This window comes from Streptomyces chryseus, assembly GCF_014650755.1.
Lineage (GTDB): Bacteria > Actinomycetota > Actinomycetes > Streptomycetales > Streptomycetaceae > Streptomyces > Streptomyces chryseus.
Window position 1 is genome coordinate 228,525 of sequence record NZ_BMVO01000002.1, and the last position, 55,162, is coordinate 283,686.

Consider the following 55,162-nt stretch of genomic DNA (forward strand, 5'->3'; position numbering starts at 1 on the left):
ACCAAGAAGGGTCATGTCGTCAGGTTCCTCAAGCAGGGCGACAAGGTCAAGATCACGATCATGTTCCGTGGTCGTGAGCAGTCCCGCCCCGAGCTCGGCTTCCGACTGCTTCAGCGTCTGGCTTCGGACGTCGAGGACCTTGGCTTCATCGAGTCGAATCCCAAGCAGGACGGCCGGAACATGATCATGGTTCTCGGCCCGCACAAGAAGAAGACCGAGGCCATGGCCGAGGCGCGCGAGGCCCAGGCGGCCCGCAAGGCCGAACGCCAGGGCAACGCCCCCGACGACGCCGAGCAGGCCGAGTCGACGGACGAGGTCACCGAGGCTCCGGCCGAGGCGCAGACCGAGACCCCTTCCGAAGCGTGATCCGCGGGGCTGCCATCCAGGCGGCCCCGGGTTCGGCCAGGAAGCCCCAGCCCCCATATCACTGACTGACGCTCCCGCTCTCCGGTACACGTACCGGGGGAGCGCCACTGACGAGGAGAGAACGGCGCTATGCCGAAGAACAAGACGCACAGCGGTGCCAGCAAGCGCTTCAAGATCACCGGCTCCGGCAAGGTCATGCGCGAGAAGGCCGGCAAGCGCCACCTCCTGGAGCACAAGTCCTCCAAGAAGACCCGCTCGCTGACCGGCGCTGTCGTGGTGTCCCCGGCGGACGCCCCGAAGATCAAGAAGCTTCTCGGCAAGTGACGTCGAGGCTCCGGGCGACCGGAGCCCCTCGTCGGACCGACCGAGACCAATACGTTTCCGGGCCGTGTGAGTTCACCCGCGGCCCCGCTACAAGGAGTTAACAAGTGGCACGCGTCAAGCGGGCAGTCAACGCCCACAAGAAGCGCCGGGCAATCCTCGAGGCGGCCAAGGGCTACCGCGGTCAGCGTTCGCGCCTGTACCGCAAGGCCAAGGAGCAGGTCACCCACTCCCTGGTCTACAACTACAACGACCGCAAGAAGCGCAAGGGCGACTTCCGTCGGCTGTGGATCCAGCGCATCAACGCCGCTGCCCGCGAGAACGGCATGACGTACAACCGCCTCATCCAGGGTCTGAACGCCGCCAACATCGAGGTGGACCGCAAGATCCTGGCCGAGCTCGCGGTCAACGACCCGAACGCGTTCGCCTCCCTCGTCGAGGTCGCCCAGAAGGCGCTCCCGAGCGACGTCAACGCCCCGAAGACCGCCGCCTGATCTCAGGCAGCAGCTCTTCGTCCACCGGACCCGCAGGCGTGCGCCGCCTGCGGGTCCGGTGCGTCGTACCGGACGTGCACGACCCCTTTCGTACGCAGAGATACGCAGAGAAGTGAGCCGCCGACCATGGGCACCCCCGAGCTGATCTCCCCGCGATCCCCGCGCGTCACCGCCGCCAAGCGGCTGGCCAAGCGGAGCTTCCGCGGCAAGGAGCGCCGGTTCATCGCCGAGGGGCCGCAGGCCGTGCGCGAGGCGGTCGAGCACCGCAGCGACGGCGAGCCGACGCTGATCGAGCTCTTCGCCACCGCCGAGGCCGCCGAGCGGTACGACGACATCGTCTCCGCCGCCCGCGCCGCCGGGGCCCGGGTGCACCCGGCTCCCGACGAGGTGCTCGCCGAGGTCTCGCAGACGGTCACCCCGCAGGGCATCGTCGGCGTCTGCCGCTTCCTGGACTCGCCCTTCGAGGACATCCTCGCGGCGAAGCCCCGGCTCGTCGCCGTCCTGGCGCACGTCCGGGACCCCGGGAACGCCGGTACGGTGCTGCGCTGCGCGGACGCCGCCGGAGCCGACGCAGTGGTCCTCACCGACGCCTCCGTCGACCTCTACAACCCCAAATCGGTCCGCGCCTCGGTCGGTTCGCTCTTCCACCTGCCGGTCGCCGTCGGCGTCCCCGTCGAGCAGGCCGTCAGCGGGCTGAAGGGCGCGGGTGTGCGCATCCTCGCGGCCGACGGCGCGGGCGACGACGACCTCGACGACGAACTCGACGCGGGCACCATGGGCGGGCCCTCCGCCTGGGTCTTCGGCAACGAGGCCTGGGGCCTGCCGGAAGAGACCCGGGCGCTCGCCGACGCCGTGGTGCGCGTCCCGATCCACGGAAAGGCCGAGAGCCTCAACCTCGCCACGGCCGCCGCCGTGTGCCTGTACGCCTCCGCGCGTGCGCAGCGCGCTTCCGGAGGGTGCCGCAGCGTCACCTCCAGCTAGTAGGGTGGCGGGCTCGGGGGCGGGCTCTCGGCTTCTCCCCCCGCGCTCTCGGCTTCGCTCGCGCGGGGAGGGACCCCCTTGAGCGGGGAGGGACCCCCTCCGCCATTCGGAAGAGGTGGGATACGGGGATGGCTGTCGGCACGAGCGGTCCGTCCGGGGCGAGCGAGGCTTTACCGCGTCCGCACGCGGAGCTTCCGTACGCCGAGCGGCCGTACGCGGAGGACGGACACGGGATCGACCCCGACGACCTCCCCGACGGCCTCGTCGTCGCGGACGAGAGCGGCCGCGTCGTCTGCTTCAACGCCGCCGCCGCGCGGATCACCGCCACCCCCAGGGAAGCCGCCCTCGGCCGGCCCCTGGAGGCCGCGCTGCCCCTGGAGGACCTGGAGGGCCGGCGCTGGTGGAGCCTGACCGACCCGTACGGCGGACTCGCCATCCGCGCCGGGCAGCCCGAGCGCAACCTGCTGCTGCCCGGCGGCCGCGAGGTGCTGGTCTCCGCGCGGTACGTGCGGCGTGAGCCGACGGGACCCGTGCGGCGGGTCGTCGTCTCGCTGCGCGGCACCGAGGCCCGGCGCCGCACCGAGCGCAGCCACGCGGAACTCATAGCCACCGTCGCGCACGAGCTGCGGTCCCCGCTGACCTCGGTCAAGGGGTTCACGGCGACGCTCCTCGCCAAGTGGGAGCGCTTCACCGACGACCAGAAGAAGCTGATGCTGGAGACCGTCGACGCGGACGCCGGCCGGATCACCCGGCTGATCGCCGAGCTGCTCGACATCTCGCGCATCGACTCCGGGCGTCTGGAGGTGCGCCGGCAGCCCGTGGACCTGCCCGCGGCCGTCGGCAGGCACGTCCAGGCGCACCTCTCCAACGGCCAGCCCCCGGAGCGCTTCCTGGTCCGGGTCCACCAGCCGCTGCCCGATTGCTGGGCAGACCCGGACAAGATCGACCAGGTGCTCGGCAACCTGCTGGAAAATGCGGTGCGGCACGGCGAGGGAACGGTCACCATCGAGGTGGGCGCAGCCCCGCTCAAGACCGCCGACCACGCAGCGAAGGGAACAGCCGTGACCGTGAGTGACGAAGGCGCCGGCATTCCCGAGGAGTCGATGGGGCGCGTCTTCACCCGGTTCTGGCGGGGCAGCAAGCGCGGCGGCACCGGCCTGGGGCTGTACATCGTCAAGGGCATCGTCGAGGCGCACGGCGGCTCGATCACCGTCGGCCGCGGGCCCGGCGGCGGCGCCGAGTTCCGATTTATCCTGCCCGTCGGCGCTCCGGCCTATCTCGCCTGAGCGGCCCACGGGCTTCTTCACCCCTCGCGGCCTTTAGACTCGACCTTTGGCACCTTTGCGTCCTCAGTCGTCGAGCGGGGGCCACGCCACCAGCCAATCGGAAGTACGGGAAGAGATGTCCGCACCCAATAAGTCGTACGACCCTGTTGAGGTCGAGGCGCTGAAACCGGAAGAGATCGAGCGCATGCGGGACGAGGCGCTCGCCGCCTTCGACGCCGCGGCGGATCTCGACGCGCTCACCCACGCGAAGACCGCGCACACCGGCCCCACCTCGCCGCTCTCGCTCGCCAACCGTGAGATCGGCGCCCTGCCGCCGGCCGCCAAGGCCGAGGCGGGCAAACGCGTGGGCATGGCCCGCGGCGCCGTGAACAAGGCCCTCGCCGCCCGCCTCGCCGTTCTGGAGGCGGAGCGGGACGAGCGCGTGCTGGTCGAGGAGGCGGTGGACGTCACGCTGCCGTACGACCGTGTCCCTGCCGGCGCACGGCACCCGCTGACCACGCTGATGGAGCGCGTCGCCGACGTCTTCGTCGCCATGGGCTACGAGGTCGCCGAGGGCCCCGAGGTCGAGGCGGAGTGGTTCAACTTCGACGCCCTCAACTTCGTCCCGGACCACCCGGCGCGCCAGATGCAGGACACCTTCTTCGTCCAGGCTGCATCCGACAGCGGCTCCGCCGCGGGGTCCGGGCCGAAGTCCGACGAGTCCGGTGTCGTCCTGCGCACGCACACCTCTCCCGTCCAGGCCCGCGCGCTGCTCGACCGTGAGCCGCCCGTGTACGTCGTGTGCCCCGGCCGCGTCTACCGCACGGACGAGCTCGACGCCACGCACACCCCGGTCTTCCACCAGATCGAGCTGCTCGCCGTCGACGAGGGCCTCACCATGGCCGACCTCAAGGGCACCCTCGACCACATGGTCCAGGCGCTCTTCGGCGAGGGCATGAAGACCCGGCTCCGCCCGAACTACTTCCCGTTCACCGAGCCGTCCGCCGAGATGGACATGGTCTGCTACGTCTGCCGCGGCGAGTCCGTCGGCGACCCGGACCGTCCCTGCCGCACCTGCGGCAGCGAGGGCTGGATCGAGCTGGGCGGCTGCGGCATGGTCAACCCGAAGGTGCTCACCGCCTGCGGCGTCGACCCCGCGAAGTACAGCGGATTCGCCTTCGGGTTCGGCATCGAGCGGATGCTCATGTTCCGCCACAACGTAGAAGACATGCGAGACATGGTCGAGGGTGACGTCCGGTTCACTCGGCCCTTCGGGATGGAGATCTGATGCGGGTCCCGCTTTCCTGGCTGCGGGAGTACGTCGATCTCCCCGCCACCGAGACCGGCCGTGACGTGCAGGCCAAGCTCGTGTCCGCGGGCCTGGAGGTCGAGACGGTCGAGCAGCTCGGCGCCGGCCTCAAGGGCCCCCTGGTCGTCGGCAAGGTCCTCACCATCGAGGAACTGACCGAGTTCAAGAAGCCGATCCGCTTCTGCACCGTCGACGTCGGCACGGCCAACGGCACCGGCGAGCCGCAGGAGATCGTCTGCGGCGCCCGCAACTTCGCCGTCGGCGACAAGGTCGTCGTGGTCCTGCCCGGCGCGGTCCTGCCCGGCGACTTCGCGATCGCCGCGCGCAAGACGTACGGCAAGACCTCGCACGGCATGATCTGCTCCGGCGACGAGCTGGGCATGGGCGACGACGGCAGCGACGGCATCATCGTGCTGCCGCCCGAGTACGAGGTCGGCACTGACGCCATCGAGCTGCTCGAACTCGTCGACGAGGTGCTCGACATCGCCGTCACGCCCGACCGCGGCTACTGCCTGTCGATGCGGGGCGTCGCCCGTGAGGTCGCCACCGCGTACGGACTGCCGCTGCGGGACCCGGCGCTGCTCGACGTGCCCGCGCCCAACTCGTACGGCTACCTCGTGAAGATCGCCGACCCGCGGGGCTGCGACCGCTTCACCGCGCGGACGGTCGTCGGCCTCGACCCCGAGGCCCGCTCGCCGATCTGGCTGCGCCGCCGGCTGCAGAAGGCCGGGATGCGTCCGATCTCGCTCGCGGTCGACGTCACCAACTACGTGATGCTGGAGCTCGGCCAGCCGCTGCACGCGTACGACCGGTCCCGCATCGACGGACCGATCGGTGTGCGCCGCGCCGAGCAGGGCGAGAAGTTCACGACGCTCGACGGCACCAAGCGCGTCCTCGACGCCGAGGACCTGGTGATCACCGACAACCGCGGCCCGATCGGGCTCGCGGGCGTCATGGGCGGCGCCAACACCGAGATCGCGGACTCCGTGCCCGACCCGGAGACGGGCACGGTCAGGGGCACCACCGAGGTCGTCATCGAGGCGGCGCACTTCGAGGCGCTCTCCGTCGCCCGTACCGCGCGCCGGCACAAGCTCGCGTCCGAGGCGTCCAAGCGTTTCGAACGCGGCACCGACCCGCAGGCCGCCTCCGCGGCGGCCCAGCGGACCGTCGACCTGCTGGTGCTGCTCGCGGGCGGCACCGCCGAGGCGGGTGTCACGGAGGTCATCGCGCCCTCCGCGCCCCGCACGATCTCCATGCCGGCCGACCACCCCGACCGGGTGGCCGGTGTCGACTACGGCCGGGAGACCGTCGTACGCCGCCTCCAGGAGGTCGGCTGCGACGTGTACGGGCAGGACGAGCTGGTCGTGACCGTGCCGTCCTGGCGCCCCGACCTGTCCTTCCCCAACGACCTGGCCGAAGAGGTCATCCGGCTGGAGGGGTACGAGAACCTCCCGTCGACCCTCCCGACGCCGCCCTCGGGCCGCGGGCTCACCGAACGGCAGCGGCTGCACCGCCGCGTCGGGCGCGCCCTGGCCGGGGCGGGCTACGTCGAGGCGCTGAACTACCCGTTCATCGGCGACGCCGTCCTCGACCAGCTGGGCCTGGACGCCGACGACGCCCGCCGCCGTACGGTCAAGCTGGTCAACCCGCTCTCCGACGAGGAGCCGGCGCTGCGCACCACGCTGCTGCCCGGCCTCCTCGGCGCGCTGCGCCGCAACGACGGCCGCGGCTCGCACGACCTGGCGCTCTTCGAGACCGGCCTGGTCTTCCGGCCGACCGGCGACGAGCACAAGGCCGTGCGGCTGCCCGTCGACCGGCGCCCGACCGACGAGGAGATCGCCGGTCTCGACGCCACGCTGCCGCGCCAGCCGCACCGCGCCGCCGTCGTCCTCGCGGGCGCCCGCGAGCAGACCGGCTGGTGGGGCAAGGGCCGCCCGGGCACCTGGGCGGACGCCGTCGAGGCCGCTCGCGTCCTCGCCCGCGAGGCCGGGGCCGAGCTCGTCGTCCGGGGCGACCGGCACGCGCCGTGGCACCCCGGCCGCTGCGCGGCGCTGTACGTCACGGTGAACGGCGAGGAGACCCTCGCCGGGCACGCCGGTGAGCTGCACCCGCGCGTCATCAAGGCGCTCCACCTGCCCGAGCGCACCTGCGCCATGGAGATCGAGATCGACGTACTGGAGCAGGCGGGCACCGGCGTCCTGCGGGCCCCGCGGATCTCCGCCTTCCCGGTGGCGACCCAGGACGTCGCGCTCGTCGTCTCCACCGACGTCGCCGCGGCGGACGTCGAGGCGGCGCTGCGCGAGGGCGCCGGTGAACTCCTCGAATCGCTGCGGCTGTTCGACGTGTTCACGGGTGAGCAGCTCGGCGGGGGCAAGAAGTCGCTCGCCTACGCGCTGCGCTTCCGCGCCGCCGACCGCACGCTGACGGTCGACGAGGCCACGGCCGCGCGTGACGCCGCCGTCGCGCTCGCCGGCGAGCGCACGGGCGCGGTGCTGCGCGGGGCGTAACACCCGGTGCCGCGGTAGTACGGAGGGGCGTGTCCGGAGTCACGGGCACGCCCCTCACTCATTCGGGTGAGAAGTGGGGGCGAGGTACGCAAACAGGTACGGACGGTCGACACAATCATTCCGGCCGACGAGGGCCAGCGTCGTACAGGCAGCGTGGTACAGGGCCAGGGCCTAGGGGGCCGTCGGGATGATCCGTACAACAACCTGGCGGGGCGTGCGGCGCGCGTGCGCTCCGCACGTGCGGCGAGCCCTGGTCTTCGGGCTCCCCGCCGTCTGGCTCGTCGCCGCGACCGTCTGGGAGCTGACCTGCCCGTTCCACTCGCACGACGGGATGGCCCCGCGCTTCGTGACCTGCGCGGCCTTCCTGGCGCTGGTCGCCTACCTGCTGACGAGCGTACGGCTCGGCCCCGTCCGGGAGTTGCGCCGGACCCGCGAGATCGCGCGCGCCGCCCAGCAGGTGCTGCTGCGGCCGCTGCCGCCCCGGCTGGACGGACTCGCGCTCGCCGCCGGGCAGCTGTCCGCCAGCCGTGGCGCGACCGTCGGCGGCGATCTGTACGAGGCGGTGGCCACCGTGCAGGGGGTGCGCGTGGTCATCGGCGACGTACGGGGCCACGGGATCGCCGCGATCGGGGCGGTGGCCGCGCTGCTCGGCAGCTTCCGGGAGGCGGCGCACGACGAGGCGGACCTCGCGGGCGTCATGCGGAAGCTGGAGCGGGCGCTGCGACGGCACCTGCGCGAGAGGGCGCGCTCCGAGCACCCGTCGGTGAGCGGCACCGATCCGGACAACCCGCTGGCCGAGGAGTTCGTCACCGTACTCCTGCTGGAGATCCACGAGGACGGCGAGGTACTGGCGCTCAACTGCGGCCACCCGTGGCCCTACCGGCTGCGCCGGACCGCCGAGCCGATCGCGGGCGGGGACGTGCTGCCGCCGCTCGGCCTGTTCCCGCTGCCCGACGGCCTGGCCGCCCGCCGGTGCACGCGCCTGCTGTCCGGCGAGGCGCTCGTCCTGCACACCGACGGGGCGGAGGACGCGAGGAACGCCGCCGGGGAGTTCTTCAGCCTGCGGCGCGCCCTCACCCAGGCCGCGGCGCTGGGCTCGCCGGTCTCACCGGCCGTGGTGGTGCAGCGCGTGCACACGGCGCTGCTGCGGCACACCGGCGGGCGGCTCGCCGACGACGTCGCGCTGCTCGTGCTGCGCAACGACCGCAGCCGCGTGCCGGCGCAGCCCGGGGATCAGGGGCTGCGCCGCTGGCGCGCGGAATCCTCCCATCGGTGACCGGCCGTCGCTCCGGACCCATTGGTACGGCTCCGTCCGCCCTGCCGCGGAGTGTCGGGCAGACCGGCAGGGCGGACGGAACGGGATCGGGCCGCCGCACTGTACGAGGGGGAGCCGGCGGCCCGGCCGCCTCCAGGGAGGCAAACCGAAGTCAATCGGACACGGGCGCACGGCGGGAGAGCACGCGGGGCCCGACCGCGGGCACTTGGTTCACACCCCGTGTGAACGAGGCTCCATTACGCTGACTCCACCGAGCCACCGGAGAGGCCCATGCAGCCGAATACCCTGCTCGACGCCCTGCTCGACGAAGCGGGCATCTCCAATGCCGGCCTCGCCGCCCACGTGAACCAGGCGGGCAGTGCGCGAGGTCTGGCGCTGAGATACGAACACACCGCCGTGGCCCGCTGGTTGAAGGGCCAGCGCCCGCGTGGCCAGGTGCCCGACCTGATCTGCGAGGTCCTCGCGGCCCGGCTGCACCGGCCGATAACGCTGGACGACATCGGGTTCGGCATGCCCGGCGAGGCGGCGATGCCGCACGGCTCCCCGCTGACCGGCTTCGTGGAGCGGGCGACCGCGCTGTGGCGCTCGGACGAGCAGCAGCGGCCGCACATCCTCGGCGCCCCGGCGGTGACCGGGACGCCCGCGGTGATGCCCGTGTGGGAGTGGGAGAACCCTCCCGAGGACGCCGACGTCTCGCGCAAGGGGCAGACGCGCGTCAGCGTCGCGGACATACAGATGCTGCGCGCCGCGCGAGCGCACTACGAGCTGATGTACCGCAAGGCCGGGGGCGTGGCCACCCGGGCGCGCGTCGTGGGCTTCCTCAACGCCGAGACCGCCCCGCTGCTGCGCGGAAGTTACTCCAACGCCATGGGCCGCCACCTGCACCGCGCGACGGGCGGCCTGGTGGCGGTGGCGGGGATCTGCGCGTACGACTCGGACGCCCAGGGGCTCGCCCAGCGGTACTTCCACCAGGCCCTGCGGCTCGCGAAGGCCAGCGGGGACCGGGGGCTGGGGGCGTACATCATCGCGCTGCTCGTCAACCAGTCGCTGTTCATGGCCGAGTACCGGCAGGCCGTGGCCTTCGCGGAGGCGGCCCTGCGCACGGCGGGCAGCCAGATCACCCCGGCGCTCGCCGCCGACCTGCACGCGATGCAGGCCAAGGCGTACGCGCACCTCGGCGACAGCAAGAACGCCCTGTGCTGCATCCGGCGTGCGGAGTCCGAGGCGGAGTCCATCAGACCGGGCAGCGAACCGGACGAGACGGGCTACGTCCAGCCGGGTCTGGTCAACGTGCAGGTGGCCGAGGCGCTGCTCAGCCTGGGAGATCTTCCGGCGGCCCGCGAGCACGCGGACGCGGCGGTCGGCACTCCCGCGCACGACCGGGGCCGCGTGCACCGGCTCGCCATGCTCACCCACATCGAGCTGCGGCAGGGCAAGGCCGACCGGGCGGTGGAGATCGCCACGGAGATGGCGCAGCGCGCCCAGGGGATGGAGTCGCAGCGGTTGCGCGACCGGTTGCGGGCGGTGCGCGAGCATCTGGTGGGGAGCGGGTGCTCCGGTGCGGACGAGGCGGCCGAACTGATCGACGGGGCGCTGCGCGTTCCCCTCTGACCGTCCTCCTGCTGCGATGTTGCCATCTACTTGTCGGAAGGTGGCAAAACAGTGCAGTGGACGAACCTAAGCGAACAGACTGTGTACAAGAACCGATGGTTCCGGATCAACCTCGCGGACGTCGAACTCCCCGACGGCCGACACCTCGACCACTTCGTCATACGGCTGCGCCCGGTGGCCGTGGCCACGGTCGTCAACGAGGCCAACGAGGTGCTGATGCTCTGGAGGCACCGGTTCATCACCGACAGCTGGGGCTGGGAGCTGGCCGCGGGAGTCGTCGAGGACGGCGAGGACATCGAAACCGCGGCGGCCCGCGAGATGGAGGAGGAGACCGGCTGGCGGCCCGGGCCGCTGCGCCATCTCCTCACCGTCGAGCCGTCCAACGGCCTCACCGACGCCCGGCACCACCTCTACTGGGCGGACGAGGCGACGTACACCGGGCATCCCGAGGACGACTTCGAGTCCTCACGACGCGAGTGGGTTCCGCTGAAACTGGTCCCCGACATGGTGGCCCGGGGCGAGGTCCCGGCCGCCAACATGGCGGCCGGGCTGCTGATGCTGCATCACATGCGCCTCGGCTAGAGGCCGGCCGGCCCCCGCTCCCCCTAGCGGCCGACGGCCTGCCAGACGGTCACCGCCAGCGCTCCGGCGGCGGTGAGCGCCGAAACGGTGGGCAGCGGCCAGCGGTTGTGCTCCAGGGCCGTCACCCGCGCGGCCAGGCCGTCCAGATCGCCGTCGGCCTGGTCGTCCCGGTGGGCCAGCAGTGCCAGCTGCCCGTCGATCCTGGTGAGCCCCACGTCGAGGCAGCGACGTAACTCGGCGTACTCCTCGACGACCACGGTCTGATCGGTGTCGATACTCACGGTCCGCTCCTTCTCTCGACAGGGCCGTCCGGCGGCCCTGTGCAGGTGCCACAGAGCCAACTCGCCCTGTGGCCACGGCGGGAGCGTGTGTGCGGGGCATATGCGGGTACGCCCCGCACACTCCGTGCGAATCGCGGCTCGGAACGGCTCAGGAGTACGGGTAGAAACCGGAACCCGTCTTGCGTCCCAGCCGGCCCGCGTCCACCATCCGCTGGAGCAGCGGGGGAGCGGCGTACAGCGGCTCCTTGTACTCGTCATACATCGAGTCGGCGACCGAGGCCACCGTGTCCAGGCCGATCAGGTCCGCGAGCTTGAGCGGGCCCATCGGGTGGGCGCAGCCCATCTCCATGCCGTTGTCGATGTCCTCGCGGCTCGCGATGCCGGACTCGAACATCCGGATCGCCGAGAGGAGGTACGGGATGAGGAGCGCGTTGACCACGAAGCCCGAGCGGTCCTGGGCGCGGATCGCGTGCTTGCCGAGCACGTTCTGCACCACGGCCTCGGCGCGCTTGATGGTCTCCTCGGAGGTGGTCAGCGCCGGGATCAGCTCGACGAGCTTCTGCACCGGGGCCGGGTTGAAGAAGTGGATGCCGATGACCTGGTCCGGGCGGGAGGTCGCGACGGCCAGCTTCACCAGCGGGATCGAGGAGGTGTTGGAGGCGAGGATCGCGTCCGGGCGGGTCACCACCTGGTCGAGGACCTGGAAGATCTCCGTCTTGATCGACTCGTTCTCGACGACGGCCTCGATGACGAGGTCGCGGTCGGCGAACTCGCCGAGGTCGGTCGTGAAGCTGAGGCGGGCGAGCGTCTCGTCGCGCTCCTCAGCGGTGATCTTGCCGCGCTCGGCGGCCTTCGAGAGGGAGTTGTAGAGCCGGGTGCGGCCGATCTCCAGGGCCTCGCCCGTGGTCTCGGCGACCTTCACCTCGAGGCCGCTGCGGGCACACACCTCGGCGATGCCCGCGCCCATCTGGCCGCAGCCCACCACTCCGACGCGCTGCACATCCGCCATGGAGTCCGTCACATCGTGCCTTTCGCTGATCAACAGTTCGGCAGGCATCCGGCCGTACCGGTGCCCGCCTCGGCCCCCGACGTTACTCCGGACCTACGTGTGCGTGAGGGGCCGGGGCGGGCATGCTCTGCGGATACGGCGGGACGTATGCACCTAGTAAGGGGCGACATATGGTTCAGATCCGGCGAAGAGGGTTGTTGGCGGCGGTCGGAGCGCTGTCCGTGCTGGCGGTCAGCGGGGACGCGGCGACGGCCTCGCCCGTGCGGCGCGGGAAGCCGAAGCGCGAGCTGCGCGGGATGTGGCTGGCGAGCGTCGCCAACCGCGACTGGCCCTCCAGGGCCGGCCTGACCGCCAACGAGCAGAAGGCCGAGCTGCTGGCCCACCTGGACACGGCGGTACGGCGCAGGCTGAACACGGTGGTCTTCCAGGTGCGGCCGACCGCCGACGCGCTGTGGCCCTCGCCGTACGAACCCTGGTCGCAGTACCTCACCGGCGTACAGGGCAGGGACCCGGGCTGGGACCCGCTGGGGACGGCGGTGGAGGAGGCGCACAAGCGGGACCTGGAGCTGCACGCCTGGTTCAACCCGTACCGCGTGGCCAATCACACGGACCCCTCGCGGCTCGTGGAGTCGCATCCGGCGCGCGTCCATCCGGACTGGGTGCTGCCGTACGGCGGGAAGCTCTACTACAACCCGGGGCTGCCGGAGGTCAGGAGCTTCGTCCAGGACGCCATGCTCGACGCCGTGGAGCGCTACGCCGTCGACGCCGTGCACTGGGACGACTACTTCTACCCGTACCCGGTGGCCGGGCAGGTCTTCGACGACGACGAGGCGTACGCGCGCCACGGCGGCGGGTTCCCGGACAGGGCCGCGTGGCGGCGCGACAACACGGACCGGCTGGTCAGCGAGACGGCGGAGCGGATCAAGGCGGTCAGGAAGAAGGGCAGGAAGGTCCGCTTCGGGATCAGTCCCTTCGGAGTGTGGCGCAACGCCGCGACCGACCCGCTCGGCTCACCGACCCGGGCGGGCGTGCAGACGTACGACGACCTGTACGCCGACACCCGCAAGTGGGTGCGGGAGGGCTGGATCGACTACATCGTGCCGCAGCTGTACTGGAACATCGGCTTCGAGCCCGCGGACTACGCGAAGCTGGTGCCGTGGTGGGCGCGGACCGTGCGCGGCACCGGCGTCGACCTGTACGCCGGCGAGGCGCTCTACAAGGCCGGCGACCCCGCCCAGCCCGCCGCCTGGCAGGACCCCGCCGAACTGTCGCGCCATCTGACCTTCGCCGAGGACTTCCCGGAGGTGCGGGGGCATGTCTTCTTCTCGGCCAAGGAGGTCGCGGCCGACCGCATCGGGGCGATGGCCCGGGTGGTGGCGGACCACTACCCGGGCCGGGTACGGCCGCCCGCCTGACGGCCGCGGCTACTGCGCCGTACCGCCGTGCGCGGTGTGCCGTACGACGGAGTCGGGACCCGGCGAGACCAACGCCTCGTGCCCGTCGTCGAAGCGGACGCGGTACGGCGGGTTGCCCTCGGACCCCAGCACCTCGACGATCTTCGCGACCTTGTCCTCGTGACCCACGGTCCTGCCGTGCACCAGCAGCTGGTCGCCCTCGCTCGCATGCATCGGGATGCCCTTCTCGAGGCGGACTCTAGGAGTGCTTCAGGTAGTGCCAGTCTATGACCGGCGGCGCGAGTTGGCGCTGCGCCGTGCGGCCGTTCAGGTCCGGGCGCGCTGGGTGACCGCGATGGACACGAGTACGCCGACGGCCGCGAGCGGGGCCGCCGGGGACAGGTGCTCGCCGAGCAGGGAGACCGACCACACCAGGGTCAGCAGCGGCTGCGCCAGCTGGATCTGGCTGGCCTTGGAGACCCCGATCTCGGCCATGCCCCGGTACCAGACCACGAGCCCCAGGAACTGCGAGCCGATCGCGACCCACAGGAGGCCGGCGACGCTGTGCGCCGTGAAGCGCACCGGCTCGAAGCTGAGCGCCAGGGCCGCCACCGGGACGGCGAGCGGCAGGCACAGCACGAGCGCCCACCCGATGACCTGCCAGCCGGGCATCTCGCGCGCCAGCCTGCCGCCCTCGGTGTAACCGGCCGCGCAGACCAGCAGGGCGCCGAAGAGGAAGAGGTCGCCGGTGGACAGCGCGCCGCCGCTCTGCTGCACGGTGAAGGCGATCACCACGGCGGCGCCGGCCAGCGCCGCCGCCCAGAACGCCCGCGACGGCCGGGCCCCGGTGCGCAGCGCCGAGAGCGCGGCGGTGGTCAGCGGCAGCAGGCCGACCACCACGGCGGCGTGCGAGGTGGTGGAGGTCCGCAGGGCGAGCGTGGTCAGCATCGGGAAGCCGAGGACCACACCCCCGCCGACCACGGCGAGCCCGGCCCAGTGGCGGCGGGCGGGGACCGGTATCCGCAGGACGAGCAGGGCCGCGCCCGCGACGAGTGCGGCGAGCACGCTGCGTACGGCCACGAGCGACCAGGGGCCGAAGCCTTCGAGGCCCCAGGCGGTGGCCGGGAAGGTCAGCGAGAAGGCGGTGACGCCCAGGGCGGCGAGGAGGGTCCCGCCGCGGGCCGGGCCGGTCCGGGCCGTTGTCGTGGAGCCGGTGCCGCCGTCGCTGACCGCTACTGTCGTCGCGTGAGTAGCGCTATTCTGTGCTGTCATGCACGAGCGTAGCAGCGTTGCCGACCTGGCCGAAGCGATAAAGCGGGAGCTCGACCGCTACTCACCGGGTGGAAAGCTCCCGTCGAGCCGGGCCCTGGTCGAGCGGTACCGGGTGAGCCCCGTGACGGTCACGCGCGCCCTCGCCCAGCTCGCCGCCGAGGGACTCGTCGTCACCCGGCCCGGCGCCGGCGCCTTCCGGGCGCGGCCCCGTACGGACGTCGAGGCACCCGGCGACACCTCCTGGCAGGAGGTCGCGCTGAGCGCCGACGGCGCCACCGAGCTCGTGCCGCGCTCGGTCGACGCGTCGGGGGTCCTGGTCACGCTGGCCGCCCCGCCGCCCGGGGTCATCGAGTTCAACAGCGGCTACCTGCACGCCGCCCTCCAGCCCGAGCGGGCCATGGCCGCCGCCCTCGCCCGGGCCGGCCGCCGCCCCGGCGCCTGGGGCCGGCCGCCCACCGACGGCGTCCCGGAACTGCGCGAGTGGTTCGCCCGGGGCATCGGCGGTGCCATCACGGCCGCCGAGGTGCTCATCGCCGCCGGCGGCCAGAGCGCCCTGACCACCGCCCTGCGCGCACTGGCGCCGCCCGGCGCACCCGTGCTGGTCGAGTCGCCGACGTACCCCGGCATGCTGGCCATCGCCCGCGCGGCGGGACTGCGCCCGGTGCCGGTGCCGGTGGACTCCGACGGCGTACGCCCCGAACTGCTCGCCGCCGCCTTCGAGGCGACCGGGGCGCGGGTCTTCGTCTGCCAGCCGCTGTTCCAGAACCCGACCGGCGCGGTGCTCTGTGCCGAGCGCCGCCCCGAAGTGCTCCGCATCGCCCGCGCGGCCGGGGCCTTCGTCGTCGAGGACGACTTCGTACGGCGCCTGGTCCACGACGACGCGGGGCCGCTGCCCCGGCCGCTCGCCACGGACGACCGCGACGGCGTCGTCGTGCACGTCTGCTCCCTCACCAAGGCGACCTCGCCCAGCTTCCGGGTGTGCGCCCTCGCGGCGCGCGGACCGGTGCTGGAGCGGCTGCGGGCCATCCAGGTGGTCGAGAGCTTCTTCGTTCCCCGGCCGCTCCAGGAGGCCGCCGTGGAACTGGTCGGCTCCCCGGCGTGGCCGCGCCATCTGCGGACCGTCTCGGGGGAGTTGCGGTCCCGCCGGGACACCATGGCCGCAGCCCTGCGCCTCGGCCTGCCCGAGCTGGCCCTGCCGCACATCCCGGCGGGCGGCTACCACCTGTGGCTGCGGCTGCCCGACGGGGCGGACGAGAACGCGGTGGTCTCGGCGGCGCTGCGGGCGGGCGTCGCGATCGCGCCCGGCCGCCCGTACTTCAGCGCGGAACCGACCGCCGGACACGTCCGGCTGAGCTTCGCCGGGGTGGCCGGGCCGGCGGAGATCACCGAGGGAGTACGCCGGCTGCGCGGGGCGTGCTCGGGGCTGCTGGGAGGCGGCGCCCAGGCCCCGCGGGGCGCCTAGGCACAACGCCCGCGGTCAGCGCTTCACCGCGCGCAGCACCACGAACTTCGGGTCGCTCGCGACCAGTTCGCTGTTGCCGAAGATCCGGCGCAGCAGCACGTGGTAGCCGAGATGCCGGTTGCCGACCACCCACAGCTCGCCGCCCTCCCGCAACGCGTCCCGCGCCCCGGCGAACATGCGCCGCGCCGTCGCGTCCGTGGTCGCCTGGTGGCTGTGGAACGGCGGATTGTTCAGCACGAGATCCACCGTCCCCTCCGGTACGCCCGACAGGCCGTCGCCCACCAGGAACTCCGCCTTCCGGTCCGCCCCGGCGTTCGCCCGGAACGTGGCCCGCGCGGACGCGACCGCCTGGAACGACTCGTCGGTGAACAGGACCTCCGCCTCGGGGTTGGCCAGCGCCGCCGCCGTGCCGACCACGCCGTTGCCGCAGCCCAGGTCCACGACCCGCTCGGGGCCCCGGCGCCGCGGCAGGTGCCCCAGGAAGAACCGGGTGCCGATGTCCAGGCGCTCGGCGCAGAAGACGCCCGCGTGGTTGGTGACGGTGAGGCCGGACGCCGTACCGACGTCCGGGGGCAGGTCGTAGGTGTACGGCCACGGGTCGCCGCCCCGGGGGAGCGCCGGGTCCGGCGTACAGAAGATCAGCCGCGCCTTGCGGACCGCGAGCGATGTCCGGGTCGGGCCGAGGATCCGTTCGAACAGCCGGAGCGTCGAGGTGTGGATCTCCTTGACCATCCCGGTGCCGACGACGACGGTGCCCGCGTGGACGTGCGGAGCGAGCCGGTGCAGCTGGTCCTCCAGCAGCGCGAGGCTCTTGGGGACGCGGACCAGCAGGACGTCGATCCGCTCCGGCGGGGGCTCCTGGGTGGAGAGCAGCCGTACCGAGGACACGTCGTCGACCCCGTTGCGCTCCAGGTTCAGCCGGGTCGCCCGCTGGGTGAGGAACGAGTCGCTGATCTGCGTCGGGCGGCAGCCGGCGAGGGCGGTGGCCAGGGCGCCCCAGCGGTCGCCGACCACGACGACGGTCCCGGACAGGTCCACGGGGGGAGCGTCGGCCGTTCCCTCGAGGTGCCGCAGCAGGTACGCGTCGGCCGCGTCCCAGGCGCGGAGCCTGTCGCGGGGGTCCTCGGGGAAGCGAACGAGGTCGTATTCGCCCTGTGACGTCGTCAAATGGTTCATTGTGCCCTCAGGCTAACCGAGGGCCCGCCCCGCTCACTCCGCCTGGGCGGGGGGCCTGGCGATCACACTGAACGCGGTGCCGAAGGGATCGGTGATCTCCGCGTAGCGGCCGTACGGGGAGTCCGTGGGCGCGGCGGCGGCGCCGCCGGCCGCGACGGCGCGCTCCACCGACGCGTCGGTGTCCGCGACCTCGAAGGTGGTCTGCCACGCGGAGACGGGGGCGCCGGGATCCCCGAAGACGCCGCCGATCTCGTGGCCGTCGGGGCGGCGCAGGAAGGTGAAGTCGAAGCCGGGCAGGTCCTCGTTGCCGTCGAGGGTGAAGCCGAAGAGCGCGGTGTAGAAGTCCCGCGCCGGGCCGGGCCGGGGCGTGGTCAGGTCGTTGCGTACGAGCGAACCCGGCTCGTTCACGGTCCGGCAGCCCGGGTGCGCACGGCCCTCCCAGAGGCCGAACCGGGCGCCGACGGAGTCGGTGGCGAGGGCCAGGCGCCCCCGGTCGCCGAGGTCCACCGGGCCGTGCGTCAGGCTGCCGCCCGCGTCCACGACGCGCCGGGCGGTGGAGTCGCAGTCCCGCGTCGCGAAGTACACGCGCCACAGGCCCGGGGCCGGGTCCGGCGCGGGGGCCGGCCGGAAACCGGCCACGGCCCTGCCCCGCAGCAGGCAGGTGGTGTGGCCGGCGGCGGCCCCGGTTCCGGTCTCGAAGGTCCAGCCGAACAGCGCGCCGTAGAAGTCCCGCGCGCGACCGGGGTCGGGTACGTCGAGGTCGATCCAGGTCGGGGTGGACTCGGGCTGGTCGCTGTCGACGTGACTCATCCGCTGCTCCTGTCTCCGGGGCCGGTACGCCGAGACTAGGCCCGGAGTAGGACGGATCCCGTCCTATGCGCCGCCCGTCAGCGTCCGCAGCGCCCGTTCGAGCCGGGCCTGCCTGGTCTCCGGGGTGAGGGCCTGGAGCAGCGGGAGGATCACCAGGTAGCGCCCGGTCCGGTCCAGCGCCTCGAACGCCTCGCGGGCCACGGGGTCCGCGTCGAGCGCCGCCGCGAGGTCGGGCGGCACGGCCGCCGTCCGCTGGGACGCGTACGCGGCCACCCACCGCCCGTCCTCCTGCGCCCTGCGCACCTCGGCCAGCCCGGGCTCCCGCATCCGGCCCGCAGCCATCAGCGTCGCGACCTTGTCCACGTTCACCCGGGACCACAGGCTCCGGGCGCGGCGGGGGACGTACTTCTGGAGGTAGTACTGGGCGTCGAGCGACCGCCGTTGGCCGGAGATCCAGCCGTAGCACAGCCCGATGTCGACCAACTCGTCGTCGGTGACCGTCGCGATGCCGGACTTCTTCCTGGCCACCTTGACCCACACGCCCTCGTGGCGGGTGTGGTGCCCGGCGAGCCAGCTCTCGAACGCCGCGGCGTCCGGGAAGGCGATGATCTCCACTCCGTCGAGCACGTGCTCATCCATGAGGCCGAGGCTATCGCCCGCCCGTACGCCGCTCCCGTGCTCGCGAGGGTCCCGGCCTCAACGATTCGTTGCATAAAACTGCGGAACTGCGTATAGTCATGCCTTCGACGAGGAGGATTCGATGGCGGTACGTGCAGCAGTGGCAGGAGCGAGCGGATACGCGGGCGGGGAACTGCTCCGTCTCCTGCTCGCCCACCCCGGCGTGGAGATCGGCGCCCTGACCGGCCATTCCAACGCGGGCCAGCGGCTGGGCTCCCTCCAGCCGCATCTGCCGCCGCTGGCCGGGCGGGTGCTGGAGCCGACCACCCCCGAGGTGCTCGCCGGGCACGACGTGGTGTTCCTCGCGCTGCCGCACGGCCAGTCGGCCGCCGTCGCGGAGCAGCTCGGCGACGACGTGCTGGTCGTCGACATGGGCGCCGACTTCCGGCTGCGCGACGCCGGCGACTGGGAGAAGTTCTACGGTTCGCCGCACGCCGGCACCTGGCCGTACGGGCTGCCCGAACTGCCCGGCGCCCGCGCCGCGCTCGCGGGCACCAAGCGGGTCGCCGTCCCCGGCTGCTACCCGACGGCCGTCTCGCTCGCGCTGTTCCCGGCGTACGCCGCGCGGCTCGCGCGGCCCGACGCGGTGATCGTCGCCGCGACCGGCACCTCCGGCGCGGGCAAGGCGCTCAAGCCGCATCTGCTCGGCAGCGAGGTGATGGGCTCCATGTCGCCGTACGGCGTCGGAGGCGGCCACCGCCACACCCCCGAGATGATCCAGAACCTCAGCGCCGCAGCGGGCGAGCCGGTCACCGTCTCGTTCACGCCGACGCTGGCCCCGATGTCCCGCGGCATCCTCGCCACGTGCAGCGCCAAGGCGCGGCCGGGCGTGACGGCGGCGGGCGTACGGGAGGCGTACGAGAAGGCGTACGCCGACGAGCCCTTCGTGCACCTCCTGCCGCAGGGCCAGTGGCCCGCGACCGCCTCCGTGTACGGCTCCAACGCCGTCCAGATCCAGGTCGCCCACGACGAGGCGGCGGGCCGCGTCATCGCGATCAGCGCCATCGACAACCTCGCCAAGGGCACGGCCGGCGGCGCGGTGCAGAGCATGAACATCGCTCTCGGACTTCCCGAGGACACCGGACTCGCGGCCACGGGAGTCGCCCCGTGAGCGACGTACGCGCGGCCACCGGGCCGCGGGCCACGACGAAAGCCGCGCCGACGGGCCGCGCGGACGACAGTGACAGCAGCCGCCACAGCGGCGGGGCGAACGAGGAGATGCAGTGAGCGTCACGGCAGCGAAAGGATTCACCGCGGCGGGCATCGCCGCGGGGATCAAGGACAGCGGCAACCCCGACCTGGCCCTCGTGGTCAACAACGGGCCCCGACTGGCCGCCGCGGGCGTCTTCACCTCCAACCGCGTGAAGGCCGCCCCGGTCCTGTGGTCCGAGCAGGTCGTCAAGGGCGGCCGGATCTCCGCCGTCGTCCTCAACTCCGGCGGAGCCAACGCCTGTACGGGCCCGAAGGGCTTCCAGGACACCCACGCCACCGCCGAGAAGGCCGCGGAGGTGCTGAACAAGGGGGGCCTGACCGGCCACAGCGCCGGTGAGATCGCCGTCGCCTCCACCGGGCTCATCGGCATCAACCTCCCCATGGACAAGCTCCTGCCGGGCATCGAGAAGGCCGCCGGGGAACTCTCCGCGCACGGCGGTGAGAAGGCCGCCATCGCCATCAAGACCACCGACACCGTGCACAAGACGGCCGTCGCGGGCGGCGACGGCTGGACCGTCGGCGGCATGGCCAAGGGCGCGGGCATGCTCGCACCGGGCCTCGCCACCATGCTCGTCGTGCTCACCACCGACGCCGACGTCGAAGCGGACGTACTCGACAGGGCGCTGCGCGACGCCACCCGCCAGACCTTCGACCGCGTCGACTCCGACGGCTGCATGTCGACGAACGACACCGTGCTGCTGCTGGCCTCCGGAGCGTCCGGAGCGACCCCCGGTCACGACGACTTCGCCGCCGCCGTGCGCGCCGTCTGCGACGACCTGGCGCGCCAGCTCATCGGTGACGCCGAGGGCGCCAGCAAGGACATCCGCATCGAGGTGATCAACGCCGCGACCGAGGACGACGCCGTCGAGGTGGGGCGCTCGATCGCCCGTAACAACCTCCTCAAGTGCGCCATCCACGGCGAGGACCCCAACTGGGGCCGGGTCCTGTCGGGGATCGGCACCACGAAGGCCGCGTTCGACCCCGACCGGCTGAACGTCGCCATCAACGACGTCTGGGTCTGCAGGAACGGCAGCGTCGGCGACGACCGCGACCTGGTCGACATGCGCTACCGGGAGGTCAGGATCACGGCGGACCTGGCCGAGGGCGAGGCGTCGGCCGTCATCTGGGCCAACGACCTCACCGCCGACTACGTCCACGAGAACAGCGCGTACAGCTCATGAGCACACGCAAGCACACCGCACTGCCCAAGGCGCAGATCCTCGTCGAGGCGCTGCCCTGGCTCACCCGCCACCACGGCCGGACCGTCGTCATCAAGTTCGGCGGCAACGCCATGATCGACGAGGACCTCAAGGCCGCCTTCGCCCAGGACGTCGTCTTCCTGCGGCACGCCGGTCTCAAGCCGGTCGTCGTGCACGGCGGCGGCCCGCAGATCAGCGCGCAGCTCGACCGGCACGGCCTGGTCAGCGAGTTCAAGGCCGGCCTGCGGGTCACCACGCCCGAGGCGATGGACGTCGTCCGCATGGTCCTGGCCGGCCAGGTGCAGCGCGAGCTGGTCGGGTTGCTCAACCAGCACGGGCCGCTCGCCGTCGGCATGACCGGCGAGGACGCGCACACCATCACCGCCACCCAGCACTACCCGAAGATCGACGGCGAGTCCGTCGACATCGGGCGGGTCGGCGAGATCACCGCGATCGACACCGGCGCCATCCAGGCCCTGCTCGACGACGGCCGGATCCCGGTCGTCTCGTCGATCGCCCGCAGCGCGGACGACCACCACGTGTTCAACGTGAACGCGGACACCGCCGCCGCCGCGCTCGCCGCCGCGCTCGGCGCCGAGACGTTGATGGTCCTCACCGACGTCGAAGGTCTCTACGAGGACTGGCCGAACAGCGACGAGGTGATCAGCCGGCTCACCGCCAGGGAGCTGGAGAAGCTGCTGCCCGAGCTCTCCAGCGGCATGGTCCCCAAGATGGAGGGCTGCCTGCACGCCGTACGCAACGGGGTGAACACCGCCCGCGTGATCGACGGCCGCGTACAGCACTCGATCCTGCTGGAGATCTTCACCGACGAGGGCATCGGCACGATGGTCGTGCCCGACGAGCACGAGGGGGGAACGCGGTGACATCGCGTCACGGGACCGGGAACCAGGAGCTGTCCCAGCGCTGGAAGACGGTCATGACGGACAACTACGGCACGCCCCAGCTGTCCCTCGTACGCGGCAGCGGCGCGAAGGTGTGGGACGCCGACGGCAAGGAATACGCCGATTTCGTCGGCGGCATCGCGGTGAACGCCCTCGGCCACGCCCACCCCGCGATCGTCGAGGCCGTCTCCGGGCAGATCGCCTCGCTCGGTCACGTCTCGAACCTGTTCATCGCCGAGCCGCCCGTGGCACTCGCGGAGCGGCTGATCCAGATCTCCGGCCGCCCCGGCCGGGTCTTCTTCTCCAACTCGGGCGCCGAGGCCAACGAAGCGGCCTTCAAGATCGGGCGCCTCACGGGCCGTACGCACATGGTCGCCACCCAGGGCGGCTTCCACGGCCGGACGATGGGCGCGCTCGCCCTCACCGGCCAGGAGGGCAAGCGGACCCCCTTCCTGCCGCTGCCCGGGGACGTCACGCACGTGCCGTTCGGAAACGCCGACGCCCTGCGCGCCGCCGTCACCACCGACACCGCGCTGGTGATCATCGAGCCGATCCAGGGCGAGCTCGGCGTCGTCGTCCCGCCCGAGGACTACCTGCGGGCCGCCCGCGAGATCACCCGCGCCACCGGCACGCTGCTCGTCCTCGACGAGGTGCAGACCGGCGTCGGACGTACGGGCCGCTGGTTCGAGTACCAGGGGCACGAGGCCGTCGAGCCGGACGTCGTCACGCTCGCCAAGGGCCTCGGTGGCGGTCTGCCCCTCGGCGCGACGCTCGCCTTCGGCCCCGCCGCGGACCTCCTCAAGCCCGGCCAGCACGGCACGACCTTCGGCGGGAACCCCGTCGCGTGCGCCGCCGGACTCGCCGTACTGGACACCATCGCGGCCGACGGACTCCTCGACCACGTCAAGCGGATCGGGGAGAAGCTGCGCGACGGAATCGAGTCACTCGGGCACCCACTGGTCTCCCACGTCCGTGGCGCGGGTCTGCTCCTGGGTATCGTGCTCACCGAGTCCCTTGCTCCCCAGGTGCAGCAGGCGGCTCAGGACGCCGGACTCCTGGTGAACGCGCCCGCCCCCGATGTCGTACGGCTCATGCCGCCGTTCGTCCTCGCAGACGCGGAGGTGGACACGTTCCTGCGGGCACTGCCCGGCGTTCTCGACACCGCACACGGGGACCGACGATCCGGAGAATGACACCGATGACCGAGGCGCAGGCGCAGGACAACGAGCACGGCGGCCCTGCCGTACCGCAGACCCGCACCGCCAGGCACCGCCGGATCGTGGACATCCTGAACCGGGCCCCGGTGCGCTCGCAGAGCCAGCTCGCGAAGCTCCTCGCCGACGACGGGCTGAGCGTCACCCAGGCGACGCTCTCCCGCGACCTCGACGAGCTGGGGGCGGTGAAGATCCGCAACACGGGCGGGGAGCTGATCTACGCCGTGCCCAGCGAGGGCGGCTTCCGCACCCCGCACGCGCCGCTCGGCGAATCCGCCAAGGAGGAGCGGATGCGCCGCCTCTCCGGCGAACTGCTGATCTCCGCCGAGGCCTCGGCCAACCTCGTCGTCCTGCGCACGCCCCCGGGGGCCGCCCAGTTCCTGGCCTCGGCGATCGACCAGGCCGAGCTGAACGCCATCCTCGGCACCATCGCGGGTGACGACACGCTGCTCCTGATCAGCCGCGACCCGGCGGGCGGCCAGGCGCTGGCCGACCACCTCCTGCGCCTGGCCCAGAACGACCGCTAGCCCACCCGGTCCGCCCGCGCCGGCAACGGCAGCGGCAGCGCGGGCAGACCGTCCAGGCTCACGCCGACGTGGTCTTTCTTCTCGCAGTACGCCGCGAACTCCTCGTCCGTCTTGCGGCCGAAGTACTCGGCGTGCTGCGTGCGTTCCTCCCGGTACTCCATGAACGGCACGGCGAACCCGCAGCTGTCACTGACGCGCCGGGCGCGCACCACGACGACGGCACGCGCGGCGGCCCCGTCGGCCCCCTCGAACCGCGTGATCAGCTCGGCCCACCGCGGATCGTCACGGAAGACGGCCTCGCCGTCCCCGTGCACCCGCAGGACCTTGGGCGGCCCCGTGAAGGCGCACCACATCAGGGTGACCCGCCCGTTCTCCCGTATGTGCGCCACGGTTTCGGCGGTGCTGCCACCGAAGTCCAGGTACGCCAGGGTCATGTCGTCCAGCACGACGAGCGTCCCGGCCCGCCCCTTGGGCGACAGGTTCACATGCCCGTCGGCGGCCAACGGCGCGGTGGCGGTGAAGAAGACGGGCTGGTCCTCGATGAAGGCGCGGATCCTGCCGTCGATACGTTCATAAAGTTTTCCCATGCCACGGATTATCCGCGCCGATTCCCGCGCCCCCGCCGCCCGTTCGGCGACCGGACCGTCGCGTCGTCCCGGCGGTGGTCAGGCCCTGGCCGCCAGGGGCCGGCTGTGCTCCCGGACCTGTTCCGGAGTCAGGTAGGAGGTGGCGCTCTCGAAGTCCTGCAGGGTGCCGGGTCTGCGGGACTGGAAGTCCGTGCGGACGAAGTCGTCGCCCGCCAGGGCGTTGAGCGTCCAGTTCGTCACGACGCGGGTCCTGGCGGTCAGCGTCGGGAGCGCCAGCAGGTGGTAGCCGCGCGCGACCGCCTGGGCGGGCAGGCCGTGCGGTTCGAGGCCGAGCGGCTTGGAGACCGCGTCGATGCCGCCGAGGTCGACGACCAGGCCGAGGTCCTTGTGGACGTACGGCTTCAGCGGGGCGCCGCGCAGGCGGGCCAGGATGTTCTCCGCGAGGGCCTTGCCCTGGCGCTGGGCGTGCTGCGCGGTCGGCGGGCACACGGCGTCGCCGCCCTTGGCCAGGTCGGGTACGGCGGCCGCGTCGCCCGCCGCGAACAGGCCGTCGAAGCCGGGGACGGTCAGCTGGGGGGTGGCCGCGAGGCGGCCGCGTACCGTCTCCGCTCCCAGCGTCGCCACCAGCGGGCTCGCGGAGACGCCGGCGGTCCGGATCAGCGTGTGCGAGGGCAGCGTGCGGCCGTCCGTGAGCTTCACCGTCGTCGCGTCGACCGAGGTGCCCAGCGAGAACTCGATGCCCCGGTAGCGCAGGGTGGCCATCGCCTTCTCGCCCAGCTTCTCGCCCAGTTCGGGCAGCAGGCGCGGCGCCACGTCGACCAGGTGCCACCTGATCTGCGCGCGGTCCAGCCGCGGGTAGCGGCCGACGGCGGCTGAGGTGAGGCGCTGCAGGTAGGCGGCGGTCTCCGTACCTGCGTACGTACGGCTCCGCCACCACCTCGCCGGTGACCTTCCGGACCACGCACACCTTGGCCTCGGGGTCGGCCGCCCGTCGGCGCGGTGCATTCGGGCGGCTTTCGCGTCGTCCCGCGACCGCGTTGACGAAACATACGGTGGAGTGCATACTTATACCCATCACCGCATGCATCGTAAGGAGAAACCCGTGACCGAGCGCGTCGTACTCGCCTACTCGGGCGGCCTGGACACCTCCGTCGCCATCGGCTGGATCGCCGAGGAGACGGGCGCCGAGGTCATCGCCGTTGCCGTGGACGTCGGCCAGGGCGGCGAGGACCTGGACGTCATCCGCAAGCGCGCGCTCGCCTGCGGTGCCGTCGAAGCCGAGGTCGCGGACGCCAAGGACGAGTTCGCCGAGGAGTACTGCCTCCCCGCGATCAAGGCCAACGCCCTCTACATGGACCGCTACCCGCTGGTCTCGGCCCTCTCGCGGCCGACCATCGTCAAGCACCTCGTCGCCGCCGCCAACAAGCACGGCGCCTCGATCGTGGCCCACGGCTGCACCGGCAAGGGCAACGACCAGGTCCGCTTCGAAGCCGGCATCTCCGCGCTCGGTCCCGACCTGAAGTGCATCGCCCCGGTCCGCGACTACGCGATGACCCGGGACAAGGCGATCGCCTTCTGCGAGGAGAAGAACCTCCCGATCGCGACCACCAAGAAGTCCCCGTACTCCATCGACCAGAACGTCTTCGGGCGCGCCGTCGAGACGGGCTTCCTGGAGGACATCTGGAACGCCCCGATCGAGGACATCTACGAGTACACCTCGAACCCGGCGCTCCCCCGCGAGGCCGACGAGGTCGTCATCTCCTTCAAGGAGGGCGTCCCGGTCGCCGTCGACGGCAAGCCCGTCACCGTCCTCCAGGCCATCCAGCAGCTCAACGAGCGCGCCGGAGCCCAGGGCATCGGCCGGATCGACATGGTCGAGGACCGGCTGGTCGGCATCAAGTCCCGTGAGGTGTACGAGGCACCGGGCGCGATCGCGCTGATCACCGCCCACCAGGAGCTGGAGAACGTCACCGTCGAGCGCGAGCTGGCCCGCTACAAGCGGCAGGTCGAGCAGCGCTGGGGCGAGATGGTCTACGACGGCCTGTGGTTCTCCCCGCTCAAGCGCGCGCTCGACGGCTTCATCAACGAGGCCAACCAGCACGTCACCGGCGACATCCGGATGACCCTGCACGGCGGCCGCGCCGTCGTCACCGGCCGGAAGTCCGACGAGTCGCTGTACGACTTCAACCTGGCGACGTACGACTCGGGCGACACGTTCGACCAGTCCAAGGCGCAGGGCTTCATCGAGATCTTCGGCCTGTCGTCGAAGATCGCCGCCAAGCGTGACCTGGCGTAAGCACCACTCGTTCGACAGCCCGCCTCCCGACCCTCCAGGGGTGGGGAGGCGGTCGCACATCCCCACCCCTTGAGGAGCAGTAGCTGTGAGCAGCAACAACGGTGACGTCCGGCTCTGGGGCGGCCGTTTCGCCGACGGTCCGGCCGAGGCCCTGGCCAAGCTGTCCGCGTCCGTCCACTTCGACTGGCGGCTCGCGCCGTACGACATCGCCGGCTCCCGCGCCCACGCGCGCGTGCTGCACCAGGCGGGGCTGCTCACCACGGACGAGCTGGAGCGCATGCAGGCGGGGCTCGACCGGCTGGCGGCCGACGTCGCGGACGGTTCGTTCGTCGGCACGATCGCCGACGAGGACGTCCACACCGCCCTGGAGCGCGGCCTCCTGGAGCGCCTCGGCGCCGACCTCGGAGGCAAGCTGCGCGCCGGCCGCTCCCGCAACGACCAGGTCGCCACCCTCTTCCGGATGTACCTGCGGGACCACGCCCGGATCATCGGCGGCCTCCTCGCCGAGCTCCAGGACGCGCTCGTCGGTCTCGCCGAGGCGCACCCGGACGTCGCCATGCCGGGCCGTACGCACCTCCAGCACGCGCAGCCGGTCCTCTTCGCCCACCATGTGCTGGCCCACGTCCAGTCGCTGTCCCGGGACTCCGAGCGGCTGCGGCAGTGGGACGAGCGGACTGCCGTCTCGCCGTACGGCTCGGGGGCGCTGGCGGGCTCGTCGCTGGGCCTGGACCCGGAGGCGGTCGCCGCCGACCTCGGCTTCGAGCACGGCTCCTCGGGCAACTCCATCGACGGGACGGCCTCGCGCGACTTCGTCGCGGAGTTCGCCTTCATCACCGCGATGATCGGCGTCAACCTCTCCCGGATCGCGGAAGAGATCATCATCTGGAACACGAAGGAGTTCTCCTTCGTCACCCTCCACGACGCCTTCTCCACCGGCTCCTCGATCATGCCGCAGAAGAAGAACCCGGACATCGCGGAGCTCGCGCGCGGCAAGTCCGGCCGCCTCATCGGCAACCTGACCGGCCTGATGGCCACGCTGAAGGCGCTCCCGCTCGCGTACAACCGCGACCTCCAGGAGGACAAGGAGCCGGTCTTCGACTCCTGCGACACGCTCGAAGTCCTGCTGCCCGCCTTCACCGGCATGATGGCCACGCTCACCGTCAACCGCGAGCGCATGGAGGAACTGGCGCCGGCCGGCTTCTCGCTCGCCACCGACATCGCGGAGTGGCTGGTCAAGCAGGGCGTGCCGTTCCGGGTCGCGCACGAGGTCGCCGGCGAGTGCGTCAAGGAGTGCGAGCAGCACGGCATCGAGCTCGACCAGCTCACCGACGAGCAGTTCGCCAAGATCTCCGAGCACCTGACCCCCGAGGTGCGTACGGTCCTGAACGTCGCCGGGGCCCTCGCCTCGCGCGACGGTCGCGGCGGCACCGCGCCCTCGGCGGTCGCGGTCCAGCTGGCCGAGGTGAAGGCCGATCTGGCGAACCAGCACGCCTGGGCGACCGCCAAGCACTGAACAGCGCGGTCCGGTTGAGTACGGTAGTGAGGGACCGTACTCGACCGTACTCGCGGGGAGGCCCACGATGCCCTTTGCCCGGCTGTCGGCGGCGACCACTGCCACCGCCCACTTCGGACTCGGCCTCGCGGCCGTCGGCCGTCCGGCGTACATCACGCCCGGCCGGGACCGTGACCTGCCCGACGGCCGCAGCCCCGACGCCCTGCGCGAGCGCGCCCACGAGCTGCTGGACGCCGCCTACGCGCAGGGCGTCCGCTATTTCGACGTGGCCCGCTCCTACGGCCGCGCGGAGGAGTTCCTCGCCGAGTGGCTGGGTGCCAGGCCCGACGTCCGGGACGTGGTGATCGGCAGCAAGTGGGGCTACACGTACACCGGTGACTGGCGCACCGACGCGGAAGTCCACGAGGTCAAGGACCACAGCGCCGAGGCCTTCGAGCGCCAGCGCGCGGAGACCGGCGCCCTGCTGGGCGAGCGCCTCGACCTGTACCAGATCCACTCCGTGACGCCCGACAGCCCGGCGCTCACCGACCCCGCCCTCCACGCCCTGCTGGCGGAGTTCGCGGCCGGCGGGGTGACGGTCGGCATCTCCACGAGCGGACCCGGCCAGGCGGACGCGGTGCGGGCGGCGCTCGCCGTGACGGTGGACGGCGAGCCGTTGTTCCGCACGGTCCAGGCGACGTACAACCTGCTGGAGCCCTCGGCCGCGAGCGCGCTGGCCGAGGCCCACGACGCGGGCCTCACCGTGATCGTCAAGGAATCCCTGGCCAACGGCAGGCTGGCCGGCCCCGCCGCCCCGCCCGCTCTGCGCGCGGTGGCCGAGGAGACCGGCGCGAGTTGCGACGCCGTCGCCCTGGCGGCGATCCTGCGGCTGCCCTGGGCCGGCGTGGTCCTGTCCGGCGCGGCGACCGCCGTCCAGCTGTCGGCGAACCTGCACGCGGCGGTGGTGGACCTCGACGAGGGGCAGCTGGCCCGTCTGGCGGAGTTGCCGGAGGAGCCGGCGGCGTACTGGAAGCACCGCTCGGAACTGCCCTGGAGCTGAGGCGTTCCGGCGGGGGAGCCACCCGGTCGGCGAGACATCGTTGTCTCATTCGGGTTATCGTTGTCTCATGACTGTCGATTGCGAGCAGGTGCTCCGCACCGCGGCCGCCCTCCTCTCCCGCAAGGCGACCGCGACCATGGACGAGGTCGCCAAGTCGGCCGGCATCGGCCGGGCGACCCTGCACCGCCACTTCGCCGGGCGCGACGCCCTGGTCAAGGCGCTCGAAGAGCTCGGCATCCGCGAGTTCGAGGCGGCGCTCGACGCCGCCCGGCTCGACGAGGGCTCCGCCGAGGACGGGCTGCGCCGCCTGGTCGCGCGGATCGAGCCCGCCGCCGGCCTGCTCGCCTTCCTCGTCACCGAGAACCAGCTCTTCGAGGGTGCCCACGTCAACGAGGGATGGGGCCGTCTGGACGCGCGCGTCTCCGCGCATTTCCGGCGTGGACAGCAGCAGGGCGAGTTCAGGATCGACCTCACCCCGGCCTGGCTGACCGAGGCGCTGTACGGGCTCATCGGCACCTGCGCGTGGGCCGTCCAGGACGGCCGGGTCGCGGCCAAGGACTTCCAGTACATGATCGTCGAGTTGCTGCTCGGCGGAGCTCGTCGGAACGTGGAGCAATGACGAGCAGCGGCCGGCACCAGGTGGCGCGCAGCGCCGTCCACCACCCCGGCCGCTGGCTTGCCCTGGGCGTCCTGGTGCTGGCCGTGCTGCTGGTCGCCGTCGACGCGACCGTACTCGGCCTGGCGACACCCTTCCTGAGCGAGGACCTCCAGCCCTCCGGCACCCAGCTGCTGTGGATCGGCGACGTCTACTCGTTCGTCATCGCCGGTCTGCTCGTCTCGATGGGCAGCCTCGGCGACCGGATCGGCCGCAAGAAGCTGCTGCTCACCGGCGCGGTCGCGTTCGGCGCGGTCTCCGTGCTGAACGCGTACGCCTCCAGCCCCGAGATGATGATCCTCGCCCGCGCCCTGCTCGGCGTGGCCGGTGCGACGCTGATGCCGTCCACCCTCGCGCTCATCCGCAACATCTTCCACGACGCCGAGGAACGCAGCTTCGCCATCGGCATCTGGGGCGCCGCCGCCTCGGCCGGCGCGGCCGTGGGGCCGGTGGTGGGCGGCTTCCTGCTGGAGAACTTCTGGTGGGGCTCGGTCTTCCTCATCAACGTGCCGGTGATGCTGGTCCTGGTCCTCGTCGGCATCAAGCTGCTGCCCGAATCGAAGGACCCGTCGCCGGGCCCGTGGGACCTGCTCAGCGTCGTGCTCTCGCTCGTCGGCATCATCTGTTTCGTGTACGCCGTCAAAGAGGCGGCCGCGCACGGCCTCGCCTGGGGGACCGGGCTCACGGGGCTGGCCGGCCTGGCGGCGCTCTTCTGGTTCGTACGGCGCCAGCTCACGCTTCCCTCGCCGCTGCTGGACATGCGGCTCTTTCACCACCGGGGGTTCTCCGGCGCGGTCCTCGCCGACCTGCTGACCATCCTCGGCCTGTCCGGCCTGGTGTTCTTCCTCTCGCAGTTCCTACAGCTCGTCCAGGGGCGCACCCCGCTGGAATCGGGCCTCATCGAACTGCCCGCGGCGGCCGGCGCGGTGGTCGCCGGACTGTCCGCCGGTTACGTGGCGCGCAGGCTGTCGGTCCGCATCGCGGTCTCCGGCGGACTGGTGGCGCTCGGTCTCGGCCTGCTGACCTGCACCGTCGTCACGGCCGACACCGGCGTGCCGATGCTTGTCGCCGCCATGATCGTCGGCGGTATCGGGGCGGGCCTGGCCTTCACCGTGACGGCCGACGTCATTCTCTCCAGCGTCCCCAAGGAACAGGCGGGAGCCGCGTCGGCCGTCTCCGAGACGGCGTACGAACTGGGCGCGGCGCTCGGCATCGCGGTGCTCGGCTCGATCGTGACGGGCATCTACCGCAGCTTCAGGGTGCCCCCGGGCACCCCCGCCGACGTGGCGGACGCCGCGCACGACTCCCTCGGCGGAGCCGTCGAGGCGGCGGAGTCCCTCCCGGCCGACCAGGCCGCCGCGCTCGTCGCGGCGGCGCAGGACGCGTTCACGGACGGCTTCCAGGCGGGCGCGTGGGTGGGGTCGGTCGTGCTGTTCGTGACAGCGGTCGCCGCGTCGTTCATGCTGCGGGGCCAGAAGCTGGCGAAGGGCATCGTCGACGACATCCCTTGACGCGCGGCAGGCGTACGCAAAGGGCCGGGGCACCTTGTCGGTGCCCCGGCCCTTTGCGCCGTACGGTGAGCCCCCGTCAGGCGGCCTTCGCCTTGGTCGCGTACATGTCGACGTACTCCTGGCCGGACAGTCGCATGACCTCGGCCATCACCGAGTCCGTCACCGCGCGCAGCACGTACCGGTCGCGGTCCATGCCCTCGTAGCGCGAGAACTCCATGGGCTCGCCGAAGCGCACGGTCACCTTGCCGGGGCGCGGCAGGCCGGCGCCGCCCGGCTGGAGCTTGTCCGTACCGATCATCGCGAACGGCACCACCGGCGCGCCGGTCATCAGAGTCAGGCGGGCGATGCCCGTGCGGCCCCGGTAGAGACGGCCGTCGGGGGAGCGGGTGCCCTCCGGGTAGATCGAGAAGATCTTGCCCTCCTCCAGCACCCGGCGGCCGGTCATCAGCGCCGCGACACCGCCGCGGCCGCCGTCCCGGTCCACCGGGATCATGCCGCAGCTGGTGAAGAACCAGGCCATCAGACGGCCCTTGAGCCCCTTGCCCGTGACGTACTCGTCCTTGCCGATGTAGTACACCTGCCGGTCGCAGCAGATCGGCATGATCATCGAGTCGATGAACGTCAGATGGTTGCCCGCCAGGATGACCGGACCGGTCCCGGGAATGTTCTGGGCGCCCTCCACCTGTGGGCGGAACATCAGGCGCAGGATCGGTCCGAGCACTGCCTTGATGAGCGCGATCGGGACAACGGTTCCTCCGGTGTCGTGGCCGGGTGGGGCTCGGCGGCCTGTTCTGTATGAAGTCTGTGCAGGTGAGGACGATACTCGCGGGCTCCCTTCCCGCGCACATCGGGTTCATCACTTCGATACGCGGTGTTGACGTGTGTTTCCACTGCGTTCCGTCCAGAGCCTCGTCCACGTAAGACGTAGGCGCCTACGATCGGGCCCTTACTTCTTGACAGGTGCGGGACATTCTCAGAGGAGCGTTCATGACACAGGGCGGACAGACGAACCCCGGGCGGCGCACGGTTCTCGGCGCGGCCGTGCTCGGGGCGGGCGGCGTCACCCTCGGGGTGCCGGGTCCGGCGAGCGCCGCTTCCTCCAAGGACGGCGGTTCGTACCGCGATCTTCCCGTACCGACCGTCGTGGCGCACCGAGGAGCCAGCGGCTACCGCCCGGAACACACCCTCGGCTCGTACCAGCTCGCGCTCGACATGGGCGCGCACGTCATCGAGCAGGACCTCGTCCCGACCAAGGACGGCCACCTCGTGTGCCGCCACGAGAACGACATCACCGGCACCACGGACGTCGCGGAGCACCCCGAGTTCGCCTCCCGCAGGACGACCAAGTCCGTCGACGGCGTGTCGCTGACCGGCTGGTTCACCGAGGACTTCACCCTCGCCGAGCTCAAGACGCTGCGCGCCAAGGAGCGCATCCCCGGCACCCGGCAGGAGAACACCCTGTACGACGGCCGCTGGACGATTCCCTCCTTCGAGGAGGTGCTGCGCTGGGCCGAGCGGGAGGGCCGCGCCCGGGGCCGGCGGATCTGGCTCCACATCGAGACGAAGCACCCCACGTACTTCCGGGACCTCGGCCTCGGCCTCGAAGAGCCCCTGGCCCGGCTGCTGCGCACCTACGGCCGCCACAGGAAGAACTCGCCGAACTTCCTCCAGTCCTTCGAGCCCAGCAGCATGCGGCGCATGGCCGAGCTGGTCGCGGCGCCGCGCGTCGTGCTCCTGTCCGGCGCCGCCACCCGGCCGTGGGACTTCCAGGTGGCCGGCGACCCGCGCACCGTCGCCGACCTGGTGAAGCCCGAGGGCCTGAAGTGGATCGCCGGCTTCGCCCAGGGCCTCGGCCCCACCCTCGACCTCATCATCCCGAAGGACGCCACGGGCAAGCTGGGGACGCCGACGACGCTGGTACGGGACGCGCACGCGCGGGGCCTGGTCCTGCACCCGTACACGATGCGCAACGAGAACAGCTTCCTGCCGGCCGACTTCCGGCGCGGCACCGACCCGACGGCGTACGGAGACGCCTTCGGGGCCCTCAAGGTCTACTTCGAACAGGGCATCGACGGGATCTTCTCCGACAACCCGGACACGGCGCTGCTCGCGGCGGCGGACTTCACGCGCCGCCGCTGACGGGCGGGGAACCGGGGTGCCGGCCGGCCCGGGCTTCACGGACGGGTGACTGTCGCGCCGCGCGGCAACCACCGCGCGGCGGCGGCACGTCCCGCCTGGCATGACCCTCCCCGCGCCCGCCGCCGCGCCCCCGGCCGCCTCCGCCGCCCCGTCCGCCGCCGCTGCCTCGTACGCGTACGACCTCTTCCGCACGCTGCGCCCCCTGCTCGCCGCCGAAGCCGTGGCCGAGGCCGCGAGCGGGGGAGTCGAGCCCGGCGACCTGGAACAGGCCGTATGGCTGCGGCTCCTCGAACTCCTCGACGGGTCGGGTCCACCGGCCGACCCGGCGGGCTGGCTGCTGCACGCCGTACGCACCGAGGCGAGCCTGGCCCGGCGCGCGACGCGGCGCGAACTGCCGTACCCCTTCCCGCCGGCCGCCACGACCGACACCGCCTGCCCGGAACGCGCCGCGCTGAGCGCCGAACGGCGACGCGTCCTGCGGGCCGCGGTGGGCAGACTGCCCGGCCGGTGCGCGCGGCTGCTGAACGCGATGCTGTCGCCGGCGGATCCCACGTACCGGGAAATCGCAGGGAAGTTGGGAATGTCACAAGGCAGTTTGGGGCCGATGCGTTCCCGTTGCCTGGGATGCCTGCGCAGAATGCTCGCGGCGGAGGTTGCGGCTCCTGAGCTGAGGGGAAAGGAGCGATAAGCAACCGGCGTATCAGGCGAGCGGGAGGCATGCACACATGGGCATGAGCGTGACCATCTCAGCGGCAACGGCGCAGGATGCCGAGCAGATCCTCAAGTTGCAGTACCTGTGCTATCAGAGCGAGGCCGAGCTGTACGGCGACTACAGCATCGAGCCGCTCACCCAGACCCTCGACGACCTGCGGGCCGAACTCGACCGCAGCCACACCCTGGTGGCGCGGCTCGGCGACGAGGTGGTCGCGTCGGTGCGGGCGGCGGTCGACGAGGCCGGGACCGCGAGGATCGCCAAGCTCATCGTCCATCCCCGGATGCAGCGGCACGGGCTCGGGGGCAGGCTGCTCGACGCGATCGAGGGGTACTTCGCCGGTGAGCCGGCCGCCAAGCGCTTCCAGCTCTTCACCGGCCACCGGAGCGAGGGCAACCTGCGGCTGTACCGCAGCCACGGCTACGCCCCGGTCGCCACGGAACAGATTGCCCCCGGCTTCGCCCTGGTGACCCTGCAGAAGGAGCCGGCGGCGCAGTCGTTCGCCGCGAGCGCCTAGCGGTTCGGCGGGCGTCCGGTGTCCGTACCCGCCCCTGGACGTCCGCCTAGCTCCGCCGCGACCTGCGCAGCCACACGATCCCCGTCACCGGCAGCAGCACCGGGATGAACAGGTAGCCCCTCCCGAACGCCGACCACACCGTCGCGTCCGGGAACGCGGACGGCTCGATCACCGTCCAGGTGCCGACCACCAGCACCCCCACGAGTTCCGCCGCGCAGCACACCAGCGCCGCCCGGCGGGCCGTCTCGCCGCCCCGCACGAGCGTGTACGTGATGAAGGCGTACACCACCGCCGCCACCGCGGACAGCGTGTACGCGAGCGGGGCCCGGTCGTACTCGGTGGCGATCTGGTAGGCGGAGCGGGACACCGCGCCGACCGACATGACGCCGTACAGCCAGACCAGCAGCAGCCCCGGCCCCCGGACCAGCCGCGCGCGCGAACCGGCGGCGCCTTCCCGCGTGACGGGCTCGCCCATGTCAGCCTCCCCAGATGTCGTGCAGCCGCACTTCGAGCACGGCCAGCACGACCGCGCCGGCCGACACGGTCACCGAGCCCCACCGGGTCCGCTCGCCCAGGGAGAGGAAACCGGCGGCCGGCACCGCCGCGAGCGCGCCGAGGAGGTACGAAACGAAGATCACCGCGCCCTCGTCCGGCTTGTCGCCGCCCGCCAGCCGCACGACGCCCACGACCACCTGGGCGAGCGCGAGCAGGGACACCACGGCCATGCCGATGAAGTGCCAGTCCTTGGTGGGCTGATCGCGGAACGCGGCGTAACCGCACCACGCGGCGAGTGCGAGCGCGGCCACGGAGAGGGTGACCGTCAGGGCGTCGAGCATGACGACGAGCGTATTACGACCGTTTACGCCCGCGACAACGGGTGGGCTTAGGGTCGGTCCCCATGAAGATCGACGCCGACGCCCTCCTGTTCGACAACGACGGAACACTCCTGTCCTCCCTGGAGTCGGTGATCCGCTGCTGGACCCGCTGGGCGGCGGAGTACGGCATATCGGCGCAGCGGTTCGCCGCCGTGGAACTGCACGGACGCCCCGCCGCCGAGATCGCCGCCGACCTCCTGCCGCCCGACGTGGTGCCGGGCGCGGTGGCCCGTATCGAGCAGCTGGAGGTCGAGGACGTGACCGGGCCCGGCGCGGTCGTGCTGCTCCCGGGAACCGCCGAGCTGCTCGCGAGCCTTCCCGCCGACCGCTGGGCCGTCGTCACCTCCGCCACCCGCAGGCTCGCCGAGGCGCGCCTGGCCGAAGCCGGCATCCTTCCCAAGACCATGATCGCCGCGGACGACATCACCCGCGGCAAGCCCGACCCGGAGCCGTACCTGACGGCGGCCCGCAGGCTCGGCGTGGACCCGGCGCGCTGCGTGGTGTTCGAGGACGCCCCCGCCGGGCTCGCCGCCGGCCGCGCGGCGGGCATGAGAACCGTGGCGTTGGCCACAACCCACGCACCCTCCGAGCTGGTCGCCGACATCGTCGTGCCCGACCTCTCGGCGGTGTCGGCGCAGGCCACGGGCGACGGTGTGCGGATCGTCGTCGCTCACTGACAGCGACACAACAGGGTCCGATGGCGAGACAAAGATGTCCGCTATTCGGACGGCGTCGATCGATGCGTACGCACGTCTGGTTTACTCATCCGCATGACCACGACGAGCAGCCGCACCCTTGCGACCGAGGCGACGATGACGCCCGGTGCTCGTTGTATGTGTCGAATGTGCGCCTTCTGAGGGCCCCTGCCTGAGCCTCGCGCCCCGAAGCGAGACCCCGACAGCCGCGCCCCGCGTCCATCGAGTGCGTACGTACTCCACGGACCGGGCCCGCCTGCCCCGCGCACGCGTTGCCTCCGGTACCCACCGACCCAGCCGTGCCACGTCCACAAGACGACATGCCCCGTGCCCGGCGGACACCTCGCCGCGCACTCGACAGTGACGGAAACCCTGTGATCACCACTACGGGCCTCACCAAGGTCTATCCATCGCGTGGCCGCGAGGTCACCGCCCTGGACGGCGTCGACCTGCACGTCCGTGAGGGCGAGGTGTACGGAGTCATCGGCCAGAGCGGCGCCGGCAAGTCCTCCCTCATCCGCTGCGTCAACCTGCTGGAGCGGCCCACCGCCGGCACGGTGACCGTCGACGGCCAGGACCTCACCGCGCTCGCCGGCCGGGGCCGCCGCGCCGGCAAGGAACTGCGCCAGGCGCGCAGCCGCATCGGCATGGTCTTCCAGCACTTCAACCTGCTGTCCTCGCGCACCGTGCAGGACAACGTCGAACTGCCGCTGGAGATCCTCGGCGTATCCGGACAGGAACGCTCCCGCAAGGCGCTGGAACTGCTCGACCTGGTCGGCCTCGCCGACAAGGCCAGGGCCTACCCCGCCCAGCTCTCCGGCGGCCAGAAGCAGCGCGTCGGCATCGCCCGCGCCCTGGCCGGCGACCCCAAGGTGCTGCTCTCCGACGAGGCCACCTCGGCCCTCGACCCCGAGACCACCCGCTCGATCCTCCAGCTCCTGCGCGACCTCAACCGGCAGCTCGGCCTGACCGTCCTGCTCATCACGCACGAGATGGACGTCGTCAAGACGATCTGCGACTCGGCCGCGCTGATGAAGAAGGGCCGGATCGTCGAGTCCGGCACGGTGAGCGAGCTCCTGGCGACACCCGGCTCCGAGCTGGCCCAGGAACTCTTCCCGGTGGGCGGCCAGGCCTCGGGCCCCGGCCGCACCGTCATCGACGTCACCTTCCACGGCGAGGCCGCGACGCAGCCGGTGATCTCCCAGCTCTCGCGCACGTACAACATCGACATCTCGATCCTGGGCGCCGCGATGGACACCGTCGCGGGCAAGCAGATCGGCCGGATGCGCATCGAGCTGCCCGGACGGTACGAGGAGAACGTCGTCCCCGTCGGCTTCCTGCGCGAGCAGGGGCTGCAGGTCGAGGTCGTCGACGGCCCAGCGAACGTACCGGCGCAGACCGCCGCCGCCCTGGTGAAGGAAGGTGCCAAGTGAACTGGTCGGAGATGCAGCCCCTGCTGACGCAGGGAACCATCGACACGCTCTACATGGTGCTGTGGTCCACCGTCGTGTCGGTCGCCGGCGGCCTGCCGCTCGGCATCCTGCTCGTCCTCACGGACAAGGGCGGACTGCTCCAGAACGTGGCGGTCAACAAGGTCGTCGGCGTGATCGTGAACATCGGCCGCTCGCTGCCGTTCATCATCCTGCTGATCGCCCTCATCCCCTTCACCACGCTCGTGGTCGGTACGTTCATCGGCCCCAGCGCGATGATCGTGCCGCTCGCCATCGGCGCCATCCCCTTCTTCGCCCGCCTCGTCGAGACCGCGATCCGCGAGGTCGACCACGGACTGGTCGAGGCGGTCCAGGCCATGGGCGGCGGCGTACCCACCGTCGTCTTCAAGGTGCTGCTGCCGCAGTCGCTGCCGTCCCTGATCTCCGGCATCACCACCACCGTGATCGTGCTCGTCGGCTACTCGGCGATGGCGGGCGCGGTCGGCGGCGAGGGACTCGGCAGCAAGGCCGTGACCTACGGATACCAGCGCTTCGAGACCGACTTCATGCTGGTCACCGTGGTCATCCTGGTCGCCCTCGTGACGCTCGTGCAGCTCATCGGCGACGGCGTGATCCGGCTCCTCGCGCGCCGCGGACGTACCGCCTCCTAGCGCGCCCCCCGTACTTCCTGACCCAAGCAAGCCCGCACTCCTTGTCCGGGCGACACCACCGCAACACCCAGAAAGAGGCACTTTTCGTGCGTAAGAACATCAAGATCACCGCCGCTGCCGCCGCCTCCGCCGCCCTCGCCCTCGGCCTCACCGCCTGCGGCACGGCCTCCGACCCGGGCGCCAAGACCGAGTCGGGCGGCAAGGCCGACGCGTCCAAGGCGCTCGTCGTCGCCGCGTCCCCGACGCCGCACGCCGACATCCTGAACTACGTCAAGGACAACCTGGCGGCGAAGGCCGGCCTGAAGCTCGAGATCCGGGAGTTCACGGACTACGTCCTGCCGAACACCGCCACCCAGAGCGGCGAGGTCGACGCCAACTTCTTCCAGCACAAGCCGTACCTCGACGACTTCAACAAGAAGAAGGGCACCACCATCGTGCCCGTCGCCGACGTCCACCTGGAGCCGCTGGCCCTCTACTCCAAGAAGGCCGAGGACCTCAAGGACATCAAGCCCGGCCAGACGGTCGCGGTTCCCAACGACACCACCAACGAGGGCCGCGCGCTCAAGCTGCTCGCGGACAACGGCCTGATCACGCTGGAGGACGGCGCGGGCCAGGACGCCAAGCTGAGCGACATCAAGGACAAGAAGGGCCTTGAGTTCAAGGAGCTGGAGGCGGCCACGCTGCCCCGCGCCCTGAACGACGTCGACGCGGCGGTCATCAACGGCAACTACGCCATCGAGGCCGACCTCTCGCCCGCCAAGGACTCGCTGGCGATCGAGAAGGCCGAAGGCAACCCGTACGCCAACTTCCTCGCGGTCAAGAAGGGCAACGAGAAGGACGCCCGGGTCGAGAAGCTGGCCAAGCTGCTCAACTCCGCCGAGGTCAAGAAGTTCATCGAGGACGAGTACGCCGGCTCGATCGTGCCGGCCTTCGGCGCCAAGTCCTGACGCCCGTACGGTCCTTGTGCACGAAGGCCCCGCCGGCCCCCCACGGGCCGCGCGGGGCCTTCGCGCACCCGGAGCGCCGCCACCCGGCCATGCACACGGCGGCGATGATGCTGCATGCTGTGCCTTTACGTCCCTCACGACGGTCCACGGCATGGAGCTGAGCATGACTACCACCTTCCCGGACATCTCCATCAGCACGGACCGGCTGGTGCTGCGCCCCTTCGACGAGTCGGACATCCCCGCGCTGACCGAGATGATGAGCGACGAGATGGTCATCGCCTGGACCGCCGCGCCCCACCCCTACACCACACTCGACGCCGAGCGCTGGGTCCGCAGGATCGCTCCTGCTGAGCGCACCCAGGGCCGGGGGATCGCCTTCGCCGTCACCGAGTTCCTCACCCAGCGGCTCGTCGGGACCGTCCACCTGCGGCACACCGACTGGCGCACGCGCGCCACCGAGGTCGCCTACGTGACGGCGCCGTGGGCGCGCGGCGAGGGGTACGCCACCGAGGCCGTGCTCGCCGTCGCCCAGTGGATCTTCCGGGACCAGCGGTTCGAGCGCCTCGAACTGCGCACCGCCGCCGACAACACCGCTTCCCAGCAGGTCGCCCAGAAGATCGGCTGCATCAGCGAGGGCGTCCTGCGTAACGCCTGGATAGCGCGCACCCGGACCGAGAACGGCACGGACGGCGGCTGGACCGACATCCGCACGGATCTGATCGTGTGGAGCCTGCTGCCCGAGGACCTCGAAGGCGTGGCCGACCGGATGGCCGACGCGGGCGGTTACGGCGCGTACAACGACTGGAACTGACCGCCCGCCCGGGGCCGTCCTGGTCCGTACCGGATACGCTCACCCTGCCCGCCGCCGCAACAGCAGCCACTGCCACCCCACCCACCGCATCCACCAGCGACGACTTCAGGAGACTGACAAGGATGGCCGACCGGGTCACGGTGATCGGCTGGGACGGATCGCCGCTCACCGCCGCGGCCAGGTCCGCCCTCGCGGCCGCCACCCTCGTCGCGGGCGCCGGACACCATCTGGCGCTCCCCGAAGTGCCGCCGGGCGCCGAGCGCATCCGCCTCGGGAGCGTCGAACTCGCCGCCCGCCGCATCGCCGGGCACCGGGGTACGGCGGTCGTCCTCGCCGACGGGGACCCGGGCTTCTTCGGGGTCGTCCGCACCCTGCGCGCGCCCCAGCACGGCCTGGAGGTCGAGGTCGTGCCCGCCGTCTCCTCGGTGGCCACCGCCTTCGCCCGCGCCGGGATGCCCTGGGACGACGCCCAGATCGTCGTCGCCCACAGCCGTACGCTGCGCCGCGCCGTCAACGTGTGCCGCGCGTACCCCAAGGTCGCGGTGCTCACGTCGCCGGGCGCCGGCCCCGCCGAACTCGCCCTGCTGCTCGAAGGGGTCCACCGCACCTTCGTGATCTGCGAGGAGCTGGGCACGGCCCGTGAGCAGGTCACCGTCCTCACGTCCGACAAGGCCGCCGACCACGCCTGGCGCGACCCCAACGTCGTCATCGTCATCGGAGGCAGCGCCGGCCCCGTCTCCGCCGCCGGTCTGGGCGGCCCCGGCGGTCCCGGCGGCGCGGGAGGCGGCTGGATCGGCGGCCGCGACTCCGGCTACCCGCCCGCCGTACGGGGCTGGGCGCTGCCCGCGAGCGCGTACGCCGACGGAGACGACGCCCGGCCGGACCGCACGCCGGCCGGAGAGGGCGAGTGGGCCGGACTGCGGGCCGCCCAGCTGGCCCGCCTCGGACCGCGCACCGGCGACCTGGTCTGGGACATCGGCTCGGGCAGCGGCGCCCTCGCCGTGGAGGCGGCGAGATTCGGCGCGGCGGTCATCGCCGTCGACGCCGACCCGGACGCGTGCGGCCGTACGACGGCCGCCGCCCGGCGTTTCGGCGTACAGCTCCAGGTCGTGCACGGGCGGGCGCCGTACGTTCTGGAGAACCTGCCCGAGCCCGACGTCGTCCGCATCGGGGGCGGCGGAGTGCCCGTCGTCTCCGCCTGCGCGGACCGCAGGCCCGAACGCATCGTGACGCACGCGTCCACACGCGACGAGGCGGAGGCGATCGGCCGGGCGCTCACCGAGGGCGGCTACGCCGTCGAGTGCGCGCTGCTCCAGTCCGTCGAACTCGACACCCACGCCTGGTCGGAACGCGACCGCTCGGTGGTCTTCCTGCTCTCCGGTGTCCAGGAACGGCGCGAAGCGTCCAGGTGAACCCGGGGGACCGGTGTCCAGGACCGCGCCCCGTGATGATGCCGCCGCAGGGCGCGGGGTAGGCTGGCCGATCGTTGTACCGCAGCCGGGCGTTCGGCGCTTCGTTCGCCAATGTCCGGAAAAAGGGCCCGTTTTGGAGCTCTGTGTGGTACGGCGCAGCCGGGGGCGCGCAACGTGGCGCAGCCCACAGCGGGCCGTGGCGGGACTTCCCGCCCTGGCGGCGAACGGCCGCGAGAATGCATGGTGTCGACGGGGCTTTCGTGCCGCGCGACGGGGACGCTCGTTGTTGTTGCAGCGAGTGTCGGACGTGCCGCGAGCGGGCGTCCCGGGCGAAGGCCGAAGGAGCACAAGCGATGGGCGAGGGGTACGCATGACTGACACCGGCCGGGTCCCGGGCGAGGGACTGCCGGAGGACGCAGGCATGGTGGCGCAGCCGGGCATCCCCGCTCCGGACGCGTACACCTTCCTCGAACCCTCCGAGAGCGCTGCCGAGGACGACGACCTGCTGCTGATGCCGGGCGCGCAGGGCGCGTGGAGCGACCCGCAGGTCGTACCGCCGCCGCAGTCCCAGACGCAGGTGCCGCCGCAGATACAGCAGGTGCCGCAGCACGCGGTGCGGACCCCCGAGGCGGTGGAACAGGCCGCCGAGGCCCCGCAGGCCGAGCCCGCGGCCGGTGGCGCCGAGCCGCTGAGCGTGCCGCAGCCGCTGCCCCGGCCCGAGAGCGGGACGGACGCGCCCGGCGCGCACGAGACCGGTGGCCGCGACTCCGGCTCCGTGGACCTCAGCGCCGTTCGTACGCCGCAGCCGGCGGCCGCGGTGGCGCAGGCGCCGGCGCCCGCGCGGCGTCCCCTCCACCTCGGCCCGCCGGTGCCCGACGCGACCGGCGGCGTCGTACGGTCGCTGGCCGACCGGGGACCCGCGGCGGGCGCGACGAGCGCACCCGTGATGCCGCAGAGCCCGGCGCCCGTGCGGCAGCCGGCTCCGCCGGTCGCCGGACCGGAGTACCTGGACATTCCGAGCGCCGAGGCGGCCGCGCTGCCCGGGCCGCAGCTCGGCATGATTCCGTCGCAGGCCGCAACCTCATGGCCTCAGCCTCAGGAGTCCCAGGCACCCCAGGAGACCCCAGCAGAAACGGTCGTTCCGGAGGCTGCCACTCCGCAACCGCCGGCCCAGGCCGCGGAGCCGGTTCCGGCGCCCGCGCCCACGCCCGTCCCGGAGGAGCCCGCGCCCGCCCCGGCCGCGCCGGAGCCGGTGACCCCGGAGCCGGTCGCTGTCGTGGAGCCGGCGGCACCCGAGCCGGTCGTCACGGCCCCGGCCACTCCGGAACCTCAGCAGCCCGAACCCGAGCAGCCCGAGGCGGAGCAGCAGCCCGAACCCCAGCAGTTCGAGGCGGAGCAGCAGCCCGAACCCCAGCAGCCGCTGCCGGCTCAGGAGCCCCAGCCCGCCGCCGACTTCGTCCCGGCCGAGCCGCTCGTCGTCGCGGCGCCGGTCGCGGAGCCGGCCGAGCCGGTGACGGACGCGACCCCGCTCGCTGTCGCCCCCGAGGCGGCCCCCGAGCCCGAAGCGCAGCCCGCGCCGGCCCCCGAGCCCGTACCGGCTGAGGCGACGGCTCCCGAGCCGGAGCCCGAGCCGGCGATCGTTGCCGCCCCCGAGCCCGAGGCGCCCGAGGCAGCGCAGGAGCCCGAGCCGGAAGCGCCCCAGGCAGCGCCGGAGTCGGCCCTCGAACCGGCCGCAGCAGCCGTCGATCCGCAGTCGCAGCCGGAACCGCAGCCGGAGACAACTCCGATCCCGGAGCAGCCGGCCGCCCCGGCCACCGACACCTTCCCCGCCCTCGCCGACGCGGAGCCGGTGGCGGAAGCCCCCGCTCCCGTCCTGGTGCCCGCCCCGCGCGACGGCGGCCCCGCAGCGGAGCTGCCCGTACAGCAGGAGCCGGAGCCGGTGGCCGAGCCCGCCCCGGCGAGCGCCGCCACCCCCGAGCCGGAAGCAGCGCCTCAGCCCACGCCCACCCCCGAGCCCACACCACAGGAGCCTGCGGCAGCCGCCCCCTCTGCCCCGGCCTCGGCCTCCGCACCGGCGCCCGGGTACGACGACGCCGAGCGCGAGGCGGTCCTGCGGGTCATGCGGGAGCGGCGCGACATCCGCAACGGCTTCCGCGGCGACCCCATCCCGCACGAGGTCCTGCTGCGCGTCCTGGAAGCCGCGCACACCGCGCCGAGCGTCGGCCACTCCCAGCCGTGGGACTTCGTGGTCATCCGCTCCGCCGAGACGCGCCGGACGATGCACGAACTGGCGGTCCGCCAGCGCGACGCGTACGCCAAGTCGCTGCCCAAGGGCCGGGCGAAGCAGTTCAAGGAACTGAAGATCGAGGCCATCCTCGACACCCCGGTGAACATCGTCGTCACCGCCGACCCGACCCGCGGCGGCCGGCACACCCTGGGCCGCCACACACAGCCGCAGATGGCGCCGTACTCCTCCGCGCTCGCGGTCGAGAACCTGTGGCTCGCGGCCCGCGCCGAGGGACTGGGCGTCGGCTGGGTCAGTTTCTTCGACGAGCGGGAGATGGTCCGCGCCCTGGGCCTGCCCGAGCACCTCGAAGTCGTCGCGTACCTCTGCGTCGGCTACGTCGACGAGTTCCCGGAGGAGCCCGAGCTGATGCAGGCGGGCTGGTCCAAGCGCCGCCCGCTCTCCTGGGTCGTCCACGAGGAGACGTACGGCCGCCGCGCGCTGCCCGGCGAGGAGCCGCACGACCTTCTCCAGGAGACGGTCTCCAACATCCGCCCGCTGGACGCCAAGGCGCTCGGCGAGGCGTGGGAACGCCAGAAGCGCATGACCAAGCCGGCCGGTGCGCTCGGCATGCTGGAGATCATCTCGGCGCAGCTCAGCGGCCTGTCCCGGATGTGTCCGCCGCCGATCCCCGAGCCCGCGGCCGTCGCGATCTTCGCCGGTGACCACGGCGTCCACGCCCAGGGAGTCACGGCCTGGCCGCAGGAAGTGACCTCCCAGATGGTCGCCAACATCCTCGGCGGCGGCGCGGTCTGCAACGCCTTCGCGAGCCAGGTGGGCGCGGAGGTCTGTGTGGTGGACGTCGGCGTGGCCGGCGAACTCCCTTCCACCCCGGGCCTGTTGCCCCGCAAGGTGCGCGCGGGAACGGCGGACTTCACCACGGGTCAGGCGCTCACCCACGAGGAGGTGCTCGCCGCGATCGAGGTGGGCATCGAAACGGCGCGCGATCTGGTGGCGGCGGGCAACAAGGCGCTGGTCACCGGTGAGATGGGCATCGCCAACACCACGGTCTCGGCAGCCCTGATCGCCGTCTACACGGGCCTGGACCCGGCTGAGATCACCGGCCGCGGTACGGGCATCAACGACGAGATGCACGCCCGCAAGGTCGACGTCGTACGCCGTGCCCTCGAACTGCACCAGCCGGATCCGTCGGACCCGATCGGCGTCCTGGCGGCGGTCGGCGGCCTGGAGCACGCGGCGCTGGTCGGCTTCCTGCTCGGCGGAGCGTCGCTGCGTACGCCGGTGATCCTCGACGGCGTCAGCGCGGGAGCGGCCGCGCTGGTGGCCCGCGCCATCGCCCCCGAGGCGCTGGCGGCCTGCATCGCGGGCCACCGCAGCGCGGAACCGGGCCACGTGGCCGCCCTCAACAAGCTGGGCCTGCGCCCCCTGGTCGACCTGGACCTGCGTCTCGGCGAGGGCACGGGCGCCCTCCTGGCGCTGCCGGTGGTGCAGAGCGCGGCGCGCGCGATGCACGAGGTGGCGACGTTCGACTCGGCAGGAGTCACGGAGAAGTAACCGCACCCCGGCCGGCCCGTGCCCCCCGCGCTCCACCGCGGGGGGCACACCGCTACCCTCGCCCGCCACCGACACCACCGCCCCCTCCACCCGGCCGAGGAGAGCGGCACCACGCCCCAGCATGCCGATCGCAGTCCACGGCCGGGCCTGGCCCGCTCGCAGTGACGCGAGGGGCGTGTCGGGGAGCTACGCGCAGGGTGGGAACGAGCGGTGTCACACGCCCCGCATGCCTCTCGCAGCCCGTGGCGGGGCAGGCCCGCCTCTCACGGCGCCGGGAGGGGATGTGTCGGGGCGCTCCCCGCAGGGTGTCGAACGCGACACGCCCCCAACGATCCCCGTGCCCGAACGTTCGGCACCCGAGGAGACGCCGCGACGCGGCACCGATCCCGTCCGCGAGCCGAGGCCCCGCAGCCCGCCCCACCGCCTCCCGCCCCCGCAGCAACCGCCCCACCGCTTCCCGGCCCCGGGCAGCAACCGCCCCCCGCAGCACCCCGGCCCACCCCGTCGGCAATGCCCCGAAGCCACCCGCCCTGCCCCCCGGCCGCCGGTGACCCCGAAGCCCCCGGCCCGTAAGGTATTGGCGGGGGCTCGAACCCCTCCCACCAGCCGCTTCACCGTCGCAGCGGCGCAAGGCCCCCACGCCGCACACCGGCAGAGCCGCAAGCCGCACCCACCTCCCCGCCCCGAGGAGCCGCACGCCATGACAGCGCCGCACGCCGCCGCAGGCGATTCGTACCCCGCCTACCCCGTCGGACTCCGCCTCGCCGGCCGGCGCGTAGTCGTCATCGGCGGCGGCCAGGTCGCCCAGCGCCGTCTCCCGGCGCTCATCGCGACCGGCGCCGACATCGTCCTCGTGTCTCCGTCCGCCACCCCCTCCGTGGAGGCGATGGCGGAAGCCGGCGAGATCCGCTGGGAGCGCCGCCCGTACGCCGAGGGAGACCTGGCGGAAGCCTGGTACGCCCTGATCGCGTCCACCGACACCGCCGCCAACGCCGCAGCCTCCGCCGAGGCGGAACGTACCCGCACCTGGTGCGTGCGCTCCGACGACGCCGAAGCGGCCACCGCCTGGACGCCCGCCACCGGCCGCTCCGAGGGCGTGACCGTGGCCGTCCTCACCAGCGGAGGCCCCGACCCCCGCCGCACCGCCGCCGTACGCGACGCCATCGTCGAGGGCCTGCGTGACGGCACCCTCGTAGCCCCGCACCACCGCACCCGTACCGCCGGCGTTGCCCTTGTCGGCGGCGGTCCCGGCGACCCGGACCTGATCACGGTGCGCGGCCGCCGCCTCCTCGCCGAGGCCGACGTCGTCATCGCGGACCGCCTCGGCCCGCGCGACCTCCTCGACGAACTCCCGCCGCACGTCGAGGTGATCGACGCCGCGAAGATCCCGTACGGCCGCTTCATGGCCCAGGAGGCCATCAACAACGCGCTCATCGAGCACGCCAAGGCGGGCAAGGCCGTCGTACGCCTCAAGGGCGGCGACCCGTTCGTCTTCGGCCGCGGCATGGAGGAAGCGCAGGCGCTCGCCGAGGCCGGCATCCCGTGCACCGTGGTCCCCGGCATCTCCAGCTCCATCAGCGTGCCCGGCGCGGCCGGCATCCCCGTCACCCACCGGGGCGTGGCGCACGAGTTCACGGTGATCAGCGGCCACGTCGCCCCCGAGGATCCGCGCTCCCTCGTCGACTGGAAGGCGGTCGCGGGCCTGCGCGGCACGCTCGTACTCCTCATGGCCGTCGAGCGGATCGGCGCGATCGCCGAGGCCCTGACGGCGTACGGCCGCTCGCCCGAAACCCCCGTGGCGATCATCCAGGAGGGCACGATGGCCACCCAGCGCCGCGTGGACGCGACGCTCGCGACGGTCGCGCGGAGGGCCAGGGCCGAGGACGTACGCCCGCCCGCGGTGATCGTCATCGGCGAGGTCGTCACCGTGAACCCCCAGGAGGCAGGACCGGCGCACTCCCCGGAGGCAGGCCCGGCCCAGGCCGCGCCGCCGAACGAGCGGTAACCTCCGGTAACCGAACCGCCGCCCCACCCGTTCACACCGCATCCAGGACAAGGCAGTATCACCCTGTGGCCGATCTCATCACCATCGACGACCCCGACGACCCGCGCCTGAGCGACTACACGGGCCTGACCGACGTCGAACTCCGGCGCAGGCGCGAACCCGCCGAGGGCCTCTTCATCGCCGAGGGCGAGAAGGTCATCCGGCGGGCCAAGCACGCCGGGTACGAGATGCGGTCGATGCTGCTGTCCGCCAAGTGGGTCGACGTCATGCGCGACGTCATCGACGAGGTCCCGGCCCCGGTGTACGCCGTGAGCCCGGACCTCGCCGAGCGCGTCACCGGGTACCACGTGCACCGCGGCGCCCTCGCCTCGATGCAGCGCAAGCCGCTCCCGACGGCCGCGGAGCTGCTCGCGTCCACGCGCCGGGTCGTGGTCATGGAAGCGGTCAACGACCACACCAACATCGGCGCGATCTTCCGCAGCGCCGCCGCGCTCGGCATGGACGCCGTGCTGCTGTCCCCGGACAGCGCCGACCCGCTCTACCGCAGGTCGGTCAAGGTCTCGATGGGCGCGGTCTTCTCGGTGCCGTACGCCCGCCTGGAGTCCTGGCCCAAGGACCTGGAGCAGGTACGGGAGGCGGGCTTCAAGCTGCTCGCGCTGACGCCGGACGAGAAGGCCACGGTCATCGACGAGGCGGCTCCGCACCGCCTGGACCGGGTGGCCCTGATGCTCGGCGCGGAGGGCGACGGCCTGTCCCGGCAGGCGCTCGTCGCCGCCGACGAGTGGGTACGCATCCCGATGGCGCACGGGGTGGACTCGCTGAACGTCGGTGCGGCCGCCGCGGTCGCCTTCTACGCGGTGGCGACGGGCCGCCCGCGCTCCTGACCGGCGCCCCCAGGGGCGCGCCCGGGGTTCACAGGAGCCGCGGGCCGTCCTGGTCCGGCCGCCGGTCCACGTCGGTGGGGACGCCCAGACTCCTCGCCGGTCCCTGACACCCCTGCGCCGCGGCGATCCCGAGGGCCACCAGCAGCGTCACCACGACGAAGACGACGAGGCGCTGCCGCAGCAGCCTGGGGTTGGCCGGACGCCGCCCGGCGGACGTGGTCCTGGTCCCCGGCCTCGTTCCGGGCCGCCCGTTCGTACGCCCGCCGGAACGCGTCGTACTGCGCCCCGCCGAGGGCCGGGAGCCCGGCCGCGGGGCGGAGGAGCGCGGGGCGTGCGCGCGCGGCGCGGGCGTGCCCGGCGTACGCCCCCGCTCGGTCTCCTGGTCGACGTACCGCTCGGCGAGCCGCCCCGTGGGCCGGTCGTGATCGGCGCGGGGATGCGGCGGGCGTGCGTCGCCGACGCCCTGCGCCTCCCGGGCCGCGATCTCCTTGAGCCGCATGGAGAGCTGGAGCGTGCTGGGGCGCTCCTCGGGATCCTTGGCGAGGCAGGCCCGCACCAGCGGCGCGAGAGCGTCCGGCACGCCGTACAGCTGCGGCTCCTCGTGGACCACGCGATACAGCATGACCTCGGAACTGCCCTGTCCGAAGGGGGAGTCAGCGGTCGCGGCGTACGCCAGCGTGGCCCCCAATGCGAACACGTCCGTGGCCGGGGTGACCGCCGCGCCGCGCACCTGCTCGGGGGCGAGGAAGCCGGGGGAGCCGACGGCCGTGCCGACGTGCGTGAGGGTGCTCGCCCCGGTCGCCCAGGCGATGCCGAAGTCGATGATCCGCGGGCCCTTGGGGGACAGGAGGATGTTCGACGGCTTGAGGTCGCGGTGGACGACACCGGCCTCGTGCACCGCCAGCAGGCCCTCCGACAGCGCCGCGCCGATGGAGGCCACCTCGGAGGCGATCAGCGGCCCCTCCTCGCCCACCTTGTCGTGCAGCGAGGGGCCGGGTACGTACTGGGTCGCGAACCAGGGCCGGTCCGCCTCCAGGTCGGCCGCGACCAGCCGGGCCGTACAGCCGCCGCGAATCCGTCGCGCGGCAGAGACCTCGCGCGCGAAACGCGACCGGAACTCCTGATCCTCCGCCAGATCCGGCCGGATGACCTTCAGCGCGACGCGCTGCCCCCGCCGGTCGGAGCCCAGGTAGACGACCCCCATGCCGCCCGCTCCGAGCCGCCGGTGAAGCCTGAACGAGCCGACGACACGCGGGTCCTCGCGCCGGAGCCGCATCATCGCCATGTCCGTCCCCTACCTCTGGTGGGGCCTTCCCCACTCCGCCGCTGACCGGTCCGTTCGACGTCGCACAGCTTACGTACCCGTGGCCCGGTGTGCTCATAGGCCGCGCCCTCGCGAACCGATCGATTGTCAGTGCCGGGTGGGAAACTTGAAGAGTGGTCAGAGGGCGGCCGATGCGCCGCCCCCGGCCCGTGCGAAGTCTCAATGGTCCGTCGCAGAAGGGGGATTGGATCAATGAAGGGCGATCGCGTGGAGATAGTGGTGGACGCGGGAGACACGACCCGTACGTACGAAGTGGTGGCCAGCCGGGCAGGCCGGCGGGTGGAGACAGCGGTCCGCAGGGGAGTGGTGGAAGTGAGCGAAGTCACCCGCAGCGGCTCCGTGGTACGCACGGCGCGGTTCATGGCGACCAGGGTGCTCGCCCTGGTCGAACAGCCGGTCCCCAGGGAGGACGCCTCCGAGCAGTCCTGACACCGCGAGCGCGCGCGGGGCGGGGAGCGCCCCCTCCGGGAAGACCCCAAGAGGCGGGGCCGCCTCTCCACCCTGGGGAGTACGTCGCGGGGTGGTCGCTCATCCTCCGGGAGGCCCGGCAATCAGTACGCGGGCATGACGCCCCCGTCCCCCCGCGCCCCTAATGTTGAGGTCAAGCGGCGGGTGAAGCACTCGTCCCCCGAGGTCAGACACCCGCCGCTGCCAAAACGACAGGAGAGGGACCATGGCGGACACGGCATCACGCACGATGATCCGTACGCACGGACGCAGGGCATCCGCCGCGTTCGGCACCCGCCCTTCGGGCACCCGCCACCCCCTGGTGGCGACGGCCATGGTCCTTCCCCTCGCGGCACTGCTGGTCGTCCTCTTCGGAGGCTGGGAAGCAGTGGTCACCCAGGCGTCGTCCGTGGGCGTGATGCTCGGGCGCTGAGCGGCGCCCACGGCCCCGGTAGAGCGGACCGGGCCAGGACATCCGGCCATTTCACTACCCCGTGGGGACGGGGGTGCGGCGGACGGCTGCGTTTGCCCGGACAGCTGGGGAGCTGTCCGGGCAACGCCTTTTTCCCGCCGGGACGCAGGCTCCGCGCCGCGCTGTGCCGGTGTTCGGGGCCTGTCTCCGTTCGGTCGGGAGACGCGGTGGGGAAGAGACCCAGCACGGCACGTAGGCTCCCGGTCGGCACGACGCGCACTACACCGCACAGCACCACACCACTCCGCCCGCACCGCACCGCACCCACGAGCACCGCAACGCCACGCCGCGGCGCACCCGACCACACCGCGCGCCCCGCGACACCGCGCCGCACCACACCGCGCGCACCGCGACACCGCACCGCAGCCCCGGGGGAGCCCGTGACCGTATCCGTCGCGCAGGCGCTGAGCGCCGTCGCGCACGCCGCCGCGCCCCACGCCGCCGCACCGCCCTCCGCCCCCGCGCCGACGCCCCCGCCCGCCCCGCCCTGCGCGTGCCCCCGCCCCGACGTGCTCGCCGACCGGCCCGACGGCACGGTCGTGCGCCACGGCGCCGTCGTCGCGAAGTCGCACGCCCCCGGTACCGATGCCGCCGCCCTCACCGCCCGTATCGCGACAGCCGCCCATCCCCTGCTGGCCGGCATCCTCCTCCCGCCCCTTCCCGTACCGCCGGCGCCGAGGAGCGCCGCCCGCGCGACCGGGCCGCAGGGTTTCACGGCGGAGCTGCACGGCCGGCCCGTCTCCCTGTGGCCGTACGGAACGCCCGTCGACCCCGATGACCCCGACGCCGCCCCCTGGGAGGAGGCCGCGACGCTCCTGGCCCGGCTGCACGCGACCGCCCCGGGCGCGCTCCAACTCCCCGCGCCCCTGCCGCCCATGCGCGGCCCCGCGAAGGCGGCCCGAGCCGTCGCGCGGATGCGGGCGTCGGGCCCGCACACCGCCGGCGCGGCCACCGCCGTGCTCCGCGCCTGGGCCGGGCTGCCCGCTTGGGCCCGCGACGAGGCCCCGCCCCCGCCCGCCCGGACGGCCCTGTGCCACGGAGACCTCCACCTCGGACAACTGGTCCGCGCCCCGTCCGGCGCCCCGCGCGAGGACCGCTGGCTGCTGATCGACGTGGACGACCTGGGCGCAGGCGACCCCGCCTGGGACCTGGCCCGCCCCGCCGCCTGGTACGCAGCGGGGCTGCTCGCCCCGGACGTCTGGAACCGCTTCCTCGGCGCGTACCGGGCGGCGGGCGGTACGGCCGTACCCTCCGGTGGCGATCCCTGGCCCCAACTCGACGTGCCCGCCCGCGCCCTGACCGTCCAGACCGCGGCCCTCGCCCTCGCCAAGTCCGCCGTCGGCGAACGGCCGCTGGACGAAGTGGAGGAGCTGGTCGTCGACGCCTGCGCCCGTATCGCCTCGCTCCCGCCCGAGTTGGAGTGCGAAGCCCCGTCGTAGGGTGAACGGACCGTCGCCGGGCATGCATTCCGGCGATGCCGAACCGACGGCGAGGAGTTGACCCGATCATGCAGTGCCCCAAATGTCATGCGGCGATGCACACGTACAACCGCAACGGTGTCCAGATCGAGCAGTGCAGTGGCTGCCGCGGGATATTTCTCGACTACGGCGAGCTGGAGTCCCTGACCCGCCTCGAATCGCAGTGGACCCAGCAGGCCCCGCCCCCGCCGGCGGCCCCGCAGGCCTACCCCCCCGCGCCCGCGCCCGCCTGGGGCGCCCCGCAGCACGGCCACCACGGCGGGCACCAGGGAGGCCACCACGGCGGACACCGCCAGAAGGGCTTCGGCCGGATGCTCTTCTCGTCCTGACCGGACCGGCACACGAAGCAGCCCCCGGCCGATGTCCCGGCCGGGGGCTGCTTGCTGGTGGTGCGCGATACTGGGATTGAACCAGTGACCTCTTCCGTGTCAGGGAAGCGCTCTCCCGCTGAGCTAATCGCGCGGGTTCATTCAGTTGATCCTGCGGTCCTGCTGACTGCGTGCGCGATACTGGGATTGAACCAGTGACCTCTTCCGTGTCAGGGAAGCGCTCTCCCGCTGAGCTAATCGCGCGGGACGGACACCCGTTTCGGGCGATCCAGTGGACGATACTGGGATTGAACCAGTGACCTCTTCCGTGTCAGGGAAGCGCTCTCCCGCTGAGCTAATCGTCCTTGGAGGTGGAGACGGGATTTGAACCCGTGTAGACGGCTTTGCAGGCCGTTGCCTCGCCTCTCGGCCACTCCACCAGGAGTGAATGACAGGGGTTCGGGAAGATCCCCCACACCGAGCGGACGACGAGATTCGAACTCGCGACCCTCACCTTGGCAAGGTGATGCTCTACCAACTGAGCCACGTCCGCTTGTCTTGCCGGGGCGTTTCCCTGTCCCGGCGACGTGTTGAACTCTAGCGGATTCCGGGGCCAGTACAAAAACGCGTTTGTGCAGCGTGCTGCGCTGCCTCCGCCCCGGCGCAGGTCATCGCGGTCCGCTCTAGACTCGGGGCCGTGCACGACCTTCCCCCTTTGGCCCGCTTCGGCGGCCTTGTCGCCTCCGATCTGCGCGATGTGACCAGCGATCCCGCCGCACTCGACTCCGCCGGCTTCTGGGCCGTCACCGCGGACTTCGAGGGCGGTCTCGTGTGTGCCCGCTTCGGCGACGTACGCACCGAGCCGGTCCCCGCCCCGGTGCCCGGCGCCTGGCACGGGCCCTCGGCCGGTGACTGGACGTCGTCGATGGACCGCGCCGCGTACACGGCGGGGGTGCGCCGCATCCGTGAGCACATCGCCGCCGGCGACGTCTACCAGGCCAACCTGTGCCGCGTCCTGACCGCACCGCTGCCCGACCGGGCCGGTGCGCGGGCCGACGTGGACGCGCTCACCGCCCTGCTCGCGCGGGGCAACCCGGCGCCGTACGCGGGAACGATCCGGCTGCCCGCGCACGGCGTCGAGATAGCCACCGCTTCCCCCGAGCTCTACCTGCGGCGCGACGGGCGGACCGTCGAGTCGGGGCCCATCAAGGGCACCGGGCGCACGGCCGGCGATCTCCTGGAGAAGGACCACGCCGAGAACGTGATGATCGTCGACCTGGTGCGCAACGACCTCGGACGGGTCGCCGTGGCCGGCTCCGTGACCGTGCCGGAGCTGTGCGTGGTCGAACCCCACCCCGGCCTCGTCCACCTGGTCTCCACCGTGCGCGCCGCGCTCGCGCCCCGCGCCGGATGGGCCGAACTGCTCGGGGCGACGTTCCCGCCGGGTTCGGTCACCGGCGCCCCCAAGTCGAGCGCCCTGGCGATCATCGAGGCGCTGGAGACCGCGCCGCGCGGTCCGTACTGCGGAGGCATCGGCTGGGTCGACGCCGACCGCGGCACCGGCGAGCTGGCCGTCGGCATACGCACCTTCTGGATCGACCGCGCCCTCCCCGGCGGCCCCGTCCTGCGGTTCGGTACGGGCGCGGGCATCACCTGGGGCTCCGACCCCGAGCGCGAGTGGGCGGAGACCGAACTCAAGGCATCCCGGCTGCTCGCGGTAGCGTCGGGCACTTACCGGGAGACGGGAAGGACCGCGTCATGAAACTCTGGGTCGACGGCGGGCTGCGGGATGCGGCGACCGCCAGGGTGTCCGTACTCGATCACGGACTGACCGTGGGCGACGGCATCTTCGAGACGGTGAAGGCGACCGCCGGGCGGACCTTCGCCCTCACCCGCCACCTGGACCGGCTGGCCCGCTCGGCGCGCGGTCTCGGGCTGCCCGAGCCCGACCTCGACGAGGTGCGCCGGGCCTGCGCCGCCGTGCTGGAGGCCAACCCCATGGCGCTCGGCCGGCTGCGGATCACGTACACCGGGGGCCTGTCACCGCTCGGCTCCGAGCGCGGCGACACCGGCCCCACCCTGATCGTCGCGGTGGGGGAGGCGGCCCGCCGGCCCGACAGCACCGCCGTGATCACCGTCCCCTGGACGCGCAACGAGCGCGGCGCGCTCACCGGCCTGAAGACCACGTCGTACGCGGAGAACGTCGTCGCCCTCGCCCGCGCCCACGAACGGGGCGCGTCGGAGGCGCTGTTCGCGAACACCGTCGGGCGACTCTGCGAGGGCACCGGCTCGAACGTCTTCGTCGTAGTCGAAGGCCGGCTGCTGACCCCGCCGGTCTCCTCCGGCTGCCTGGCCGGGATCACGCGCGCCCTGGCCGCCGAGTGGACGGGCGCCGAGGAGGCCGATCTGCCGATGGACGTCCTGGAGCGGGCCGACGAGGTCTTCCTGACGTCCACGCTGCGCGACGTGCAGGCGGTGCACCGGGTCGACGGCCGTCAACTGCCCGGCGCGCCGGGCCCGGTGACGGCCAAGGCGATGCGGGTCTTCGACGAGCGGGCCGCGTCCGACCTGGACCCGTAGGCCGCCCGGCCAGGGTGTCCGCCCCGCGGGGATGACGGACGGCCGTCCGGCGGGTAGAACTCCCCTGATGACCACGACTCTGCGGCCGACAGCGCCGCTTCAGCAGGGCGTCGACGGCGCGAAGTCACGCACGTACGACGTGTGCGTGAACAGCCGCCCGGTCGGCTCCGTCGAGCTGTCCGCGGACCCCCGGGCCGGCGGCATGGG

General features: G+C 72.5%; 53 protein-coding genes, 5 tRNA genes and 1 pseudogene (2 of these 59 only partly in view). 41 read left to right on the top strand and 18 right to left on the bottom strand.

Annotation, left to right across the window (positions count from 1 at the left end; translation table 11 throughout):
* The 10 genes from infC to IE185_RS05710 form a co-directional block, all read left to right on the top strand.
* Positions 1–366, top strand: partial view of a translation initiation factor IF-3 gene (gene infC / locus IE185_RS05665; RefSeq protein WP_229843375.1) — the 3' portion only. The gene continues 300 nt to the left of window position 1, outside the view; only the last 366 of its 666 coding nucleotides appear in the window; the start codon falls outside the window, past its left edge; it ends in the stop codon at positions 364–366.
* A 129-nt stretch (positions 367–495) separates the two neighbouring features.
* Positions 496–690: a 50S ribosomal protein L35 gene (gene rpmI / locus IE185_RS05670; protein ID WP_138898715.1), complete on the top strand. Its 195-nt coding sequence runs from the start codon at positions 496–498 to the stop codon at positions 688–690.
* Between the two features lie 104 nt (positions 691–794).
* The gene (gene rplT / locus IE185_RS05675) at positions 795–1,181 is read left to right on the top strand and encodes a 50S ribosomal protein L20 (RefSeq protein WP_138898714.1); all 387 of its coding nucleotides are present in this window, start codon (positions 795–797) and stop codon (positions 1,179–1,181) included.
* A gap of 126 nt (positions 1,182–1,307) precedes the next feature.
* The gene (locus IE185_RS05680) at positions 1,308–2,162 is read left to right on the top strand and encodes a TrmH family RNA methyltransferase (RefSeq protein ID WP_138898713.1); all 855 of its coding nucleotides are present in this window, start codon (positions 1,308–1,310) and stop codon (positions 2,160–2,162) included.
* Positions 2,163–2,290: 128 nt separating this feature from the next.
* The gene (locus IE185_RS05685; RefSeq protein ID WP_138895634.1) at positions 2,291–3,448 is read left to right on the top strand and encodes a sensor histidine kinase; all 1,158 of its coding nucleotides are present in this window, start codon (positions 2,291–2,293) and stop codon (positions 3,446–3,448) included.
* Between the two features lie 115 nt (positions 3,449–3,563).
* Positions 3,564–4,715, top strand: a complete 1,152-nt coding sequence (pheS, locus tag IE185_RS05690; RefSeq protein WP_138895633.1) for a phenylalanine--tRNA ligase subunit alpha — start codon at positions 3,564–3,566, stop codon at positions 4,713–4,715.
* On the top strand, positions 4,715–7,243 hold the full coding sequence (gene pheT, locus IE185_RS05695) for a phenylalanine--tRNA ligase subunit beta (RefSeq protein WP_138895632.1): 2,529 nt from the start codon (positions 4,715–4,717) through the stop codon (positions 7,241–7,243). Before pheS ends, pheT begins: the two co-directional genes overlap by 1 nt.
* 187 nt (positions 7,244–7,430) lie before the next feature.
* Positions 7,431–8,519 carry a PP2C family protein-serine/threonine phosphatase gene (locus tag IE185_RS05700; RefSeq protein WP_138895631.1) on the top strand — a complete coding sequence of 363 codons (1,089 nt, stop codon included), beginning with the start codon at positions 7,431–7,433 and terminating at the stop codon, positions 8,517–8,519.
* A gap of 270 nt (positions 8,520–8,789) precedes the next feature.
* Positions 8,790–10,130: an NsdA family TPR-like regulatory protein gene (locus tag IE185_RS05705; protein WP_138895630.1), complete on the top strand. Its 1,341-nt coding sequence runs from the start codon at positions 8,790–8,792 to the stop codon at positions 10,128–10,130.
* 51 nt (positions 10,131–10,181) lie between these two features.
* Complete coding sequence (locus IE185_RS05710) at positions 10,182–10,712, top strand: NUDIX hydrolase (protein ID WP_138895629.1); 531 nt, start codon at positions 10,182–10,184, stop codon at positions 10,710–10,712.
* Between the two features lie 23 nt (positions 10,713–10,735).
* Here the strand turns inward: IE185_RS05710 and IE185_RS05715 are convergent, their stop codons facing one another.
* A complete protein-coding gene (locus IE185_RS05715) occupies positions 10,736–10,993 on the bottom strand; it encodes a hypothetical protein (protein ID WP_138895628.1) in 258 nt (85 codons plus the stop codon).
* Between the two features lie 148 nt (positions 10,994–11,141).
* Positions 11,142–12,002 carry a 3-hydroxybutyryl-CoA dehydrogenase gene (locus IE185_RS05720; RefSeq protein WP_138895627.1) on the bottom strand — a complete coding sequence of 287 codons (861 nt, stop codon included), beginning with the start codon at positions 12,000–12,002 and terminating at the stop codon, positions 11,142–11,144.
* Positions 12,003–12,172: 170 nt separating this feature from the next.
* Between IE185_RS05720 and IE185_RS05725 the strand changes: the two genes are divergently transcribed.
* A complete protein-coding gene (locus IE185_RS05725) occupies positions 12,173–13,417 on the top strand; it encodes a glycoside hydrolase family 10-like protein (RefSeq protein WP_138895626.1) in 1,245 nt (414 codons plus the stop codon).
* Between the two features lie 9 nt (positions 13,418–13,426).
* Here IE185_RS05725 and IE185_RS05730 read toward each other — a convergent pair whose 3' ends face one another.
* Entirely contained in the window at positions 13,427–13,630 is a 204-nt protein-coding gene (locus tag IE185_RS05730) for a DUF1918 domain-containing protein (RefSeq protein ID WP_138895625.1), read from the bottom strand.
* Between the two features lie 93 nt (positions 13,631–13,723).
* Positions 13,724–14,668, bottom strand: a complete 945-nt coding sequence (locus IE185_RS05735) for a DMT family transporter (RefSeq protein WP_138895624.1) — start codon at positions 14,666–14,668, stop codon at positions 13,724–13,726.
* On the opposite strand from IE185_RS05735, the gene IE185_RS05740 reads away from it, so the two are divergent.
* A complete protein-coding gene (locus IE185_RS05740) occupies positions 14,667–16,130 on the top strand; it encodes an aminotransferase-like domain-containing protein (RefSeq protein ID WP_138895623.1) in 1,464 nt (487 codons plus the stop codon). The genes IE185_RS05735 and IE185_RS05740 overlap by 2 nt on opposite strands.
* A 15-nt stretch (positions 16,131–16,145) precedes the next feature.
* On the opposite strand, the gene IE185_RS05745 is transcribed toward IE185_RS05740, so the two are convergent.
* From IE185_RS05745 to IE185_RS05755, 3 genes are all read right to left on the bottom strand, one after another.
* Entirely contained in the window at positions 16,146–17,306 is a 1,161-nt protein-coding gene (locus IE185_RS05745; RefSeq protein ID WP_138906533.1) for a methyltransferase, read from the bottom strand.
* A 33-nt stretch (positions 17,307–17,339) separates the two neighbouring features.
* Positions 17,340–18,116: a VOC family protein gene (locus tag IE185_RS05750; RefSeq protein ID WP_138895348.1), complete on the bottom strand. Its 777-nt coding sequence runs from the start codon at positions 18,114–18,116 to the stop codon at positions 17,340–17,342.
* 63 nt (positions 18,117–18,179) lie between these two features.
* Positions 18,180–18,755: a YdeI/OmpD-associated family protein gene (locus tag IE185_RS05755; protein WP_138895347.1), complete on the bottom strand. Its 576-nt coding sequence runs from the start codon at positions 18,753–18,755 to the stop codon at positions 18,180–18,182.
* Positions 18,756–18,876: 121 nt separating this feature from the next.
* On the opposite strand from IE185_RS05755, the gene argC reads away from it, so the two are divergent.
* The 5 genes from argC (at position 18,877) to IE185_RS05780 (ending at position 23,848) form a co-directional block, all read left to right on the top strand.
* The gene (gene argC / locus IE185_RS05760; RefSeq protein WP_138895346.1) at positions 18,877–19,905 is read left to right on the top strand and encodes an N-acetyl-gamma-glutamyl-phosphate reductase; all 1,029 of its coding nucleotides are present in this window, start codon (positions 18,877–18,879) and stop codon (positions 19,903–19,905) included.
* A 112-nt stretch (positions 19,906–20,017) separates the two neighbouring features.
* Positions 20,018–21,187: a bifunctional glutamate N-acetyltransferase/amino-acid acetyltransferase ArgJ gene (gene argJ, locus IE185_RS05765; RefSeq protein WP_138895345.1), complete on the top strand. Its 1,170-nt coding sequence runs from the start codon at positions 20,018–20,020 to the stop codon at positions 21,185–21,187.
* The gene (gene argB, locus IE185_RS05770; RefSeq protein WP_138895344.1) at positions 21,184–22,089 is read left to right on the top strand and encodes an acetylglutamate kinase; all 906 of its coding nucleotides are present in this window, start codon (positions 21,184–21,186) and stop codon (positions 22,087–22,089) included. Before argJ ends, argB begins: the two co-directional genes overlap by 4 nt.
* Positions 22,086–23,300, top strand: coding sequence for an acetylornithine transaminase (locus tag IE185_RS05775; RefSeq protein ID WP_138895343.1), 1,215 nt, complete (start codon positions 22,086–22,088; stop codon positions 23,298–23,300). The genes argB and IE185_RS05775 overlap by 4 nt, the downstream gene beginning before the upstream one ends.
* Before the next feature lie 5 nt (positions 23,301–23,305).
* Positions 23,306–23,848, top strand: coding sequence for an arginine repressor (locus tag IE185_RS05780; RefSeq protein WP_138895349.1), 543 nt, complete (start codon positions 23,306–23,308; stop codon positions 23,846–23,848).
* On the opposite strand, the gene IE185_RS05785 is transcribed toward IE185_RS05780, so the two are convergent.
* Entirely contained in the window at positions 23,845–24,435 is a 591-nt protein-coding gene (locus tag IE185_RS05785) for a pyridoxamine 5'-phosphate oxidase family protein (RefSeq protein ID WP_138895342.1), read from the bottom strand. The genes IE185_RS05780 and IE185_RS05785 overlap by 4 nt on opposite strands.
* Positions 24,436–24,513: 78 nt before the next feature.
* Positions 24,514–25,353, bottom strand: a pseudogene (locus IE185_RS05790) (NAD(P)/FAD-dependent oxidoreductase); the annotation flags it as partial.
* A 184-nt stretch (positions 25,354–25,537) separates the two neighbouring features.
* Here IE185_RS05790 and IE185_RS05795 point away from each other — a divergent pair.
* The 5 genes from IE185_RS05795 to IE185_RS05815 all read left to right on the top strand — a co-directional run bounded on the left by IE185_RS05795 (position 25,538) and on the right by IE185_RS05815 (position 31,449).
* Positions 25,538–26,731, top strand: coding sequence for an argininosuccinate synthase (locus IE185_RS05795; RefSeq protein ID WP_138895340.1), 1,194 nt, complete (start codon positions 25,538–25,540; stop codon positions 26,729–26,731).
* A gap of 85 nt (positions 26,732–26,816) precedes the next feature.
* The gene (gene argH, locus IE185_RS05800) at positions 26,817–28,244 is read left to right on the top strand and encodes an argininosuccinate lyase (RefSeq protein WP_138895339.1); all 1,428 of its coding nucleotides are present in this window, start codon (positions 26,817–26,819) and stop codon (positions 28,242–28,244) included.
* Positions 28,245–28,311: 67 nt separating this feature from the next.
* Positions 28,312–29,283, top strand: coding sequence for an aldo/keto reductase (locus IE185_RS05805; RefSeq protein WP_138895338.1), 972 nt, complete (start codon positions 28,312–28,314; stop codon positions 29,281–29,283).
* A gap of 67 nt (positions 29,284–29,350) precedes the next feature.
* Entirely contained in the window at positions 29,351–29,902 is a 552-nt protein-coding gene (locus IE185_RS05810; RefSeq protein ID WP_138895337.1) for a TetR/AcrR family transcriptional regulator, read from the top strand.
* On the top strand, positions 29,899–31,449 hold the full coding sequence (locus tag IE185_RS05815; RefSeq protein WP_138895336.1) for an MFS transporter: 1,551 nt from the start codon (positions 29,899–29,901) through the stop codon (positions 31,447–31,449). Before IE185_RS05810 ends, IE185_RS05815 begins: the two co-directional genes overlap by 4 nt.
* Positions 31,450–31,525: 76 nt before the next feature.
* Here the strand turns inward: IE185_RS05815 and IE185_RS05820 are convergent, their stop codons facing one another.
* Entirely contained in the window at positions 31,526–32,146 is a 621-nt protein-coding gene (locus IE185_RS05820) for a lysophospholipid acyltransferase family protein (protein WP_138895335.1), read from the bottom strand.
* Positions 32,147–32,436: 290 nt separating this feature from the next.
* On the opposite strand from IE185_RS05820, the gene IE185_RS05825 reads away from it, so the two are divergent.
* The 3 genes from IE185_RS05825 to IE185_RS05835 all read left to right on the top strand — a co-directional run bounded on the left by IE185_RS05825 (position 32,437) and on the right by IE185_RS05835 (position 34,817).
* Positions 32,437–33,588, top strand: coding sequence for a glycerophosphodiester phosphodiesterase (locus IE185_RS05825; protein WP_138895334.1), 1,152 nt, complete (start codon positions 32,437–32,439; stop codon positions 33,586–33,588).
* 100 nt (positions 33,589–33,688) lie between these two features.
* Positions 33,689–34,276 (top strand): sigma-70 family RNA polymerase sigma factor, encoded by a 588-nt coding sequence (locus tag IE185_RS05830; RefSeq protein ID WP_229843362.1) that lies wholly within the window; start codon positions 33,689–33,691, stop codon positions 34,274–34,276.
* Positions 34,277–34,313: 37 nt separating this feature from the next.
* The gene (locus IE185_RS05835; RefSeq protein ID WP_138896906.1) at positions 34,314–34,817 is read left to right on the top strand and encodes a GNAT family N-acetyltransferase; all 504 of its coding nucleotides are present in this window, start codon (positions 34,314–34,316) and stop codon (positions 34,815–34,817) included.
* A gap of 46 nt (positions 34,818–34,863) precedes the next feature.
* Here IE185_RS05835 and IE185_RS05840 read toward each other — a convergent pair whose 3' ends face one another.
* Together IE185_RS05840 and IE185_RS05845 are read right to left on the bottom strand one after the other, a co-directional pair.
* On the bottom strand, positions 34,864–35,292 hold the full coding sequence (locus tag IE185_RS05840; RefSeq protein WP_138896905.1) for a hypothetical protein: 429 nt from the start codon (positions 35,290–35,292) through the stop codon (positions 34,864–34,866).
* Between the two features lies 1 nt (position 35,293).
* Positions 35,294–35,653 carry a hypothetical protein gene (locus IE185_RS05845; protein WP_138896904.1) on the bottom strand — a complete coding sequence of 120 codons (360 nt, stop codon included), beginning with the start codon at positions 35,651–35,653 and terminating at the stop codon, positions 35,294–35,296.
* 62 nt (positions 35,654–35,715) lie between these two features.
* Here IE185_RS05845 and IE185_RS05850 point away from each other — a divergent pair, with 62 nt between their 5' ends.
* The 9 genes from IE185_RS05850 (at position 35,716) to IE185_RS05890 (ending at position 48,346) form a co-directional block, all read left to right on the top strand.
* Positions 35,716–36,369: an HAD-IA family hydrolase gene (locus tag IE185_RS05850; protein WP_138896903.1), complete on the top strand. Its 654-nt coding sequence runs from the start codon at positions 35,716–35,718 to the stop codon at positions 36,367–36,369.
* Positions 36,370–36,761: 392 nt separating this feature from the next.
* A complete protein-coding gene (locus IE185_RS05855) occupies positions 36,762–37,820 on the top strand; it encodes a methionine ABC transporter ATP-binding protein (RefSeq protein WP_138896902.1) in 1,059 nt (352 codons plus the stop codon).
* Positions 37,817–38,488 (top strand): methionine ABC transporter permease, encoded by a 672-nt coding sequence (locus IE185_RS05860; RefSeq protein ID WP_138896901.1) that lies wholly within the window; start codon positions 37,817–37,819, stop codon positions 38,486–38,488. Before IE185_RS05855 ends, IE185_RS05860 begins: the two co-directional genes overlap by 4 nt.
* Positions 38,489–38,574: 86 nt before the next feature.
* Entirely contained in the window at positions 38,575–39,435 is an 861-nt protein-coding gene (locus IE185_RS05865; protein ID WP_138896900.1) for a MetQ/NlpA family ABC transporter substrate-binding protein, read from the top strand.
* 163 nt (positions 39,436–39,598) lie between these two features.
* A complete protein-coding gene (locus IE185_RS05870) occupies positions 39,599–40,246 on the top strand; it encodes a GNAT family N-acetyltransferase (protein WP_189714753.1) in 648 nt (215 codons plus the stop codon).
* Between the two features lie 122 nt (positions 40,247–40,368).
* Positions 40,369–41,658, top strand: coding sequence for a precorrin-6y C5,15-methyltransferase (decarboxylating) subunit CbiE (gene cbiE, locus IE185_RS05875; protein WP_138896898.1), 1,290 nt, complete (start codon positions 40,369–40,371; stop codon positions 41,656–41,658).
* 370 nt (positions 41,659–42,028) lie between these two features.
* The gene (cobT, locus tag IE185_RS05880) at positions 42,029–45,457 is read left to right on the top strand and encodes a nicotinate-nucleotide--dimethylbenzimidazole phosphoribosyltransferase (RefSeq protein ID WP_189714755.1); all 3,429 of its coding nucleotides are present in this window, start codon (positions 42,029–42,031) and stop codon (positions 45,455–45,457) included.
* Between the two features lie 700 nt (positions 45,458–46,157).
* Positions 46,158–47,462, top strand: coding sequence for a uroporphyrinogen-III C-methyltransferase (cobA, locus tag IE185_RS05885; protein ID WP_189714757.1), 1,305 nt, complete (start codon positions 46,158–46,160; stop codon positions 47,460–47,462).
* Positions 47,463–47,527: 65 nt separating this feature from the next.
* Complete coding sequence (locus tag IE185_RS05890; RefSeq protein WP_138898721.1) at positions 47,528–48,346, top strand: TrmH family RNA methyltransferase; 819 nt, start codon at positions 47,528–47,530, stop codon at positions 48,344–48,346.
* Positions 48,347–48,374: 28 nt separating this feature from the next.
* On the opposite strand, the gene IE185_RS05895 is transcribed toward IE185_RS05890, so the two are convergent.
* Positions 48,375–49,631 carry a serine/threonine-protein kinase gene (locus IE185_RS05895; protein ID WP_138898722.1) on the bottom strand — a complete coding sequence of 419 codons (1,257 nt, stop codon included), beginning with the start codon at positions 49,629–49,631 and terminating at the stop codon, positions 48,375–48,377.
* Between the two features lie 231 nt (positions 49,632–49,862).
* On the opposite strand from IE185_RS05895, the gene IE185_RS05900 reads away from it, so the two are divergent.
* The 4 genes from IE185_RS05900 to IE185_RS05915 all read left to right on the top strand — a co-directional run bounded on the left by IE185_RS05900 (position 49,863) and on the right by IE185_RS05915 (position 52,396).
* Positions 49,863–50,099 carry a DUF8836 family protein gene (locus tag IE185_RS05900; RefSeq protein ID WP_138898723.1) on the top strand — a complete coding sequence of 79 codons (237 nt, stop codon included), beginning with the start codon at positions 49,863–49,865 and terminating at the stop codon, positions 50,097–50,099.
* 244 nt (positions 50,100–50,343) lie between these two features.
* Positions 50,344–50,550 carry a hypothetical protein gene (locus IE185_RS05905; protein WP_138899764.1) on the top strand — a complete coding sequence of 69 codons (207 nt, stop codon included), beginning with the start codon at positions 50,344–50,346 and terminating at the stop codon, positions 50,548–50,550.
* A 419-nt stretch (positions 50,551–50,969) separates the two neighbouring features.
* The gene (locus tag IE185_RS05910) at positions 50,970–52,028 is read left to right on the top strand and encodes a phosphotransferase (RefSeq protein ID WP_189714759.1); all 1,059 of its coding nucleotides are present in this window, start codon (positions 50,970–50,972) and stop codon (positions 52,026–52,028) included.
* A gap of 68 nt (positions 52,029–52,096) precedes the next feature.
* Positions 52,097–52,396 (top strand): TFIIB-type zinc ribbon-containing protein, encoded by a 300-nt coding sequence (locus tag IE185_RS05915; protein WP_189714761.1) that lies wholly within the window; start codon positions 52,097–52,099, stop codon positions 52,394–52,396.
* A 58-nt stretch (positions 52,397–52,454) separates the two neighbouring features.
* Here IE185_RS05915 and IE185_RS05920 read toward each other — a convergent pair.
* From IE185_RS05920 to IE185_RS05940, 5 genes are all read right to left on the bottom strand, one after another.
* A tRNA-Val gene (locus IE185_RS05920) sits at positions 52,455–52,529 on the bottom strand.
* Between the two features lie 38 nt (positions 52,530–52,567).
* Positions 52,568–52,639, bottom strand: a tRNA-Val gene (locus IE185_RS05925).
* A gap of 29 nt (positions 52,640–52,668) precedes the next feature.
* Positions 52,669–52,740: transfer RNA gene (locus IE185_RS05930), tRNA-Val, on the bottom strand.
* A gap of 1 nt (position 52,741) precedes the next feature.
* Positions 52,742–52,815: transfer RNA gene (locus IE185_RS05935), tRNA-Cys, on the bottom strand.
* Between the two features lie 40 nt (positions 52,816–52,855).
* Positions 52,856–52,928, bottom strand: a tRNA-Gly gene (locus IE185_RS05940).
* A gap of 144 nt (positions 52,929–53,072) precedes the next feature.
* On the opposite strand from IE185_RS05940, the gene IE185_RS05945 reads away from it, so the two are divergent.
* From IE185_RS05945 to IE185_RS05955, 3 genes are all read left to right on the top strand, one after another.
* Entirely contained in the window at positions 53,073–54,137 is a 1,065-nt protein-coding gene (locus tag IE185_RS05945; protein WP_138897136.1) for a chorismate-binding protein, read from the top strand.
* Complete coding sequence (locus IE185_RS05950; protein WP_138897137.1) at positions 54,134–54,955, top strand: aminotransferase class IV; 822 nt, start codon at positions 54,134–54,136, stop codon at positions 54,953–54,955. The genes IE185_RS05945 and IE185_RS05950 overlap by 4 nt, the downstream gene beginning before the upstream one ends.
* A 67-nt stretch (positions 54,956–55,022) precedes the next feature.
* On the top strand, positions 55,023–55,162 hold the beginning of the coding sequence (locus IE185_RS05955; protein ID WP_138897138.1) for a GNAT family N-acetyltransferase. It continues 706 nt past the right edge of the window; the window shows 140 of its 846 coding nt (coding positions 1–140); it begins with the start codon at positions 55,023–55,025; its stop codon lies beyond the right edge, outside the window.

Excerpts from the sequence above, each read along its gene's own strand:
- rpmI (WP_138898715.1), top strand. The coding sequence starts at position 496 with ATGCCGAAGAACAAGACGCACAGCGGTGCCAGCAAGCGCTTCAAGATC.
- IE185_RS05680 (WP_138898713.1), top strand. The coding sequence starts at position 1,308 with ATGGGCACCCCCGAGCTGATCTCCCCGCGATCCCCGCGCGTCACCGCC.
- IE185_RS05685 (WP_138895634.1), top strand. The coding sequence starts at position 2,291 with ATGGCTGTCGGCACGAGCGGTCCGTCCGGGGCGAGCGAGGCTTTACCG.
- pheS (WP_138895633.1), top strand. The coding sequence starts at position 3,564 with ATGTCCGCACCCAATAAGTCGTACGACCCTGTTGAGGTCGAGGCGCTG.
- pheT (WP_138895632.1), top strand. The coding sequence starts at position 4,715 with ATGCGGGTCCCGCTTTCCTGGCTGCGGGAGTACGTCGATCTCCCCGCC.
- IE185_RS05700 (WP_138895631.1), top strand. The coding sequence starts at position 7,431 with ATGATCCGTACAACAACCTGGCGGGGCGTGCGGCGCGCGTGCGCTCCG.
- IE185_RS05705 (WP_138895630.1), top strand. The coding sequence starts at position 8,790 with ATGCAGCCGAATACCCTGCTCGACGCCCTGCTCGACGAAGCGGGCATC.
- IE185_RS05720 (WP_138895627.1), bottom strand. The coding sequence starts at position 12,002 with ATGGCGGATGTGCAGCGCGTCGGAGTGGTGGGCTGCGGCCAGATGGGC.
- IE185_RS05725 (WP_138895626.1), top strand. The coding sequence starts at position 12,173 with ATGGTTCAGATCCGGCGAAGAGGGTTGTTGGCGGCGGTCGGAGCGCTG.
- IE185_RS05730 (WP_138895625.1), bottom strand. The coding sequence starts at position 13,630 with ATGCATGCGAGCGAGGGCGACCAGCTGCTGGTGCACGGCAGGACCGTG.
- IE185_RS05740 (WP_138895623.1), top strand. The coding sequence starts at position 14,667 with ATGCACGAGCGTAGCAGCGTTGCCGACCTGGCCGAAGCGATAAAGCGG.
- IE185_RS05735 (WP_138895624.1), bottom strand. The coding sequence starts at position 14,668 with ATGACAGCACAGAATAGCGCTACTCACGCGACGACAGTAGCGGTCAGC.
- IE185_RS05745 (WP_138906533.1), bottom strand. The coding sequence starts at position 17,306 with ATGAACCATTTGACGACGTCACAGGGCGAATACGACCTCGTTCGCTTC.
- IE185_RS05750 (WP_138895348.1), bottom strand. The coding sequence starts at position 18,116 with ATGAGTCACGTCGACAGCGACCAGCCCGAGTCCACCCCGACCTGGATC.
- IE185_RS05755 (WP_138895347.1), bottom strand. The coding sequence starts at position 18,755 with ATGGATGAGCACGTGCTCGACGGAGTGGAGATCATCGCCTTCCCGGAC.
- argC (WP_138895346.1), top strand. The coding sequence starts at position 18,877 with ATGGCGGTACGTGCAGCAGTGGCAGGAGCGAGCGGATACGCGGGCGGG.
- argB (WP_138895344.1), top strand. The coding sequence starts at position 21,184 with ATGAGCACACGCAAGCACACCGCACTGCCCAAGGCGCAGATCCTCGTC.
- IE185_RS05780 (WP_138895349.1), top strand. The coding sequence starts at position 23,306 with ATGACCGAGGCGCAGGCGCAGGACAACGAGCACGGCGGCCCTGCCGTA.
- IE185_RS05785 (WP_138895342.1), bottom strand. The coding sequence starts at position 24,435 with ATGGGAAAACTTTATGAACGTATCGACGGCAGGATCCGCGCCTTCATC.
- IE185_RS05805 (WP_138895338.1), top strand. The coding sequence starts at position 28,312 with ATGCCCTTTGCCCGGCTGTCGGCGGCGACCACTGCCACCGCCCACTTC.
- IE185_RS05810 (WP_138895337.1), top strand. The coding sequence starts at position 29,351 with ATGACTGTCGATTGCGAGCAGGTGCTCCGCACCGCGGCCGCCCTCCTC.
- IE185_RS05815 (WP_138895336.1), top strand. The coding sequence starts at position 29,899 with ATGACGAGCAGCGGCCGGCACCAGGTGGCGCGCAGCGCCGTCCACCAC.
- IE185_RS05820 (WP_138895335.1), bottom strand. The coding sequence starts at position 32,146 with ATGTTCCGCCCACAGGTGGAGGGCGCCCAGAACATTCCCGGGACCGGT.
- IE185_RS05825 (WP_138895334.1), top strand. The coding sequence starts at position 32,437 with ATGACACAGGGCGGACAGACGAACCCCGGGCGGCGCACGGTTCTCGGC.
- IE185_RS05830 (WP_229843362.1), top strand. The coding sequence starts at position 33,689 with ATGACCCTCCCCGCGCCCGCCGCCGCGCCCCCGGCCGCCTCCGCCGCC.
- IE185_RS05835 (WP_138896906.1), top strand. The coding sequence starts at position 34,314 with ATGGGCATGAGCGTGACCATCTCAGCGGCAACGGCGCAGGATGCCGAG.
- IE185_RS05840 (WP_138896905.1), bottom strand. The coding sequence starts at position 35,292 with ATGGGCGAGCCCGTCACGCGGGAAGGCGCCGCCGGTTCGCGCGCGCGG.
- IE185_RS05845 (WP_138896904.1), bottom strand. The coding sequence starts at position 35,653 with ATGCTCGACGCCCTGACGGTCACCCTCTCCGTGGCCGCGCTCGCACTC.
- IE185_RS05850 (WP_138896903.1), top strand. The coding sequence starts at position 35,716 with ATGAAGATCGACGCCGACGCCCTCCTGTTCGACAACGACGGAACACTC.
- IE185_RS05870 (WP_189714753.1), top strand. The coding sequence starts at position 39,599 with ATGACTACCACCTTCCCGGACATCTCCATCAGCACGGACCGGCTGGTG.
- cbiE (WP_138896898.1), top strand. The coding sequence starts at position 40,369 with ATGGCCGACCGGGTCACGGTGATCGGCTGGGACGGATCGCCGCTCACC.
- cobT (WP_189714755.1), top strand. The coding sequence starts at position 42,029 with ATGACTGACACCGGCCGGGTCCCGGGCGAGGGACTGCCGGAGGACGCA.
- cobA (WP_189714757.1), top strand. The coding sequence starts at position 46,158 with ATGACAGCGCCGCACGCCGCCGCAGGCGATTCGTACCCCGCCTACCCC.
- IE185_RS05895 (WP_138898722.1), bottom strand. The coding sequence starts at position 49,631 with ATGGCGATGATGCGGCTCCGGCGCGAGGACCCGCGTGTCGTCGGCTCG.
- IE185_RS05900 (WP_138898723.1), top strand. The coding sequence starts at position 49,863 with ATGAAGGGCGATCGCGTGGAGATAGTGGTGGACGCGGGAGACACGACC.
- IE185_RS05905 (WP_138899764.1), top strand. The coding sequence starts at position 50,344 with ATGGCGGACACGGCATCACGCACGATGATCCGTACGCACGGACGCAGG.
- IE185_RS05915 (WP_189714761.1), top strand. The coding sequence starts at position 52,097 with ATGCAGTGCCCCAAATGTCATGCGGCGATGCACACGTACAACCGCAAC.
- IE185_RS05950 (WP_138897137.1), top strand. The coding sequence starts at position 54,134 with ATGAAACTCTGGGTCGACGGCGGGCTGCGGGATGCGGCGACCGCCAGG.